At 73.6% G+C, this 57,671-nt stretch carries 47 protein-coding genes, 1 tRNA gene and 1 pseudogene (2 of these 49 cut by a window edge); 31 read left to right on the top strand and 18 right to left on the bottom strand.

The window, feature by feature from the left end; all coding sequences use genetic code 11:
* From trpB to ACQ452_RS19690, 4 genes are all read left to right on the top strand, one after another.
* On the top strand, positions 1 to 771 hold the 3' portion of the coding sequence (gene trpB, locus ACQ452_RS19705; RefSeq protein ID WP_433386596.1) for a tryptophan synthase subunit beta. The gene continues 459 nt to the left of window position 1, outside the view; the window shows 771 of its 1,230 coding nt (coding positions 460-1,230); its start codon lies beyond the left edge, outside the window; the stop codon is at positions 769 to 771.
* Positions 772 to 775: 4 nt separating this feature from the next.
* Complete coding sequence (gene trpA, locus ACQ452_RS19700; RefSeq protein ID WP_433386595.1) at positions 776 to 1,579, top strand: tryptophan synthase subunit alpha; 804 nt, start codon at positions 776 to 778, stop codon at positions 1,577 to 1,579.
* A 112-nt stretch (positions 1,580 to 1,691) separates the two neighbouring features.
* A complete protein-coding gene (gene lgt / locus ACQ452_RS19695; protein WP_433386594.1) occupies positions 1,692 to 2,885 on the top strand; it encodes a prolipoprotein diacylglyceryl transferase in 1,194 nt (397 codons plus the stop codon).
* A gap of 13 nt (positions 2,886 to 2,898) precedes the next feature.
* Positions 2,899 to 4,086, top strand: a complete 1,188-nt coding sequence (locus tag ACQ452_RS19690; RefSeq protein ID WP_433386593.1) for an FAD-dependent oxidoreductase — start codon at positions 2,899 to 2,901, stop codon at positions 4,084 to 4,086.
* Between the two features lie 27 nt (positions 4,087 to 4,113).
* Here the strand turns inward: ACQ452_RS19690 and ACQ452_RS19685 are convergent, their stop codons facing one another.
* Positions 4,114 to 4,959, bottom strand: coding sequence for a GNAT family N-acetyltransferase (locus ACQ452_RS19685; protein ID WP_433386592.1), 846 nt, complete (start codon positions 4,957 to 4,959; stop codon positions 4,114 to 4,116).
* Positions 4,960 to 5,104: 145 nt separating this feature from the next.
* Between ACQ452_RS19685 and gltB the strand changes: the two genes are divergently transcribed.
* The 5 genes from gltB (at position 5,105) to ACQ452_RS19660 (ending at position 16,191) form a co-directional block, all read left to right on the top strand.
* Positions 5,105 to 9,802 carry a glutamate synthase large subunit gene (gene gltB, locus ACQ452_RS19680; protein ID WP_433386591.1) on the top strand — a complete coding sequence of 1,566 codons (4,698 nt, stop codon included), beginning with the start codon at positions 5,105 to 5,107 and terminating at the stop codon, positions 9,800 to 9,802.
* Complete coding sequence (locus ACQ452_RS19675) at positions 9,795 to 11,303, top strand: glutamate synthase subunit beta (RefSeq protein WP_433386590.1); 1,509 nt, start codon at positions 9,795 to 9,797, stop codon at positions 11,301 to 11,303. The genes gltB and ACQ452_RS19675 overlap by 8 nt, the downstream gene beginning before the upstream one ends.
* Before the next feature lie 403 nt (positions 11,304 to 11,706).
* Positions 11,707 to 12,507, top strand: coding sequence for an SGNH/GDSL hydrolase family protein (locus ACQ452_RS19670; RefSeq protein WP_433386589.1), 801 nt, complete (start codon positions 11,707 to 11,709; stop codon positions 12,505 to 12,507).
* Between the two features lie 155 nt (positions 12,508 to 12,662).
* Complete coding sequence (locus tag ACQ452_RS19665; protein WP_433386588.1) at positions 12,663 to 15,245, top strand: FtsK/SpoIIIE domain-containing protein; 2,583 nt, start codon at positions 12,663 to 12,665, stop codon at positions 15,243 to 15,245.
* 4 nt (positions 15,246 to 15,249) lie between these two features.
* Positions 15,250 to 16,191 carry a hypothetical protein gene (locus ACQ452_RS19660; RefSeq protein ID WP_433386587.1) on the top strand — a complete coding sequence of 314 codons (942 nt, stop codon included), beginning with the start codon at positions 15,250 to 15,252 and terminating at the stop codon, positions 16,189 to 16,191.
* A gap of 88 nt (positions 16,192 to 16,279) precedes the next feature.
* On the opposite strand, the gene ACQ452_RS19655 is transcribed toward ACQ452_RS19660, so the two are convergent.
* Positions 16,280 to 16,864 (bottom strand): Fic/DOC family protein, encoded by a 585-nt coding sequence (locus tag ACQ452_RS19655; protein WP_433386586.1) that lies wholly within the window; start codon positions 16,862 to 16,864, stop codon positions 16,280 to 16,282.
* The gene (locus ACQ452_RS19650) at positions 16,851 to 17,447 is read right to left on the bottom strand and encodes a Panacea domain-containing protein (RefSeq protein WP_433386585.1); all 597 of its coding nucleotides are present in this window, start codon (positions 17,445 to 17,447) and stop codon (positions 16,851 to 16,853) included. The genes ACQ452_RS19655 and ACQ452_RS19650 overlap by 14 nt, the downstream gene beginning before the upstream one ends.
* 101 nt (positions 17,448 to 17,548) lie before the next feature.
* On the opposite strand from ACQ452_RS19650, the gene ACQ452_RS19645 reads away from it, so the two are divergent.
* The gene (locus tag ACQ452_RS19645) at positions 17,549 to 17,740 is read left to right on the top strand and encodes a DUF397 domain-containing protein (RefSeq protein ID WP_433394256.1); all 192 of its coding nucleotides are present in this window, start codon (positions 17,549 to 17,551) and stop codon (positions 17,738 to 17,740) included.
* 204 nt (positions 17,741 to 17,944) lie between these two features.
* The gene (locus ACQ452_RS19640; RefSeq protein WP_433386584.1) at positions 17,945 to 18,919 is read left to right on the top strand and encodes a hypothetical protein; all 975 of its coding nucleotides are present in this window, start codon (positions 17,945 to 17,947) and stop codon (positions 18,917 to 18,919) included.
* A gap of 86 nt (positions 18,920 to 19,005) precedes the next feature.
* Here ACQ452_RS19640 and ACQ452_RS19635 read toward each other — a convergent pair whose 3' ends face one another.
* From ACQ452_RS19635 to ACQ452_RS19620, 4 genes are all read right to left on the bottom strand, one after another.
* Positions 19,006 to 19,434: a nitroreductase family deazaflavin-dependent oxidoreductase gene (locus ACQ452_RS19635; protein ID WP_433386583.1), complete on the bottom strand. Its 429-nt coding sequence runs from the start codon at positions 19,432 to 19,434 to the stop codon at positions 19,006 to 19,008.
* A gap of 72 nt (positions 19,435 to 19,506) precedes the next feature.
* Entirely contained in the window at positions 19,507 to 20,859 is a 1,353-nt protein-coding gene (locus ACQ452_RS19630; protein WP_433386582.1) for a pentapeptide repeat-containing protein, read from the bottom strand.
* Positions 20,860 to 21,059: 200 nt separating this feature from the next.
* Complete coding sequence (locus tag ACQ452_RS19625) at positions 21,060 to 21,932, bottom strand: aldo/keto reductase (protein ID WP_433386581.1); 873 nt, start codon at positions 21,930 to 21,932, stop codon at positions 21,060 to 21,062.
* A gap of 395 nt (positions 21,933 to 22,327) precedes the next feature.
* Positions 22,328 to 22,960 carry a hypothetical protein gene (locus ACQ452_RS19620; protein ID WP_433386580.1) on the bottom strand — a complete coding sequence of 211 codons (633 nt, stop codon included), beginning with the start codon at positions 22,958 to 22,960 and terminating at the stop codon, positions 22,328 to 22,330.
* 282 nt (positions 22,961 to 23,242) lie between these two features.
* Here ACQ452_RS19620 and ACQ452_RS19615 point away from each other — a divergent pair, with 282 nt between their 5' ends.
* From ACQ452_RS19615 to ACQ452_RS19595, 5 genes are all read left to right on the top strand, one after another.
* The gene (locus ACQ452_RS19615; protein WP_433386579.1) at positions 23,243 to 23,608 is read left to right on the top strand and encodes a YciI family protein; all 366 of its coding nucleotides are present in this window, start codon (positions 23,243 to 23,245) and stop codon (positions 23,606 to 23,608) included.
* A gap of 304 nt (positions 23,609 to 23,912) precedes the next feature.
* The gene (gene pyk / locus ACQ452_RS19610; RefSeq protein ID WP_433386578.1) at positions 23,913 to 25,361 is read left to right on the top strand and encodes a pyruvate kinase; all 1,449 of its coding nucleotides are present in this window, start codon (positions 23,913 to 23,915) and stop codon (positions 25,359 to 25,361) included.
* An 11-nt stretch (positions 25,362 to 25,372) separates the two neighbouring features.
* Positions 25,373 to 26,242 (top strand): acyl-CoA thioesterase, encoded by an 870-nt coding sequence (locus ACQ452_RS19605; RefSeq protein ID WP_433394254.1) that lies wholly within the window; start codon positions 25,373 to 25,375, stop codon positions 26,240 to 26,242.
* Between the two features lie 141 nt (positions 26,243 to 26,383).
* Positions 26,384 to 26,854 carry an RrF2 family transcriptional regulator gene (locus ACQ452_RS19600; protein ID WP_433386577.1) on the top strand — a complete coding sequence of 157 codons (471 nt, stop codon included), beginning with the start codon at positions 26,384 to 26,386 and terminating at the stop codon, positions 26,852 to 26,854.
* A 220-nt stretch (positions 26,855 to 27,074) separates the two neighbouring features.
* Positions 27,075 to 27,998 (top strand): sulfite exporter TauE/SafE family protein, encoded by a 924-nt coding sequence (locus ACQ452_RS19595; RefSeq protein ID WP_433394252.1) that lies wholly within the window; start codon positions 27,075 to 27,077, stop codon positions 27,996 to 27,998.
* A gap of 93 nt (positions 27,999 to 28,091) precedes the next feature.
* On the opposite strand, the gene ACQ452_RS19590 is transcribed toward ACQ452_RS19595, so the two are convergent.
* Positions 28,092 to 29,525 (bottom strand): pyridoxal-dependent decarboxylase, encoded by a 1,434-nt coding sequence (locus ACQ452_RS19590; RefSeq protein WP_433386576.1) that lies wholly within the window; start codon positions 29,523 to 29,525, stop codon positions 28,092 to 28,094.
* Between the two features lie 259 nt (positions 29,526 to 29,784).
* Here ACQ452_RS19590 and ACQ452_RS19585 point away from each other — a divergent pair, with 259 nt between their 5' ends.
* Positions 29,785 to 32,052: a cellulose binding domain-containing protein gene (locus tag ACQ452_RS19585; protein ID WP_433386575.1), complete on the top strand. Its 2,268-nt coding sequence runs from the start codon at positions 29,785 to 29,787 to the stop codon at positions 32,050 to 32,052.
* Positions 32,053 to 32,272: 220 nt separating this feature from the next.
* Here ACQ452_RS19585 and ACQ452_RS19580 read toward each other — a convergent pair whose 3' ends face one another.
* Both ACQ452_RS19580 and ACQ452_RS19575 read right to left on the bottom strand, forming a co-directional pair.
* Positions 32,273 to 33,283, bottom strand: a complete 1,011-nt coding sequence (locus tag ACQ452_RS19580; RefSeq protein ID WP_433394250.1) for an LLM class flavin-dependent oxidoreductase — start codon at positions 33,281 to 33,283, stop codon at positions 32,273 to 32,275.
* Between the two features lie 62 nt (positions 33,284 to 33,345).
* Positions 33,346 to 33,825 (bottom strand): Lrp/AsnC family transcriptional regulator, encoded by a 480-nt coding sequence (locus tag ACQ452_RS19575; protein WP_433386574.1) that lies wholly within the window; start codon positions 33,823 to 33,825, stop codon positions 33,346 to 33,348.
* A 100-nt stretch (positions 33,826 to 33,925) separates the two neighbouring features.
* Here ACQ452_RS19575 and ACQ452_RS19570 point away from each other — a divergent pair, with 100 nt between their 5' ends.
* Complete coding sequence (locus tag ACQ452_RS19570) at positions 33,926 to 35,086, top strand: trans-sulfuration enzyme family protein (protein WP_433386573.1); 1,161 nt, start codon at positions 33,926 to 33,928, stop codon at positions 35,084 to 35,086.
* Positions 35,087 to 35,108: 22 nt separating this feature from the next.
* Here the strand turns inward: ACQ452_RS19570 and ACQ452_RS19565 are convergent, their stop codons facing one another.
* Complete coding sequence (locus ACQ452_RS19565; RefSeq protein ID WP_433386572.1) at positions 35,109 to 35,759, bottom strand: transcriptional regulator; 651 nt, start codon at positions 35,757 to 35,759, stop codon at positions 35,109 to 35,111.
* Between the two features lie 130 nt (positions 35,760 to 35,889).
* Positions 35,890 to 35,965: transfer RNA gene (locus ACQ452_RS19560), tRNA-Leu, on the bottom strand.
* Between the two features lie 104 nt (positions 35,966 to 36,069).
* Between ACQ452_RS19560 and ACQ452_RS19555 the strand changes: the two genes are divergently transcribed.
* From ACQ452_RS19555 to polA, 8 genes are all read left to right on the top strand, one after another.
* On the top strand, positions 36,070 to 36,690 hold the full coding sequence (locus ACQ452_RS19555; RefSeq protein WP_433386571.1) for an ANTAR domain-containing response regulator: 621 nt from the start codon (positions 36,070 to 36,072) through the stop codon (positions 36,688 to 36,690).
* Between the two features lie 59 nt (positions 36,691 to 36,749).
* Positions 36,750 to 37,916 (top strand): hypothetical protein, encoded by a 1,167-nt coding sequence (locus ACQ452_RS19550; RefSeq protein ID WP_433386570.1) that lies wholly within the window; start codon positions 36,750 to 36,752, stop codon positions 37,914 to 37,916.
* Positions 37,917 to 38,175: 259 nt separating this feature from the next.
* Positions 38,176 to 39,336, top strand: coding sequence for a branched-chain amino acid ABC transporter substrate-binding protein (locus ACQ452_RS19545; RefSeq protein WP_433386569.1), 1,161 nt, complete (start codon positions 38,176 to 38,178; stop codon positions 39,334 to 39,336).
* Positions 39,337 to 39,444: 108 nt separating this feature from the next.
* Positions 39,445 to 40,395 carry a branched-chain amino acid ABC transporter permease gene (locus ACQ452_RS19540; RefSeq protein WP_433386568.1) on the top strand — a complete coding sequence of 317 codons (951 nt, stop codon included), beginning with the start codon at positions 39,445 to 39,447 and terminating at the stop codon, positions 40,393 to 40,395.
* Positions 40,392 to 41,501, top strand: a complete 1,110-nt coding sequence (locus ACQ452_RS19535) for a branched-chain amino acid ABC transporter permease (protein ID WP_433386567.1) — start codon at positions 40,392 to 40,394, stop codon at positions 41,499 to 41,501. Before ACQ452_RS19540 ends, ACQ452_RS19535 begins: the two co-directional genes overlap by 4 nt.
* 16 nt (positions 41,502 to 41,517) lie before the next feature.
* Entirely contained in the window at positions 41,518 to 42,339 is an 822-nt protein-coding gene (locus ACQ452_RS19530) for an ABC transporter ATP-binding protein (RefSeq protein WP_433394248.1), read from the top strand.
* Positions 42,329 to 43,039, top strand: a complete 711-nt coding sequence (locus ACQ452_RS19525; protein WP_433386566.1) for an ABC transporter ATP-binding protein — start codon at positions 42,329 to 42,331, stop codon at positions 43,037 to 43,039. Before ACQ452_RS19530 ends, ACQ452_RS19525 begins: the two co-directional genes overlap by 11 nt.
* Before the next feature lie 318 nt (positions 43,040 to 43,357).
* Positions 43,358 to 46,060: a DNA polymerase I gene (polA, locus tag ACQ452_RS19520; protein ID WP_433386565.1), complete on the top strand. Its 2,703-nt coding sequence runs from the start codon at positions 43,358 to 43,360 to the stop codon at positions 46,058 to 46,060.
* An 18-nt stretch (positions 46,061 to 46,078) separates the two neighbouring features.
* Here the strand turns inward: polA and ACQ452_RS19515 are convergent.
* The 3 genes and pseudogenes from ACQ452_RS19515 to ACQ452_RS19505 all read right to left on the bottom strand — a co-directional run.
* A pseudogene (locus ACQ452_RS19515) lies at positions 46,079 to 46,423 on the bottom strand (DUF3140 domain-containing protein); the annotation flags it as partial.
* Entirely contained in the window at positions 46,410 to 46,631 is a 222-nt protein-coding gene (locus tag ACQ452_RS19510) for a DUF2945 domain-containing protein (RefSeq protein WP_433386564.1), read from the bottom strand. The gene ACQ452_RS19510 and the pseudogene ACQ452_RS19515, both read right to left, overlap by 14 nt.
* A gap of 49 nt (positions 46,632 to 46,680) precedes the next feature.
* Positions 46,681 to 47,484: a class I SAM-dependent methyltransferase gene (locus ACQ452_RS19505; protein WP_433386563.1), complete on the bottom strand. Its 804-nt coding sequence runs from the start codon at positions 47,482 to 47,484 to the stop codon at positions 46,681 to 46,683.
* Positions 47,485 to 47,871: 387 nt separating this feature from the next.
* On the opposite strand from ACQ452_RS19505, the gene rpsA reads away from it, so the two are divergent.
* Positions 47,872 to 49,365, top strand: coding sequence for a 30S ribosomal protein S1 (gene rpsA, locus ACQ452_RS19500; RefSeq protein WP_433386562.1), 1,494 nt, complete (start codon positions 47,872 to 47,874; stop codon positions 49,363 to 49,365).
* A gap of 265 nt (positions 49,366 to 49,630) precedes the next feature.
* Complete coding sequence (coaE, locus tag ACQ452_RS19495) at positions 49,631 to 50,809, top strand: dephospho-CoA kinase (protein ID WP_433386561.1); 1,179 nt, start codon at positions 49,631 to 49,633, stop codon at positions 50,807 to 50,809.
* Between the two features lie 4 nt (positions 50,810 to 50,813).
* On the opposite strand, the gene ACQ452_RS19490 is transcribed toward coaE, so the two are convergent.
* Positions 50,814 to 52,307 (bottom strand): hypothetical protein, encoded by a 1,494-nt coding sequence (locus ACQ452_RS19490; protein ID WP_433386560.1) that lies wholly within the window; start codon positions 52,305 to 52,307, stop codon positions 50,814 to 50,816.
* A gap of 300 nt (positions 52,308 to 52,607) precedes the next feature.
* Here ACQ452_RS19490 and uvrB point away from each other — a divergent pair, with 300 nt between their 5' ends.
* Both uvrB and ACQ452_RS19480 read left to right on the top strand, forming a co-directional pair.
* Entirely contained in the window at positions 52,608 to 54,716 is a 2,109-nt protein-coding gene (gene uvrB, locus ACQ452_RS19485) for an excinuclease ABC subunit UvrB (RefSeq protein ID WP_433386559.1), read from the top strand.
* Between the two features lie 90 nt (positions 54,717 to 54,806).
* Positions 54,807 to 55,667 (top strand): helix-turn-helix domain-containing protein, encoded by an 861-nt coding sequence (locus ACQ452_RS19480; protein ID WP_433386558.1) that lies wholly within the window; start codon positions 54,807 to 54,809, stop codon positions 55,665 to 55,667.
* Positions 55,668 to 55,804: 137 nt separating this feature from the next.
* On the opposite strand, the gene ACQ452_RS19475 is transcribed toward ACQ452_RS19480, so the two are convergent.
* Positions 55,805 to 56,098, bottom strand: a complete 294-nt coding sequence (locus tag ACQ452_RS19475) for an antibiotic biosynthesis monooxygenase family protein (RefSeq protein WP_433386557.1) — start codon at positions 56,096 to 56,098, stop codon at positions 55,805 to 55,807.
* Positions 56,099 to 56,526: 428 nt separating this feature from the next.
* Between ACQ452_RS19475 and ACQ452_RS19470 the strand changes: the two genes are divergently transcribed.
* Entirely contained in the window at positions 56,527 to 57,528 is a 1,002-nt protein-coding gene (locus ACQ452_RS19470; RefSeq protein WP_433386556.1) for a TerC family protein, read from the top strand.
* Positions 57,529 to 57,589: 61 nt separating this feature from the next.
* Here the strand turns inward: ACQ452_RS19470 and ACQ452_RS19465 are convergent, their stop codons facing one another.
* Positions 57,590 to 57,671 carry the final stretch of an NlpC/P60 family protein gene (locus ACQ452_RS19465; protein ID WP_433386555.1) on the bottom strand. 836 nt of this gene lie beyond the right edge of the window, so 82 of the gene's 918 nt are visible here — the last part of the coding sequence; the start codon falls outside the window, past its right edge — the gene reads right to left on this strand; its stop codon occupies positions 57,590 to 57,592.

Here is a 57,671-nt window from a genome sequence, read left to right as displayed (position 1 = left end):
GTGGCCCGGATGCGGATGCTCGGCGCCACCGTCGTCCCCGTCACCAACGGCTCGCGCACCCTCAAGGACGCGATGAACGAGGCGATGCGCGACTGGGTCGCCAACGTCGACGACACCCACTACCTGATCGGCACCGCCGCCGGGCCGCACCCCTTCCCGGCGATGGTCCGCGACTTCGTCCGCGGCATCGGCGACGAGGCCCGCCGGCAGTGCCTCGAGGCGACCGGCGCGCTGCCGGACGCCGTCACCGCCTGCGTCGGCGGCGGCTCCAACGCGCTGGGCATCTTCCACGCGTTCGTCGGCGACCCCGACGTGCGGCTGTACGGCTTCGAGGCCGGCGGCGACGGGGTGGGCACCGGCCGGCACGCCGCCAGCATCACCGGCGGCTCCGCCGGGGTGCTGCACGGCGCCCGGACGTACGTGCTCCAGGACGCCGACGGGCAGACGTGCGAGTCGCACTCGATCTCCGCGGGGCTGGACTACCCGGGCGTCGGGCCGGAGCACGCCTGGCTGCACGACAGCGGTCGCGCGACCTACCTGCCGGTGACCGACGACGAGGCGATGGCCGCGTTCGAGCTGCTCTGCCGCACCGAGGGCGTCATCCCGGCCATCGAGAGCGCGCACGCCCTCGCCGGCACCCTCAAGGTCGCCCCGAAGCTCGCCGCCGAGCTGGGCCGGGTGCCCACCATCGTGGTCAACCTCTCCGGCCGGGGCGACAAGGACGTGCACACCGCCGGCGACTACTTCGGCATCCTCGACAGGGAGCAGTGACGACGTGAGCCGGATCGGGGTCGCCTTCGACAAGGCCCGCGCGGACGGGCGGGCCGTGCTGGTCGGCTGCATGCCGGCCGGGTTCCCGACCGTCGAGGGCAGCATCGCCGCCATGACCGCGATGGTGCGGGCGGGCGTCGACGTCATCGAGGTCGAGATCCCGTACTCCGATCCGGTGATGGACGGCCCGGTGATCCAGAAGGCCAGCGACATCGCCCTGGCCGGCGGCGTACGCACCGCGGACGCGCTGCGCATCGTCGAGGCGGTCGCGGCCACCGGGGCGCCCGTGGTCACGATGACCTACTGGAACCCCGTCGAGCGCTACGGTGTCGACGCCTTCGCCCGGGACCTCGCCTCGGCCGGGGGCACCGGCCTGATCACCCCTGACCTGATCCCCGAGGAGGCCGGCGAGTGGCTCGCCGCCTCGGACGCGTACGGGCTGGACCGCACCTTCCTGGTCTCGCCGTCCTCGACCGACGCGCGGCTGGCGATGACCGTCGGGCACTGCCGGGGCTTCGTCTACGCCACCGCGATCATGGGGGTCACCGGCGCGCGGGCGCAGACGTCCGACGCGGCGCCGGTCCTGGTGTCCCGGGCACGGGAGGTCACCGACCTGCCGGTCGGCGTCGGGCTGGGCGTCGGCACGGGCGCGCAGGCCGGTGCCGTCGCCGGGTACGCCGACGGCGTCATCGTCGGCAGCGCCCTGGTCCGCTGCGTGCTCGACGCGCCGGACGAGGCGTCGGGGCTGGCGGCCCTGCGCGCGCTCAGCGCGGAACTCGCCGAGGGCGTACGCACCCCCGCCCGCTGACCGGCGTACCCGGACAAAGGGTGTGGGGCGCCGCTGACCAGAAGCCGCCGGCGGCGGTGGGCGGCGGCCCGGGGTGCCGCCGCAGGGGTCGGCGACGGTAGCGTGTGCACCCGTGACTCTCGCCTCGCTGCCCGCACAGGCGGCCCTGCCCAGCCCCAGCACCGCCGTCTGGCAGCTCGGACCGGTGCCGATCCGGGCGTACGCGCTGTGCATCATCGTCGGCATCGTGGTGGCCTGCTGGGTCACCGAGCGGCGGCTGCGCCAGCGCGGCGTCGCTCCCGGCGCGGTCCTCGACATCGCGGTGTGGGCGGTGCCGGCCGGCATCATCGGCGCCCGCGTCTACCACGTGATCACGTCGCCGGAGAAATACTTCGGCAGCGGTGGCGATCCGCTCAAGGCGTTCGCCATCTGGGAGGGCGGTCTCGGCATCTGGGGCGCGGTGGCCGGCGGGGCCGTCGGGGCGTGGTTCGCGGCCCGGCAGCTCGGCATCCCGTTCACGGTGGTCGCCGACGCGCTGGCGCCCGGTCTGCCGCTGGCGCAGGCGATCGGCCGGCTCGGCAACTGGTTCAACAACGAGCTCTACGGCGGCCGGACCAGCCTGCCGTGGGGGCTGGAGATCCACCGGATGGACCCGGACAATCCGGGTCACGCCCTGCGCGACGACACCGGCCAGCCGATCCTCGAACCGGGGCTGTACCACCCGACGTTCGCCTACGAGCTGTTGTGGAACCTCGGCGTGGCCGCGCTCGTCCTCTTCCTCGACCGCAAGCTGCGTCTCGGCCGTGGGCGGGCGTTCGCGCTCTACGTGATGGGCTACACGGTCGGGCGCTTCTGGATCGAGCTGATGCGCACCGACGAGGCGAACACCATCCTCGGCGTCCGCCTGAACGTCTGGACCGCCGGCCTGGTCTTCCTCGGCGCCCTGGCCTACTTCGTGCGGGTGCGCGGGCCCCGGGAATACCTCGTGCCGGTCGGCGCCGCCGCGACGCCGCAGCCGGCCGTCGGCTCCGACGTCTCACAGGTCGACCTGTCCGCGCGGGCGACCGGCTCCGAGCCGGCCGCGCCGGAGGGCTACCGGGTGGTCAGCGAGGAGCAGTACCACCACTGGCGGGAGACCGGCGAGCCGCCGGCCGAGCCGGGCGGGGAGCCCGCCCCGGACGGGACCGACGCGCCGTCGGCCGACGCGGACGCGCCGGCCGGCTCCGACGACGACGCTGCCGGGCCCGCCGGGCCGGACGCCACCGGCGAGACCCGGCCCGACCGGGCCGGGGCACCGGGCGCCCGGCCCGCCGAGCGCGACAGCTGAGGAGGGGCACCGGATGCGTAGCGCGGTCGTGGTCGGCGCCGGGATCGGCGGCCTCGCGGTCGCCGGCGCGCTGGCCCGCTCCGGCTGGCGGGTCACCCTCCTGGAGCGGGCCGACCGGGTCCGCCCCGAGCCGACCGCCGTGGTGCTCTGGCCCAACGGCGTACGCGCGCTGCGCGCCCTCGGCCTCGGTGCCGGCCTGGAGGCGATCGCCACACCGCTGCCCGACGGCGGGGTGCGCCGCCCGGACGGGCACTGGCTGGTGCAGCCCCGCCCGACGCCGGCCGACCGGATGCCGGTGGTGGTGCACCGGGAGGACCTGCACGACGCGCTGATCGCCGGCCTGGGCGACGAGGTCGAGCTGCGCACCGGGGTGATCGTGCGGACGGTCCGCGCCGCGGCGGGGGAGCGCCCCTCGGTGGGCGACGGCCGGCACACCTTCGAGGCCGACCTGGTGGTCGCCGCCGACGGCACCGACAGTGAGATCCGCCGGCAGCTCGCCCCGGAGTCCGCCGTGGTCAGCTCGGGCTGCGCCGCCTGGCGGGCGGTGATCCCCTGGTACCGGGCCCCGAAGCTGCCCGCCGACCGGCCCGTCGGTGGCGAGGTGCTCGGCGCCGGCTACCGCTTCGTGTCGGCCTCGCTCGGTGAGCGCGGCTCCTCCGGCGCCTCCAGCCGGGGCGGCATCTACTGGGTGGCCACGGCCGTCGGCGCGCCCCGCCCGGAACCGCCGCAGACCCAGCTCGCCCTGCTGCGCCGCTGGTACGCGGGCTGGCCCGCGCCGATCGGCGACCTGCTCGACGCCACCGACCCGGCGGACCTGGTGCAGCAGGAGATCCGCGAGCTGCGACCGCTGCCCAGGTCGTACGGCTTCCCGGCCGGCCCGGGCGGGGTGGTGCTGCTCGGCGACGCCGCGCACGCCATGCCCCCGCACCTCGGCCAGGGCGCCTGCCTCGCCTTCGAGGACGCCGCGACCCTCGCCTCGCTGCTGCGCGAGTCGCGGCTGCCCGACGCCGTGGTGGCGTACGACCGGACGCGCCGGCCCCGGGCGACGACGGTGGTCCGGCAGACCCGCCGGATGTCGGCGGTGCTGAAGGCCCGGGGCCCGCTGGCGCTGCGCGCCCGCGACGCGGCCCTCGGCACCCTCAGTTCCCGCCTGCTCTCGACGGCCGCCGCCACGGCCGCCCAGTGGCGACCCCCGGCCTGAGCCGGGCGGGACGCCCCCGCCGCACGGTCAGGGGGTGACCGGGGCGGGCTCGGCGATGCAGGCGGTGCCGACCCGGCGGAAGCCGACCCGCAGGTAGACGCGGGCGATGTCCACGCTGCCCGCCGAGAGGAAGATCAGGTCGGTGCCGGCGGCCAGCAGCTCGCGGGCCAGCGTGGCGGTGACCGCCGCGCCCAGGCCCCGGCGGCGGGCGGCCGGCAGGGTGGCCACCCCGGCGATCTCGGCCACGTCGCCGACCCGCATCGCCATCCCGCTGGCCAGCGCCCCCTCGGTGGGGGTGACCGCCAGCACGGACAGCCGCCGGCCGTCGGCGACGCGGGTGCGCTCCTCGTCCAGGGCCGCCTCGTCCAGCTCCGCCAGCGCCGCGTCGCGTTGGGCGGGGCCCGCCGCGCCGGGCGCGGTGCCGGCCGCCGCGAACCCGACGGCGGCGACCGCCCGCCGTGCCGCCACGTCCGCCGCGAAGCCGGGCGCCGCCGCGTCGAGCAACCGCAGCGGTACGTCAGTGAGGGTGCCCGGGTCCGGCAGGGCGGACGGATCGAGCACCATCAGCGGCGCCTGGAGCACCGACAGCCCTGCCGAGCGGGCCACCGCCAGCAGCTCCGGGGTGCTCTCGTGCACCCATTCGAAGGCCTCGGGCAGCCCGAGCGCGCGCTGGCGTTCGCGTACCGTCGCGACGTCGGCCAGCGACGGCGGGCCGGTGGCGTCGAGTCGGGGCCGGGCGTACAGCGGCCAACCCGCGCCGTTCGGGACGAACAGCACCAGGGTGCCGTGGTCCTCCGCGCGGGCCGTGTCGCGGGGCACCGCGTCGTAGAAACGCTCCAGCCGGTCGAACGGGCCCGCAGGCGGAAGATCCATCGAGCGAGACTACACGTCCCAGAGTCTGGAAGTGTGATCAATCCGCCCTGGCCTTGCGGTGCCGACCCTAACGTAGACTCAATAGACCCTTGAGGGCCGACGTCGTCCCGATCGAGATCCACCCTGAGCGACGACAGGAGGCCCGGTGGCCTTTCCGTACCCTCACCACAGCCCGCGGCAGGCCCCGCACCTCGGCCCGGGAGCGCCCGCGGCCGGGCTCTACGACCCCGCGCAGGAGCACGACGCCTGCGGGGTGGCCTTCGTGGCGGACCTGCACGGGCGGCGCTCGCACTCGGTCGTGGCCAACGGGCTCGACGCGCTCTGCCGGCTGGACCACCGGGGAGCGCGGGGCGCGGAGCCGAACACCGGCGACGGCGCGGGCATCATGATCCAGATCCCGGACGCCTTCCTGCGCGCGGTGGTGGACTTCCCGCTGCCGCCTGCCGGCGAGTACGCCACCGGCCTGGTCTTCCTGCCCGACGACGACGCCGCCGAGGCCCGTGCCCGCCGGGTGGTCGAGAAGTACGCGCTGGTCGAGGGCGCCGACGTGCTCGGCTGGCGGGACGTGCCGGTGGACCCGGGTGGGCTCGGCGAGACCGCCCTCGCGGCGATGCCCCGGGTCCGGCAGCTCTTCCTCGCCGCGCGCCGGCTCACCGGCTCCCCGGCCGGGGCGGCCGGGGCGGCGTTGAGCGGCATCGAGCTGGAGCAGGTGGCGTTCTGCGTGCGCAAGCAGGCCGAACGGGAGAGCGCCGAGCGGGGCGTGCCGGCATACTTCCCGTCGCTGTCCGGGCGGACCATGGTCTTCAAGGGCATGCTCACCCCCGATCAGCTCCCCGCGTTCTATCCGGAGCTGACCGACGAGCGCGTGCACAGTGCGATCGCGCTGGTGCACTCCCGGTTCTCCACCAACACGTTCCCGTCCTGGCCGCTGGCGCACCCGTACCGGCTCATCGCGCACAACGGCGAGATCAACACCATCCGCGGCAACCGCAACTGGATGCAGGCGCGTGAGTCGATGCTGGGCGGCGGCGGGGAGCTGCCCGGCAACATCCGCCGGATCTTCCCGATCTGCACCCCGGCCGCGTCCGACTCGGCGAACTTCGACGAGGTCCTCGAACTGCTGCACCTGGCCGGGCGGAGCCTGCCGCACGCGGTGCTCATGATGATCCCCGAGGCGTGGGAGAACGACCCGGACATGGGCGCGGAGAAGCGCGCCTTCTACCGCTTCCACGCGAGCCTCATGGAGCCGTGGGACGGCCCCGCCTCGGTCGCCTTCACCGACGGCGAGATCGTCGGCGCCGTGCTGGACCGCAACGGGCTGCGCCCGGGCCGCTGGTGGCGTACGGCCGACGGGCTCGTGGTGCTCGGCAGCGAGGCGGGTGTGCTCGACCTCGACCCGGCCCGGGTCGTCGCCAAGGGTCGCCTCCAGCCGGGCAGGATGTTCCTGGTCGACACCGTGGCCGGGCGGATCGTGCACGACGAGGAGATCAAGGCGGAGCTGGCGGCCGAGCAGCCGTACGCCGAGTGGCTGCACGCCGGCCTGATCGACCTGACCGACCTGCCCCCGCGCGAGCACACCGTCTACACCCACGACTCGGTGCGCCGCCGTCAGCAGACCTTCGGCTACACCGAGGAGGAGCTGAAGATCCTGCTCGCGCCGATGGCGCGCACGGGTGCCGAGCCGCTGGGCTCGATGGGCACCGACACCCCCATCGCCCCGCTGTCCACCCGGCCGCGGCTGCTCTACGACTATTTCCACCAGCTCTTCGCCCAGGTCACGAACCCGCCGCTGGACGCCATCCGCGAGGAGCTGGTGACCAGCCTGGCGTCGACGATCGGGCCGGAGGGCAACCTGCTCGACCCGGGTCCGGCGAGCTGCCGGCAGATCGTGCTGCCGTACCCGGTGATCGACAACGACGAGCTGGCGAAGATCCTCTGCATCGACGAGGACGGTGACCTGCCCGGCTTCAAGGCCGTCCGGGTCTCCGGGCTCTACCGCGTCCGGGAGGGCGGCGCCGGGATCAAGGCCCGGCTGACCGAAATCTGCCGGCACGTCTCCGAGGCCATCGAGGACGGCGTACGCATCCTGGTGCTGTCGGACCGCGACTCCAACGCGGACCTCGCCCCGATCCCGTCGCTGCTGCTCACCGCCGCGGTGCACCAGCACCTGGTGCGCGAGCAGACCCGCACCCAGGTGGCGCTGGTCGTCGAGTCCGGCGACTGCCGCGAGGTGCACCACGCGGCGGTGCTGATCGGCTACGGCGCGGCGGCGGTGAATCCCTACCTGGCGTTCGAGTCGGTGGAGGACATGATCTCCACCGGGGCGCTGGTCGGCGTGGCACCGGCCAAGGCCGTGCGCAACTACGTCAAGGGCCTCGGCAAGGGCGTTCTGAAGATCATGTCCAAGATGGGCATCTCGACGGTGTCGTCGTACTGCGGGGCGCAGGTCTTCGAGGCCGTCGGGCTCGACGCCCGCCTGGTCCAGCGCTACTTCCGGGGCACCCCGAGCAAGATCGGCGGGATCGCGCTGGACGGCGTGCACGCCGAGGTCGCCGCCCGGCACGCCGTGGCCTGGCCGCCGCCGGGCGCCCAACCCACCGGGCGGCTGGAGGTGGGCGGCGAGTACCAGTGGCGTCGCGAGGGCGAGCTGCACCTGTTCAACCCGGAGACGGTCTTCCTGCTCCAGCACGCCACCCGCACCCGCCAGTACGACGTCTTCCGCCAGTACACGGCCAAGGTCGACGAGCTGGCCGCCCGAGCCGGCTCGCTGCGCGGGCTGTTCACCCTGCGCACCGGCGTGCGGCCGCCCGTACCGATCGAGGAGGTCGAGCCGGCCACCGAGATCGTCCGGCGCTTCGCCACCGGCGCCATGTCGTACGGGTCGATCTCGGCGGAGGCGCACGAGACCCTCGCCATCGCGATGAACCGGCTCGGCGGCAAGTCCAACACCGGCGAGGGTGGCGAGGACGTCGAGCGGCTGCACGACCCGACCCGCCGTTCCGCCGTCAAACAGATCGCCAGCGGCCGGTTCGGGGTGACCAGCGAATATCTGGTCAACGCCGACGACCTCCAGATCAAGATGGCGCAGGGCGCCAAGCCCGGCGAGGGCGGGCAACTGCCCGGCAACAAGGTCTGGCCGTGGATCGCCCGGACCCGGCACGCCACCCCGGGCGTCGGCCTGATCTCCCCGCCGCCGCACCACGACATCTACTCCATCGAGGACCTGGCGCAGCTCGTGCACGACCTCAAGTGCGTCAACCCGACCGCCCGGGTGCACGTCAAGCTCGTCAGCGAGGTCGGCGTCGGCACCGTGGCGGCGGGCGTGGCCAAGCTCAAGGCCGACGTCATCCTGATCTCCGGCCACGACGGCGGCACCGGCGCCTCGCCGCTCAACTCGCTCAAGCACGCCGGCACCCCCTGGGAGCTGGGGCTGGCGGAGGCGCAGCAGACGCTGCTGCTCAACAAGCTGCGCGACCGGGTCACCGTGCAGGTCGACGGGCAGCTCAAGACCGGCCGGGACGTGCTGGTCGCGGCGCTGCTCGGCGCCGAGGAGTTCGGCTTCGCGACGGCGCCGCTGATCGTCGAGGGCTGCGTCATGATGCGCGTCTGTCACCTGGACACCTGCCCGGTCGGCATCGCCACCCAGAACCCGGTGCTGCGGGAACGCTTCGCCGGCCGGCCGGAGTTCGTGGAGAACTTCTTCCTGTTCCTCGCCGAGGAGGTTCGCGGCTACCTGGCCGAGCTGGGCCTGCGCTCGATCGAGGAGGCCATCGGGCAGACCGAGCTGCTCGACCTCGCCCCGGCCATCGCGCACTGGAAGGCCGGCGGGCTGGACCTGAGCCCCGTACTGCACCTGCCGGAGCTGCCGGCGGGGGCCGCGCGCCGGGGTGTCCGCGCCCAGGACCACGGCCTGGAGCTGGCGCTGGACAACGAGCTGATCGCCCTGGCCGGTCCGGCGCTGCGCGACGGCACGCCCGTGCGGGTGACGGTGGCGGTACGCAACGAGCACCGCAGCGTCGGCGCGATGCTCGGCGGCGAGGTCACCCGTCGCTTCGGCGGCGCGGGCCTGCCCGCCGGCACGATCGAGTTCACGCTGCGCGGCACCGCCGGGCAGTCGTTCGGCGCGTTCCTCCCGCCGGGGGTGACCCTGCGGCTGCACGGCGACGCCAACGACTACGTGGGCAAGGGCCTCTCCGGCGGCCGGCTCATCGCGCGGCCGGACGCCGCCGCCCCCTTCCTCGACGGCGACGCCGCCCCGGGGCAGCGGGCCGAGGACCAGACCATCGCCGGCAACACAATCCTGTACGGCGCCACCGCCGGCGAGCTGTTCCTGCGCGGCCGGGTGGGTGAGCGGTTCGCGGTGCGCAACTCCGGGGCGGTGGCCGTCGTCGAGGGCGTCGGCGACCACGGTTGCGAGTACATGACCGGCGGGACCGTGGTGGTGCTGGGGCCGACCGGGCGCAACTTCGCCGCCGGCATGTCCGGCGGCACGGCCTTCGTGCACCGGCTCGACCGCCGCCGGGTCAACGCGGAGCTGGTCGACCTGGCGCCGCTGTCCGAGGAGGAGCAGGCGGTGCTGCACGAGCTGGTGCAGCGGCACTTCGCCGAGACCGACTCGACGGTCGCCGAGGGGCTGCTGAAGCGCTGGCCGGAGGCGGTGGCGGAGTTCACCGCCGTGGTGCCCCGCGACTACCGCCGGGTGATGGAGATCATGCGGGCCGCCGAAGCCGCCGGCCGCGACGTCGACGACGCGGTGATGAGCGCGCTCTCCGCGCCCGCCGCGAAGTCCGTGCCGACCGCGCCCGCCCCGCGGGCGACGGTCCAGGAGGTGGCTCGTGCCTGACCCGACCGGCTTTCTGCGCTACGACCGGCGGCTGCCCGCGCGCCGCCCGGTGCCGGTGCGCATCAGCGACTGGCGTGAGGTGTACCCGCCGGCCGGCGAGGAGCTGATCCGCGAGCAGGCGACCCGCTGCATGGACTGCGGCATCCCGTTCTGCCACGACGGCTGCCCGCTGGGCAACCGCATCCCGGACTGGAACGACCTGGTCCGCACCGGCAACTGGGACGCCGCGGTGGAGTCGCTGCACGCCACCAACAACTTCCCCGAGTTCACCGGCCGGCTCTGCCCGGCGCCCTGCGAGGCGGCCTGCGTGCTCGGCATCGGCGGCGGCCAGCCGGTCACCATCAAGCAGGTCGAGGTGGAGATCGCCGACGCGGCCGTCGCGCGGGGCGGGCTGTCGCCGCGCCCGGTGCCGGCCCCGACCGGCCGGTCGGTGGCCGTGGTCGGCTCCGGGCCCGCCGGCCTCGCCGCCGCGCAGCAGCTCGCCCGCGCCGGGCACGCCGTGACGGTGTACGAGCGCGACGACGCGGCCGGCGGCCTCCTGCGGTACGGCATCCCGGACTTCAAGCTGGAGAAGGTCCACATCGACCGGCGGTTGGCCCAGCTCGCCGCTGAGGGCGTGCGCTTCCGCACCGGGGTGGACGTCGGCGTCGACGTCACCGCCGAGCAGTTGCGCGCCGGGCACGACGCGGTGCTGCTCGCCTGCGGCGCGCTGCGGGGCCGGGACACCCCCGAGACTCCCGGGCGCGGGTTGCGCGGCGTGCACCAGGCGATGGACCACCTCGTGGCGGCCAACCGGGTCGTCGCCGCGGCGGCGGGCGGCCGGCCCGACCCGACGGTGCTGCCCGACGGCGCCCCGATCGACGCGGCCGGGAAACACATCGTGATCATCGGCGGCGGCGACACGGCGGCGGACTGCCTGGGCGTGGCGCACCGCCAGGGCGCGGCCGGCGTACACCAGCTCGACCTCTACCCGCAGCCGCCGCAGGCCCGCGACGAGGCCCGGGACCCCTGGCCGACCTGGCCGTGGCTGCTGCGCAGCTACCCGGCGCACGAGGAGGGCGGCGAGCGGGTCTTCGCCGCCGCCGTGCAGGAGTTCGTCGACGACGGCACCGGCCAGGTGCGGGCGGTGCGGATCGCCGAGGTGACAGTGGAGAAGCGGGACGGCCGACGGGTCGTCACCGCGCTGCCCGGCTCGGAGCGGGAGTTGCCGGCCGACCTGGTGCTGCTGGCGATCGGTTTCGAGGGCACCGAGGAACAGCCGCTGCTCGACCAGTTCGGGGTCGGTCGCAACGCGCGCGGCGCGGTGGACGCCCGCCCCGACTGGCAGACCGACGTCGACGGGGTGTTCGTCGCCGGCGACATGCACCGGGGCGCGTCGTTGATCGTCTGGGCGATCGCCGAGGGCCGGGCCGCCGCCGCCGCCATCCACGCCCACCTCGGCGGGACGGGCGCCCTGCCGGCCCCGGTCGACCCGGCCCGGCAACCGCTGGCCGCGCGCTGACAGCCGCGTCCCTTCTTTCCGCCGCCGCCCCGGCTCGGTGATCAGGAGGTTCGCGCCAGGTGGGAACCCGGGCCGGTTCCGCACCTCCTGATCACCGGGGCGCCCTACGGGGCCGACCCCCGGTGTGCGGCGCGGGGTCCGGGGGCGGGCGTCCGTGGCGCGCGGGGCCGGGCGGGGTCCGGGGGCGGGCGTCCGTGGCGCGCGGGGCCGGGCGGCGGCGGGCGGGGGTGAATCGGCTGCGACATCAACTCCACAGCGTGGACGCAGACTCGCGTGGACCGCCCCCGCCCATTCCATGGATGGAGATGTTTCGATAGGCTTACCGCCTGGTAACACGCACTCCGTCCCTGGCCACGCGCGCGGTCACCGGTCCCCACCGTTCCCTGTCCCGTGGAGGTCCCGCATGCCCCACCGCCCGCTGGCCCGCGCCCTCGCCGCCCTGATCGCCCTGTTCACCGCCGCCCTCGGCGCGGTGCTCGCCCCCGGCACCGCCCAGGCCGCCGCGGCCGTCAACTACGTGGCCCTCGGCGACTCCTACTCCTCCGGCGTCGGTGCAGGGCCGTACGACCTCTCCACCTGCCTGCGCAGCCAGAAGTCGTACGCCCCGCTGTGGGCCGCCGCCAACGCGGTCACCAGCTTCACGTTCCCCGCCTGCGGTGGCGCCGTCACCGCCGACGTGATCAGCAACCAGGTCGGTTCGCTGAGCGCCAGCACCACCCTGGTCACCATCACCATCGGCGGCAACGACGCCGGCTTCGCCGACGTGATCACCAGTTGCCGCTTCGGCAGCACCTCGAACTGCACCACCGCCGTGAACGAGGCCAAGGCGTTCGCCACCACCACGCTGCCCGGCCGGCTGGACGCCACCTACGCCGCGATCCGGAACCGGGCGCCGAACGCGCGGTTGATCGTGCTCGGCTACCCGCGCCTCTTCGAGACCGGCTCCTGTGGCCTGCTGGCGATGAGCAGCTACAAGCGGACCATCCTCAACGAGGCCGCCGACGTGCTCGCCACCGTCACCTCCGGCCGGGCCGCCGCGGCCGGCGCCACGTTCGCCGACACCCGGTCGTACTTCGCCGGGCACGGGGTCTGCGCGGCCGATCCCTGGATCCGCGACGTCAGCGGCGTCATCGAGGCGTACCACCCGGACGCCGACGGCTACCGGTTCGGCTACCTGCCCGCCCTGAACGCCGCCACCGCCTGATCGGGCGGCAGGGAGGGCCTTCCCGACGGGAGGGCCCTCCCTGCCGGCAACGGCTCGTGCGGGGCACGACGCGCCCGCCTCGGCACTGTCCGGGTGTCGCCGGTGTCCGTTAGGGTCCTTGGGGACCAGCGGGGCGACGGCGACGGGAGCAGAGGGTGGGCAGGCTCGCGTCGGCGTACGGGCAGGCGGTCGCGGCCCACCGGGCCGCCCGCACGCACCTCGACAGCGCCCGCCGGGTGCTCGCCGGGCAGGCACCCCAGGCCGCCCCGGCCGGCACACCCGAGCTGGTCAGCCGCCTGTCGGCGCTCGGCGGCACGCTCGCCACCCCCACTCCGGGAGCCACCCCCGTGGCCGCCGCGCCCGTCGCCGTCCGCGTCGGCGAGGCGTCCACACCCGATGGTGGGTTCCCCGCGCTCGTACCCCTGGGCGGCGGCCACCACCTCGCCGTCGATGCGGACGCCCGCGACCCCCGGGTGGCGGGCCTGCTGCGGGCGCTCGTGCTGCGGCTGCTCGCCACCGCCCCCGCCGGCCGCGTCCGGGTCGTCGGGATCGACACCGCCGCGCTCGGCGCCACCTTCGGGCCGCTGCGCCCACTTGTCGACGCCGGCGTGCTCGACGCGCCCGCCACCACCGAGGCCGAGGTGGCGGCCCTGCTCGACGCCGCGGAGCGGCACGCTCGCACCGCCCGGCACGCCGAGCGGTCCGACCAGGAGCTGCTGCTGGTCGTCGCCGCTTCGGCGCCGCCGCCGCGCGAGGCGGCCCGGCTCGCCGCGCTCACCCACGCCGGGCCGGCCGCTGCGGTCTGCGTACTGGTGGCCGGCTGGCAGCCCGCCGCGCCGGGCGCGCCGGCACCGCAGCTCGGCGCCACCACCACGCTCCGACTGACCGAGCGCCACGCGCACGTCGGCGACCCGCCCGGCGCCCCGTTCAGCCACGACGGCACCGGCCTGGCCGCCCCCGTGCTGCTCGACGGCGATCCGCCGACCGCGTCGGTCGCCGCCCTCGCCGCGCATCTCGGCGCCGCCGCCCGGCGCAGCGACACGGTGGGCTTCACCGAGTTGCTGCCCGAGCGGCGGTGGGTCGAGTCGGCGGGCAACGGGCTGCGCACCGTCGTGGGCCGGGCCGGGCGCGACCGGGTCACCGTCGCCTTCGACGACGCCACCCCCCACTGGCTGGTCGGCGGGCGCACCGGCGCCGGCAAGACCGTCTTCCTGCTCGACGTCCTCTACGGGCTGGCTGCCCGCTACTCGCCGGCCGAACTCCAGCTCTACCTGCTCGACTTCAAGGAGGGGGTGAGCTTCACCGAGTTCGTGCCCACCCCGCGCGACCCGTCCTGGCTGCCGCACGCGCGGGCCGTCGGCATCGAGTCCGACCGGGAGTACGGCGTCGCCGTGCTGCGCGAGCTGCGCCGCGAGCTGTCCCGGCGGGCCACCACGCTCAAGCGGCACGGCGTCACCAAGCTCGCCGACCTGCCCCGCGACACCCCGGTGCCCCGCATCGTGGCGGTGATCGACGAGTTCCACGTGCTCCTCGCCGGCAACGACGCGCTGGCCCGCGAGTCGGTCGACCTGCTGGAGGAGCTGGCCCGAAAGGGCCGCTCGTACGGCGTGCACCTGGTCCTGGCCAGCCAGAGCATGACCGGCGTCGAGGCGCTCTACGGCCGGGCCGAGGCGATCTTCGGCCAGTTCGCGCTCCGGGTGGCGCTGCCCGGCGGCGGTGGGGTGCTCGACGCCCTGAACGAGGCCGCCCAGACCCTGCCGGTCGGCTCGGCGGTGCTGAACACCGCCGCCGGCGCGGTCGGCGCCGACACCGTCGTCCGCTTCCCCGACGCGCACGCCGCCGCCGGCGAAGTGGCGCAGCTGCGCCACGAGCTGTGGCGGGCCCGCCCGGCGGGCGCACACCCCCCGTCGGTCTTCAAGGGCTACGAGGCCGCCCACGTCGAGGACGACCCGACCTTCGCCGGGCTGCGCCCGGGTGGGCGCCGCCCCCTGGCCCTGGTCGGGCGGACGGTCGACGTCAACGGGACCTCCGCGTTGTTCCTGATGGACGCGACCCCCGGCCGGCACCTGGCCGTGGTGGGCACCTCGGTCACCGGCGCGGAGGTGCTGCGCGCGGCCACCCTGAGCCTGGCCCGGCAGCACGCCCCGGGCGACGCCCGGTTCCTGCTCGCCGCGCTGGTCGCCGCCGCCGAGCCCGCCGCCGCCGACACGGCCGCACTCCTGGCCGCCGCCGGCCACCAGGTCGACCGCCTCGACGCGGCCGACCTGCGCCGCCACGTCGGCGCGCTCGCCGCCGCGCCGGCGGTCCCGGCCGAACCGGCCGGCTTCGCGGCGGGCAGGGCCGAACCGGTCGCCGGCCGCACCTACCTTGTCGTGTTCGGCGTGGACGCCGCCAGCGGCGCGCTCGCCGCCACCGACCCCGACACGTTCCGCTCCGGCCACGACGACCTGCGGAGCCTGCTGCGGCAGGGGCCCGCCCGGGGGGTGCACCTGCTCGGCTGGTGGCGGGGGCTGCGCCGGCTCGCCGACGACCTCGGCGGCGCCCACAACCGCGACGACATGGCCTGCCTGGTCGCGTTGAACGTGACCGGCGCCGAACTCGGGCTGCACCTCGGTGTGCACGACCTGGCCTACACGCCCCGGCCCGACCGGGCGCTGCTTGTCGACCGGCACGACCAGCGCATCCGGCTCATCGTGCCGTTCGCCCGCGACGGGCACGGCCCGGACGGGGAGGACTGAGGCGGTGTCCACCTTCGACGAGTACGCGGCGCTCGCCCGGCAGTTCGCCGAGCGGCGGCGGGCCGGCGAGCGCGGGGCCGCCGCCGACGCCGAGCGCCGACGCAACCTGCACGCCACCGCCGACTACCTCCAGCACCGGCTGACCGCCCAGGGGCAGCGCCTGGACCAGCTCGGCCAGGCCATCGGCATCCCGGCGTCCAGCGTGCCCACCGGCCCCGCGCCGCAGATCAGCGCGCCGCAGGGGGGTGCGCCGCACGGGGGCGCGCCGCCGGGGGGTGCGCCGCACGGGAGCGCGCCGCACTCCAGCGCCACTGCCGGGGCGGCCGGCGGGTTCTCGGGTGGTGACGGTGGCATCGGGAGGGCCGGGTTCGCCGGTGCCGGGCCGGGGGAGGTCGCCGGCGCGGCCGGCGTCCCGGGGCGGCCGGGGGTCGGGGCGTACCCCCAGGTCGGGGCGGGGGAGACGAGGCTGGCGCTGCCGACGGCGGTGAGCCCGGCGGCGGGCGGGGTGCCGGCCCCGCGTCCGGCGGAGGTCGACCCGGCGGTCGAGCTGGAGCTGGCGCGCCGCTACGCCGACGAGTCCGACCGGCACGGGCAGCAGACCGAGCTGCTCGCGCAGCGGCCGGCGCTGCTGCCGGACTGGTCGCCGCCGGCCCGGGCGGTCGCCGTCTACGCGGGCTGTGCCGCCGCGGGCGCGGTCATCATGATGATCATGGTGCTCGCCTCCGGTGTCGGCCTGGTCGACGGCTTCACCCTGGGCGCCTGGATCTGCGCGGGCCTGCCGGCGCTGTCCTTCTTCGCCGGCTACCTGGTGCTCGGCCGCTGGGGGCGGCCGGCCATGGTCGCGGGCACCCCGCCCCGGTACGTGCACCTCGGCTTCCTGATCTGCTTCGCGGCCGTGCCGGTCGCCTACGTGGCGTTCCTGCTGCTGTTCCGCGTCCTGCGCTGACGGCGAGCACGGCGGGACCAGGTCAGCGGCGGTGTACTGGCAGCATTGGGGCGTTCTGCCGCCTTTCGTGGGGCTGACCTGTCGCGAGTCAGGCTAGCCGGCGCACGACGGGGCGGAGGGCGGTGACCAGCAGGCTGATGTCCGCGGTGGCGAGGTGCGTCCGGCATGCCTCGATGTTCGTCGCCGGGTTCAACTCGGACCAGTCGAGCAGGTACCCGGCTGCCGCAGCGAGTTGTCGCAGGAACGCACGGATGGTGCGGCCGTTTCCTTCGCGGAACGGGTGACAGACGTTGAGTTCGCCGTAGTAGTGCGCCAGGGCCTCGACGAACACTTCCTGTCGTAGGCCGAGGAGGTAGCCGTCCTCGACGAGCCGGCTGAGGATCGCGCTGACCTGGTCGTCGATGTACGGCCAGTGGCAGAAACGAGCACCCGGTTTGCTGATGTCGACAGTTCTGCTCTGGCCGGCCCATGGGTAGAGGTCTGAGAAGAGGTGCCGGAAGGTTTGCAGGTGCTCCAAGCCGTAGCCACCCGGGATGATCAACCGGGCTGCCTGGATCTCGCGGACCGACACCAACCGGAACTCGACCTCTCGGAGCTGGTCAGGGTCGGTGATGCCCAGCTTGTTCTGCAGGCAGTCGCTGTCGGGCCAGCAGTAGGGGTCAGCGCTGCTCACTGCTGATCCGGGCGATCTCCTGGGCGATCAGATCGTCGGCACTGATGACACCGGCCGCGACATCTCGAAGCCTGTCCTGCCAGTCCTCGTCGAACTCCGCTCCTTCGAGGGCGGCGTTGGCGGAGGCGAGGACCACGGCAGTCTCGACGCCCGCCACCTGCCGGGCGTAGTACGACCTCATGATGTTGACGTCGACCTGCTCGGTGGAGGGTGCAGACTCGGGCAGCGCGCCGCGCGCAAGACGCCACGGAAGCTCATTGTGATTCATCGTCGACAGCTCGGCGGCGGAGAATCGGCCATAGGTCTCGGTAACCCAACGGACGGTGTCGACCTGGGCGGTCGTCAGGTGGGACGCCTCGCCGAGTGGCCATTCGTTGACGCTGCGTTGCCCGCGATGCTGGCGGTAGAGGTGCGGGACCACCGGGCCTTCGCGCCATGCCTCGATCGGCTCCTGGAACAGCGGGCGGCCGGTCCGCGCCAGGTGCCATCCCTGGCAGTAGTAGACGAGCTTCTCCAGCTTCATCGCCGTCATGGTCCCGAGGTGCCCCAGGATCGCCGCTGCGACGTCATGCGCCGTTGCCACCGATGGCACCTCCTTTCTGGGTTCTGCTCCGAGCCTAACGAGTCAGGCCAACCAGGTGGGCCCGACGGTGTCAGATAGGCGACCTGCCGGGTACGCACAGACTGACAGGCGGCCATATCCTGACGTGTTCATCGCCCCGCTCGTCGGCGAACGGTGGGACCTGCGTCGAGGTGGCCGACAACCTGGCCGGCGTCGTCGGCGTACGGGATTCCAAGGACCCGGCCGGTCCCGCGCTGGTCTTCACCCCGACCGCCTGGCGGGCCTTCGTCGCCCAGCTCCCCGACCGCGCCTGACGCGCGGCTGACCGGAGCGGGCGCCTGTCGGCTGACGACGCGGACGCGCCGCTGCCGCCCGAGCCATCGCGTGGAGAGCGTGGCGGCACCCCGGACACCGGCGTGTGCGATACGCCGACCGAGTACCCGTATGATCGACGGCGGTATATGTCCGTTGACCATACGGGGGTTTCGATGGGAATTCGACAAGGAATAGCCGGACTGGTGGCCTTGGCGTCGGTGGTGGCCGGCGCGACCGGTCTGCCGTCGGCCGCGTCGGCGGCGGAGGGGGCCGCGACGGCGGCCGACGTGGGTCCACCATGCGTGCGTGAGAACCTGGCGCTGCCCGCCGGGTCGTGGCAGCGGATCAACGTCGTCCACGCCGACCCCAGCGGCCGGTTCCAGCTCGCGTACGGGACCGACACCTCCTGGCGCGGGCACGTCGTCCGGTGGGACAACGGCGTGCCGACCAACCTCGGCACGCCGCCCGGATCGCTCGAGGAGATCAACGCGCAGGGGGACTTCGTCGGCAACAGCTACTCCGAGGACGGGCTCTACCGCAGCACCGCGTGGCGATACTCCGCCGGCCAGGTGACCACGCTGCCGGGTCTGCCCGACAGCGTGCAGACCATCGCGAGCGCCATCGCGGGGGACGGCACCGTGGCCGGGTGGGTGCGCTCCGCCGACGGGCGACCGACGGCGGTGACCTGGTCCCCGGACAACACCGTACGGGCGTTGCCGGGTGCCGGCGACAGCCGGGCGATCGACGTCGACGCCGACGGCACCGTCATCGGTCACCTGGCCGGCAAGCCGGTGCGGTGGGCGCCCGACGCCCAGCCGGAGCAGCTTCCCGGCTACGCGGGCGACCCGGACGCGTACTGGGAGCTGGCCGGGATCAGTGCGGGTGTGGTGGCGGGCCAGGAACACAGCGGGAACAGTTCCCTCGCCCTGGCGTGGGCGCCCGGCGCGGCCCCAACCCTGCTCGCCGAGGGTGCGGTGACACACGCGGTCAACGCGCGGGGCTCGGTCGCGTACGGGCAGACCTATGAGAACAAGCAGTGGCTCCGGCAGAACGGCGTCGACCGGGCGCTGCCGTTCGGGTCGTCGCCCTATCCGATCGCCGAGGTCGCCGCGCTGACCGACGACGACATCGCGTACGGCAACGTCTCCTCGACCCCGGTCCGGTGGGTCTGCGCCTGACCCGGTCGGTCCAGCCCCGGGCGTGACGCGCAGGCCCGGTTCGGATCTCCGAACCGGGCCTGCGCCGTGGCTGCCAGCCGGGCGAATCAGGCGCGCTCGACGATGACGACGGGGATCTCCCGGTCGGTTTCCTTCTGGTAGCGGGCGTAGGTCGGGAAGACCTCGGTCATCGCCTGCCACAGCCGGGGCCGCTCCTCGGCGGTGGCGGTGCGCGCAGTACCCCGGAACTTTTCGGCCCCGACCTGCACCTCTACCTCCGCATCGGCGCACAGGTTGAGGTACCAGTTGGGGTGCCGCGCCGCCCCGCCGTTGGACGCCACCAGCAGGTAGCGGTCGCCGTCGCGGCCGTAGATGAGCGCGGTCCGCCGCAGCGTGCCCGACCGGCGCCCCCGGGTGGTGATCAGCAGGGCGTCGTAGCCGTGGTACTTCCCGCCGTCGGCGCCGTCGGTCTCCACGTAGCGGCGCACGTGACTGGCCACCCACCCGACCGGGCTGTCCTCAATGGTCTCCGCCATCCGGCCAGCCTAACGGCCGTCAACGGTGACCGTCGGCCCGTCGGGCTGCGCCGAAGCGCGAGAATCGGCTGGTCAGTCGTCGGTGAGCAGCAGCCAGTCGTCGTCGAGCGGGGCGACCTGCGTGCCCTCGGGCCAGACGTGCCGGCCGGCGGCCGTCGCCCGCGCCTGGTCGACCAGGGCCCGCCGGGCGAACGTCGCCCCGTCGAAGGTGACCGAGCCCTGGAAGCGGGCCCGGCCGAAGTTGACGGCCCCCTCGAAGCGGGTCCGCTCGAACCACGTCTGGTCGCCGAACCTGGTCCACCGGAACAGGGCCAGGTCCGCGAATCGGGTCTGCCGGAAACCGGCGTAACCCGTGAACGTGGCGTAGTCCAGGGACACTCCACTCAGGAAGGTCGCCTCGCGGAAGCTGGCGCTGCCGGTGAAGCAGGTCGCGTCGAAGCTCGCCGTCCCGTGCAGCGTGGCCCCCCGCCACGAGGCCCGGGCGAACGTCGCGCGCCGGCACGACAGGACGCCGCCGATCTCGGCCCGGTCGAAGCTGACCCGCCCGTCGACCCGGGCGTCGTCGAGGACGACCTCGGCGTCGCCGCGCAGGTCGTCGCAGATCAGGTCCGCGAAGGTCGCGCCCAGGGTCAGCCGCCCCCGCACTGTCGCGCCGGCCAGGCTGGTGGTGCCGGCGCAGACCGCGCCGCCGAGGTCCGCGTCGACGAGCGTGCAGCCGGCCGCGTCGAACCCGTCGAGCCGGGCGCCGGTCAGGTCCAGCCTGACCCCGGGCCAGAAGGCGTCGCCGTCCGCGCGCAGGTGCCGGGTCAGGACCCGCTGCGCGGTGCGGCGCACCTCCGCCTCGCGCGCGTCGTCGTCCGGCGCCGGCATCCGCAGGTACGCGCAGAGCACCGCCACGATCGTCTCCCGCTGCGCGGGATTGTCCTGCCCGAGCCGCTCCAGGGCGTGCAGTCCACCCAGGCGTACGGCCGCGTTGTCGTTGCCGAGCAGCCCGACCGCGCCGGTGTACAGCTCGGTCAGCCGGCGCTCGGCGGCGTCGTGCTCGGCGGCCCCGGCCTGCCGCTCCTGGTGGCGCTGCCCGGCCTCGGCGACCGCCTCCGCGTGCGCCTGCACCCGTTCCCGGTGCGCCTGGTCCTGGGCGGCGACGGCCTCCTGGTGCCGCTGGGCGCGCTCGCCGATCCACTGTCGCCGGGCGGCGAGCAGCAGCGCGAGCCCACCGCCGGTGCCGGCGACCACGGTCAGCCCGGTCCGGATGGCGTCGATGCGCAGCGTGGCGCGGGTGTCCGGCTGGGCGGCGCGGTCGGCCTCGCCGAGCAGCCAGTCGAGCACCAGCCAACCCAGCAGCGCGGCGAGGAACAGGCCGACGAGCACCAGCCACCACGGCATCACCCGCAGCGGCCCCTCGCGGGGCGGGATTGAGCGCACGGTTCACAGCATGCCAGCAACCAGCCGTCCGTCGGCCTGGCCGACCGGTCACCAGCGCGTGGCAACGCGATGACCGCCGAGCCGCCCCGACCTCGCCCCCCACCCGGCCCCACCCGGGCACAACCCGGGTCGGGTGGTCCGAGGGATCGGGGCCGGGTGGTCCGAGGCTGGGTCGGGTCGGTTTAGGACGCGGCGCGGCGTCAGGCGGCCTTGGCCAGGGCCTCGTACTCGTCGTCGGTGAGCCGCACCTCGGCGGCGGCCACGTTCTCCTCCAGGTGCGCCACCGACGACGTGCCGGGAATCGGCAGCATCACCGGCGAGCGGCGCAGCAGCCAGGCGAGGGCGAGTTGGGCGGGCGTCGCGCCGTGGTCGGTGCTGATCGCGTCCAGCGGGCCGCCCGGCCGGGCCAGGTCGCCGGTGGCCATCGGGAACCAGGGGATGAAGGCGAGGTCGTTGCGTTCGCAGTGTTCCAGGACGGCCTCCGCGCTGCGGTTCGCCACGTTGTAGAGGTTCTGCACCGAGACGATCGGGGTGATGGCGCGGGCCGCCTCGATCTCCTCGACGGTCACCTCGGACAGGCCGATGTGCCGGATCTTGCCCTCCTGCCTGAGCAGCGCCAGCTCGCCGAGCTGGTCGGCGAGCGGCACCTGCGGATCGATGCGGTGCAGTTGGTAGAGCGCGATGGCGTCCACCCCGAGGTGGCGCAGGCTCAGCTCGCACTGCTGGCGCAGGTATTCCGGGCGCCCGACCGGCCGCCAGTCGTCCGGGCCGGAGCGGGTCAGGCCGGCCTTGGTCGCGATGACCAGGTCGTCGGCGTACGGGTGCAGGGCCTCCCGGATGAGCTGCTCGCTGACGAAGGGCCCGTACGAGTCGGCCGTGTCGATGAACGTGACGCCCAGCTCGTACGCCCGGCGCAGCACCCGTACGGCCTCGGCCGGATCCCTCGGGTCGCCCCACACGCCGGGACCGGTGAGCTGCATCGCCCCGTAGCCGAGCCGGTCGACCTGGAGGTCGCCGCCGATCCGGTACGTCCCGGAGGACTTGGCGGGCTGCTTGCCTGCGTCGTTCGCCATGCGTGGATTCCCCATCCTGTTCGTCTCGGTGTGCCCGGTCGCCATCGTCCAACCCTAGGACGGGTGGCGGGTCGGCGCAGCTCATGGCGGTTGGTGCCAGCGGTCGGGCCGCGGGTGGGCGACAGGGCCGGTGCCGCCGCGATGTCCCGGCGCGCACGGCGGCCGACTGGTCCCGGCGCGGCATTGCGGTCGAGTGGTCCCAGCGCGGCATTGCGGTCGAGTGGTCCCAGCGCGGCATTGCGGTCGAGTGGTCCCAGCGCGGCACGGCGGTCGACGCCGTAGCGGGTCAGCTCCAGGTCACCGAGCTGGAACAGTCGTCAGCGGCGACCGGCTTCGGGGCGGATCTGGACCGAGCACGGGTCCGGTCCGGACAGGTGGCGCGAGCGGGCCGGGAGTCAGCCGGCCTCGGGCCGGACGTGCAGCGCAGCCGGCAGGTGGTCGAGGTGGGCGTGCCGGAAGGGCCGGGTCAGCGGGCACGGGTCCAGCCGCAGCGCGTCGAGGATCGCCCGGTGCTGGCACTCGGCGAACAACCGGGGAGCGTCGTCGGGCGGGACCTGCCCGCGCAGGGCGGCGCCGAGCGCGACCAGGTCGACCGCGCCGACTCCCAACGGCGCGAACACGGCAGGGTCGTCCCCGCTCGGGCCGGGCGGCGGCGGGGCGTCCACCGGATAGATCGTGCCGTCGAAGCCGGCGAGGACCTCGTTGTCGTCGTCGTCCCAGTATTCGGTCACCCAGCCCCGGTCGGAGAGGAAGCGGTGCGCTTCGTGGCCGTCGACGTGCAGGGTGGCCGTCATGACGCTGGAGTCGAAGACGTCGAAGGTGACCGCCGGCTCGCCCGTGCGCAGCGTGATCAACTGTGCCAGGTCGTCGACCTCGGCGTAGCCGCTCTCCTCGGCCTCCCGGGGGACGACCGCCCAGCGGCGCTCGCCGACCGCCGTCACGTAGGCCTCCGTGTCGACGTCGGTCAGCACCGTCTGGATCTGCGCCAGCTCGCCCGAAGCCAGAATCGTCTGGTAACTCGTTCCCACGCCGGCAGGATAGGGCGGGGGCCGGACATCCTCGGCCGTCGCGACACCGACGCCCGGCCGCCGACGACGCCCCGCCCGGGCCTGACCGGCGGCCCCTGGTCCGATCGGCGGCCCCTGGCCTGATCGCCAGCCTCCGGGCCTGATCGGGGTGTACCGGGGGAGCGGCGCGGACCAAGTTGACCGGAGCGGCCGTGCCGGCCGGCGACCCGTGCGACGCTGGGCCGTGCCGGCTCGGCGTCGGCCACGGGTCGCCGCGCGCGGCGCGACGCGGGAGGGAACACCATGACGGGAGCGCCGCAGGTCGACTTCGCGCTCGACACGTACGAGTGCATCGTGCTGTATCCCGGCGCGGCCGGGCGGGCGCTGCCGGCGGAGACCGTGCAGCGGCTACAGGCCGAGCACCTGGCGCACATGCAGGCCCTGCAACGGCGGGGGATCATCCTGGTGGCCGGCTCGGTGGACGGCCCGGCCCGCGAACCCGACCCGCCGATCGGCTTCGGCCTGGCCCGCACCGGCTCGGTGGACGACGTGCGCAGCGTGCTGGAGGCCGACCCGGCCGTCCAGGCCGGGCTCTACCGGGTGGACGTGCTGACCTTCCTCTGCCCGGCGGGTTCGCTGGAGTTTCCACTGGTGAAGACCCAGAGCTGAGCCCGCGGGTGGGCGTGGGCCGGCGGGGGCTTCCCCGGCGGGGCGGACCGGCCGGCGCCGCCGCCCCCGCTCGGCAAGGGGCGCAGGCCGACCGGGGGCCGCTGCGGGCGGCGGGAGCGCCCGGCTGTCCGGTGGCGGCGGGGGCGTACGATTCCGGCGCGCGGTCGCCGATGCCCGCTGCCTCGACGTTTCCGGTGTGGGGTCCGCCCGCCGGCTGCGCGCCCGACGTGCACGTCGATTGGCCAATGTTCCGCAGTCCGTAAGGGGTCGGCCCACAGCCCGACCCGGAGGAGAGACTAGCCTGATGGGCGTGACACGCCGCGCGAAGATCGTCTGCACTCTTGGTCCCGCCACCTCGTCACCGGAGCGCATCCGTGGGCTCGTCGAGGCCGGCATGAACGTGGCCAGGCTCAACTTCAGCCACGGCAGCCACGCCGACCACGAGGCGGTGTACCGGCTGGTGCGCGAGGCCGCGGAGGCCGCCGGGCGGCCGGTGGCCGTGCTCGCCGACCTGCAGGGCCCGAAGATCCGGCTCGGCCGCTTCGCCGACGGCCCGCACGAGTGGCGCACCGGCGACTCCGTCGTGATCACCGGTGACGACGTCGTCGGCACCAAGGAGCGGGTCTCCTGCACCTACCGCAAGCTTCCGCAGGAGGTCAAGCCCGGCGACCGGCTGCTCATCGACGACGGTCGGGTCGCCGTCGAGGTCACCGACATCACCGGCAACGACATCCGCTGCCTGGTCACCGAGGGCGGCCCGGTCTCCAACAACAAGGGCGTCTCGCTGCCGAACGTGGCGGTCAGCGTGCCCGCCATGTCCGACAAGGACGCCGAGGACCTGCGTTTCGCGCTCGGCCTGGGCGTGGACATGATCGCGCTCTCCTTCGTCCGCGCGGCCGACGACATCAAGCTGGTGCACAGCATCATGGCCGAGGAGGGCGTGCACCGCCCGGTGCTGGCCAAGGTGGAGAAGCCCGAGGCGGTCGACTGCCTGGAGCAGATCGTGCTGGCCTTCGACGGCGTCATGGTCGCCCGGGGCGACCTCGGCGTCGAGCTGCCGCTGGACCAGGTCCCGCTGGTGCAGAAGCGCGCCGTGCAGCTCTGCCGGGAGAACGCCAAGCCGGTGATCGTGGCCACCCAGATGCTCGACTCCATGATCGAGAATTCCCGGCCGACCCGCGCGGAGGCCTCCGACGTGGCCAACGCCGTGCTCGACGGCGCGGACGCGGTGATGCTCTCCGGCGAGACCAGCGTCGGCAAGTACCCGGTGCTCACCGTCAGCACCATGGCGAAGATCATCACCACCACCGAGTCCGGCTCGATCGGGGTGCCGCGCCTGCAGCACGACCCCCGTACGCACGGCGGCGCGCTGACCGTCGCCGCCTCCTCGATCGCCCGGGCCATCGGCGCGAAGGCCCTGGTGGCCTTCTCGCAGACCGGCGACACCGTGCGGCGGCTCTCGCGGCTGCACTGCGATCTGCCGCTGCTGGCCTTCACGCCGGTGCCCGAGGTGCGCCACCAGCTCGCCCTCTGCTGGGGCGTGGAGACGTTCCTGATGCCGTTCGTCGAGCACACCGACGACATGTTCCGCCAGGTCGACCAGGCGCTGCTCGGGCTCAACCGGGCCAACCCCGGCGACTACGTGGTGATCGTCGCCGGCAGCCCGCCCGGCACCCCCGGCTCGACCAACACGCTGCGCGTACACCAGCTCGGGTCGCTTGTCGATGCGGCGTCGGCGCGGGCCTTGCAGTGAGCGACGCGGCCATCGCGGTCGGGCAGGCCGCGGTCGACCAGCTCCTGGAGGTGCTCGACCTGGAGCACACCGGCGGGATGAGCTTCCGGGGGATGAGCCCCCCGGTCGGCCCCCAGCGGGTATACGGCGGTCAGGTCGCCGGCCAGGCGCTGGTGGCCGCCGGGCGCACCGTCGACCCGGCCCGCTTCGTGCACTCCCTGCACGGCTACTTCGTGCGTCCCGGCGACCCCACCGAGCCGATCGTGTACGACGTGGAGAACGTCCGCGACGGCCGCTCGTTCTCGGTGCGCCGCTCGGTGGCGCTGCAGCACGACAAGCCGATCTTCTTCATGTCGGCGTCGTTCCAGCGCACGGAGGAGGGCCTGGAGCACCAGGCCCCCACCCCGCCGGACGTGCCGGGGCCGGACGAGGTCCCGACGATGACCGACCGGCTCTCCCGCTATCCGGAGCGGCTGGGCATCTGGGCGCAGATCCCCCGCCCGATCGACGTGCGCTACGTCGGCGAGCCGGGCTGGGTGCGCCCCGGTGACCGCCCCGCCGACCCGCACCAGCGGGTCTGGATGCGGTTCGACGGCAAGCTGCCCGACGACCCGCTGCTGCACGCCTGCGCGCTGACCTACGCCTCCGACCTGACGCTGCTGGATTCCGTGCTCTCGGTGCACGGCGAGGTCTGGGGTCCGGGCGGCGTCGTCGGGGCCAGCCTCGACCACGCGCTCTGGTTCCACCGGCCGTTCCGCGCCGACGACTGGTTCCTCTACGACTGCTGGAGCCCGTCGGCCTCCGGGGCGCGAGGGCTCGCCACCGGCCGCATGTTCACCACCGACGGCCAGCACATCGCCAGCGCCGTGCAGGAGGGGCTGCTGCGCCGCGTCGGCGACTGACCGTCCCCGGCACCGTCGGGTCGGCGTGGGCTGGCCGCCCGCTGTCGGGGCGCCGGTCGTGCGGGTCGTCGTCCCGTCGTCGGCCGATCGGCTGAGGGGTGATCGTCCGGGCGGGGCGGGCCGGCGACTAGCCTTGCCGGCATGCGCCTCTCCGCCCGGGTCGACTACGCCCTCCGCGCCGTCGCCGAGCTCGCCTCGGTGACCGCCGCCGCCGGGCCCGGGCGCGGCCGGCCCGTGACCGCCGACCAGATCGCCCGGGCGCAGGTGATCCCGCCGAAGTTCCTGGAGAGCATCCTGCTGCAACTTCGCCGGGGCGGCATCGTGCAGGCGCAGCGCGGCCCGGAGGGCGGCTACTGGCTGGCCCGCCCGGCCGCGGAGATCTCGCTGGCCGAGGTGATCCGGGTGATCGACGGCCCGCTCGCGCACGTGCGCGGGCAGCGGCCCGAGGACCTCGGCTACCACGGGGCGGCCCGGGCCCTCCAGGAGGTCTGGATCGCGCTTCGGGCCAGCGAACGCGAGATCCTCGAGCTCGTCACCGTCGCCGACGTGGCCGGCGGCACCCTGCCCGACCGGGTCGTCGAGCTGGTGGCCGACCCCCGCGCCTGGACCTGAGCCACACCCGGCCCCGGTCGCCCCGCCGCGCGACGTCGTCCCCGCCGCCGGTCCGCCCGAGGGGCTTTCGCGCCCGCCGGCGCCGGTTTCGTCCCGGTGCCGGGGGATGCCGGCGCGACATCTGTCGTCTCACCGACCGGTCGGCGGCTTGACCGGCGCCCGCCCCGTGCCGCATTGTCGACCAAGTCGATAGGAGATGCCGAAAAGACAGGGGGCGCTCGTGCGCAAGCTGCTGGTCCTCGCGCTGGTCGGGCTCGCCGCGCAACTCGTCGACGGCGCGCTCGGCATGGCGTACGGGCTGACCTCCTCCACGTTGCTGCTGCTCGTCGGGGTCACCCCGGCCGCCGCGTCGGCCTCCGTGCACCTGGCCGAGATCGGTACGACGCTCGCCTCCGGGGTGGCGCACTGGCGGTTCGGCAACGTCGACTGGCGGGTCGTCGGCCGCATCGCGCTGCCCGGCGCCGTGGGCGCGTTCGTGGGCGCGACCCTGCTCAGCTCGATCTCCACCGAGTCGGCCGCGCCCTGGATGGCCGGCATCCTGTTCACCCTCGGCGCGTACCTGCTGGTGCGGTTCTCCCGTCCACTGCGTACGCAGCGGCGCGGCGGCCGGCTGCGGGGCCGCTTCCTCGGCCCCCTCGGGCTGGTCGCCGGTTTCGTCGACGCCACCGGCGGCGGCGGATGGGGCCCGGTCGCCACGCCCGCGCTGCTGGTCAGCGGGCGGCTGGAGCCGCGAAAGGTGATCGGCTCGGTGGACACGTCCGAGTTCGTGGTCGCCGGCGCGGCCAGCCTCGGCTTCCTGATCGGCCTCGGCTCGGAGGGCTTCCTGCTGCCCATCGTGGGCGCGCTGCTCGTCGGCGGCCTGATCGCCGCGCCCCTCGCGGCCTGGCTGGTCCGGGTCGTCCCCGCCCAGCTGCTCGGCGCGACGATCGGCGGCGTGATCGTGCTGACCAACGCCCGCACGCTGATGCGCGCGGCCGACCTCGGCGGCCCGACCCCGCCGACCGTCTACGTGCTGCTGGCCGTCGCCTGGGCGGTCGCCTTCGCCCTGGCCGTCCGGGCGCTGCTGCGCACCCGACGCGAGCAGGGCGTCGCCCCGACCCCGAACCCGGCCGCTGCCGAGCCGGCCGTCGCCGGCCGCCGCTGACCGGCCCGCCGGGCAGATCGGCGAACGGACGCGCCCCGGCGGGGCCACCTCCCACCGCAACCCACGGACCGGACGCGGGACGCGGCGGCGGGGTCAGCGGGGCAGGAGGGCGGTCGCCGTGTCGGCGAGGAGGGTCCACGCCTCGTCGATGTCGACCTCGGCGGTCTGCGGTGAGCCGACGGCCAGCCGCAGCGTGTAGCGACCGTCGACCCGGGTGTGCGTCAGGTGCACCTGGCCCGTGGCGTTGACCCGGGCCAGCAGCTCCTCGTTGACCTCGTCGCCCGCCGCCAGTCGGAAACACACCAGCGAGTACGGGTGCGCCCCGACCACCGTGAACCGGTCGTCGGCGCGGACCCGGTCGGCGAACCGGGCGGCGAGCGTCACCCCGGAGCGGATGTGTGCCCGCAGCCCCTCTACGCCGTACCAGCGCAGCACGAACCAGAGTTTCAGCGCGCGGAACCGGCGGCCCAGCGGCACCTGCCAGTCCCGGTAGTCGATCACCGCGCCGGACTCCGTGGCGGCGTTACGCAGGTATTCGGGCAGTACGCTCAGCGCCTCGATCAGCTCGGCCGGGTCGGCCACCCAGAACGCGTCGCAGTCGAAGCCGGTGAGCAGCCACTTGTGCGGGTCGAAGCAGTACGAGTCGGCGTACTCGAGGCCGGCGTGACCGAAGCGCAGTTCCGGGCAGACCGCCGCCGCCCCCGCGTACGCGGCGTCGACGTGCAGGAAGATTCCGTACTCGGCGCAGATCGCCCCGATCTCGGGCAGCGGGTCGATCGCGGTCGTGGAGGTGGTGCCGACGGTGGCCACCACGATCGCCGGTACGACGCCGGCGGCCACGTCCGCCTCGATCGCCGCGCGCAGCGCCGCCGGGGACATCGCCAGCGTCCGCGGGTCGACCTCGACCGGGCGTACCCCGTCGGCACCCAGCCCGGCGATGCGGGCGGCCTTCTCGATGGACGAGTGGCCCTGGGTGGAGGCGTAGGCGCGGTAACGGCGGTCGACGCCGACCTCGCGCCACCGGCCGCCGCCCGCGCGGTGCAGCGCGACCAGGGTCGCCACCAGCGTGGCGGAGGACGCCGAGTCCTGGATCACCCCACCGCCGCCGGAGCCGGAGTGGAACCGTGGCGGCAGGCCCAGCAGGTCGGCGAGCCAGTCGAGCATCACCGTCTCCAGCTCGGTGCACGCCGGTGCGGTCGCCCAGAGCATCCCCTGTACGCCCAGCCCGGCGCTGACGAGGTCGCCCAGCACGCTGGGGCCCGACGTGTTGGCCGGGAAATAGCCGTAGAAGCGCGGATGCTGCCAGTGGGTCAGCCCCGGCATGATCAGGGTGTCGAGGTCGGCCAGGACCGCCTCGACGGGTTCGCCGTGCTCGGTCGGGCCGGCCGGCAGCCGGGCGGCCACCGCCCCGGGCGGGTCCTGCGCGGTCACCGGTCGCCGCCCCACCGTCGCCCAGTAGTCGGCGACCCAGTCCACCACGGCGTGCCCGGCGCGGCGGAACTCGTCCGGGGTCATGTGCTCAGCCACGGGCTGAGTCGATCAAGAATCGGGCCCGGAGGCAAGGTCGCGACGGATTGTGCCGAGAAAGCGCTTGCCCTAGCATCGCAGGTGCGCGGAGCCACCCCCCCCCGACGCCGCCGCGCCGCAGCACGGTGCCGCACCAGCGGTGCCGGGGCCGCAATCGGCGACGTCGGACACACCGCCGCCAGCGCGGCGTGCCTCCCGCCGGCAAGGGCAGGCCGGCGGCGACGGTCGCCGCGCGCCCGACCTCCCCGGAGGCACCCCCATGCCCGTCACCCCCCGCCGGGTCGCGCTGCTCACCGCCGCCGCACTCGTCGCCGCTCCGCTGCCCACCCTCGCCGCCGCCGCGTCCGCCGCCGGCTGCCGCGTCGACCACCGGGTCACCAACGAGTGGCCCGGCGGCTTCGGCGCCGACGTCACCGTCACCAACCTGGGTGACCCGGTGAACGGCTGGACCCTCACCTGGTCGTACGCCGCCGGCCAGCAGGTCACCCAGGCGTGGAACGCCGTCGTCAGCCAGTCCGGCGCCCAGGTCAGCGCCGGCAACGTCGACTACAACGCGGTGATCGCCACGGGCGGCAGCGTGGGGTTCGGCCTCACCGGCTCCTGGGCCGGGAGCAACCCGCCCCCGACCGGCTTCGCCCTCAACGGCACCACCTGCGCCGGCGCCGGTCCCACCGTCGGCCCGACCACCCCGCCGCCGAGCAGTCCACCGCCCACGACCCCGCCGCCGCCCACGACCCCGCCGCCCACCACTCCGCCCCCGGCCGGGGCGGTGCAGATGGAGGACCTCGACCGGGGGCTGGTGAGCGTCCGCTCCGGCACCGGCAACCTGGTCTCCTGGCGGCTGCTCGGCACCGAGACCGCCGGGGTGGCCTTCAACCTCTACCGTGGCGCGACCAGGGTCAACGGCAGCCCGATCACCGGGGCCACCAACCACCTCGACAGCGGCGCGGCGGCCGACGCGACCTACACCGTGCGCGCCGTGGTCGGCGGCGTCGAGCAGGCCGCCTCCGCGGCCGCGCTCCAGTTCCCCGCCGGTCACCTCGACGTGCCGTTGCAGGTGCCGCCGGGCGCGAGCACGCCGAGCGGCGAGAACTACACGTACACCGCCAACGACGCCTCCGTCGGCGACCTCGACGGCGACGGCGACTACGAGTTCGTGGTCAAGTGGGAGCCCTCCAACGCCAGGGACAACTCCCAGTCCGGCCACACCGGCAACGTGTACGTCGACGCGTACACCCTCACCGGCACCCGGCTGTGGCGCGTCGACCTGGGCCGCAACATCCGCGCCGGGGCCCACTACACCCAGTTCCAGGTGTACGACTACGACGGCGACGGCCGCGCCGAGGTGGCCATGAAGACCGCCGACGGCACCCGCTCCGGCACCGGGCAGGTGATCGGTTCCGCCACCGCCGACCACCGCAACTCCAGCGGCTACGTCCTCGCCGGCCCCGAGTACCTGACCATGTTCGACGGCCGCACCGGCGCGGTCCTCTCCACCGTCGCCTACGACCCACCGCGCGGCACGGTCTCCTCCTGGGGCGACAGCTACGGCAACCGCGTCGACCGGTTCCTCGCCGCCACCGCCTACCTCGACGGGCGGCGTCCCTCACTGGTGATGGCGCGCGGCTACTACACCCGGGCGGTCGTGGCGGCCTGGGACTTCCGCGACGGCACCCTGCGCAAGCGCTGGACCTTCGACTCGAACGCCTCGGGCAACGGCGCCGCCTTCGGCCAGGGCAACCACAACCTCTCCGTCGCCGACGTCGACGCCGACGGCCGGCAGGAGATCGTGTACGGCTCCGCCACCGTCGACGACGACGGCCGCCTCAGGTACGCCACCGGCTTCGGTCACGGCGACGCCCTGCACGTCGGCGACCTCGTCCCCGGCCGCGCCGGGCTGGAGGTCTTCACGATCCACGAGTCCGGCAACCAGCCGGCGGCCGACCTGCACGACGCCCGCACCGGCCAGGTCGTCTGGCAGCGGCCGAACAACGGGGGAGCCGAGGGCCCCGGCCGGGGCGTCGCCGCCGACGTGTACGCCGGCAGCCCCGGCGCCGAGTTCTGGGGCGCCGGCACCCACATGGGCGACCTCTACAACGCCGGCGGAGCCGCGGTCGGGCGCCGGCCGTCCTCGGCGAACTTCCTCGCCTGGTGGGACGGCGACCCCGTCCGGGAACTGCTCGACGGCACCCGCATCGACAAGTACGGCACCGGCGGCGACACCCGCCTGCTGACCGGCAGTGGCGTGGCGGCCAGCAACGGCACCAAGTCCACCCCGGCGCTCTCCGCCGACCTGTTCGGCGACTGGCGGGAGGAGGTCGTCTGGCGCACCAGCGACAGCCGCGCCCTGCGGATCTACAGCACGCCCACGCCCACCGGCACCCGGATCCACACGCTCATGCACGACCCGCAGTACCGGGTCGCGGTCGCCTGGCAGAACACCGCCTACAACCAGCCCCCGCACCCGGGCTTCTTCCTCGGCGACGGCATGGCCGCCCCGCCCACGCCCGACATCCACCTGCGCTGAGCGGGTGTTCGGCCGGCGACGGCGCCTCGTGGCGCTCCGCCGACCGGTCACGGGGTGAAACAGGCACCGGGCCGCAGCCGCGGAATCCGCACAGCTCCGGCCCGGTGCCCCACACCGCGGCATCCCCGACCCGTCCCGACCGGAGCTGCCGTACCACCACCGAGTAAGAGACTAGGCAGGGCGCGCGTCGCCCCGGTGACGGCGACGTGAAGATCGTGTTTCAGCCCTCGCGGCGCAGGCCACCGGCCACCTGCTCGGCGATCAGCTCGTACGAGCGCACCCGGTCGGCCACGTCGTACACGAGGGTGGTCAGCATCAGCTCGTCCGCGCCGGTGCGCGCCAGCAGCTCGCCGAGCTGACGGCGGACCGTCTCCGGCGAGCCGGTGGCCTGCCCGTCGCGGCGCTGCCGCACGAACTCCCGCTCCGCCTCCGTGTACGGGTACGCCGCCGCCTCGTCCGGCGTGGCCAGGGGCTCCGGCCGGCCCGAGCGCAGCCGCAGGAACGACAGCGCCGCCGGCCCCGCCAGCCACAGCGCCCGCTCGTCGGTGTCCGCGCAGACGGCGTTGACGGCCACCATCGCGTACGGCTCGTCCAGCCACTTCGACGGCCGGAAGTGCTGCCGGTAGAGCGCCAGCGCGGGCACCGTGTTCTGCGCGCTGAAGTGGTGCGCGAAGGAGAACGGCAGGCCCAGCAGGCCGGCCAGTTGGGCGCTGAACCCGCTGGAGCCGAGCAGCCAGACCGCCGGCTGCTCGCCGAGGCCCGGGGTCGCGGTGATCTGCCCCGGCCGCTCGCCGCTGAAGTAGTTCATCAGGTCCGCCAGCTCCCGGGGGAAGCCCTCCGCCGACAGCCCGTCCATGGTCCGGCGCAGCGCCAGCGCGGTCACCTGGTCGGTGCCGGGGGCGCGGCCGATGCCGAGGTCGATGCGGCCCGGGTGCAGGGCCTCCAGCGTGCCGAACTGCTCGGCGACCACCAGCGGCGCGTGGTTGGGCAGCATCACCCCGCCCGAGCCCAGCCGGATCGTCGACGTGTTCGCCGCCAGGTGCGCGAGCAGCACCGCCGGGGCGGAACTCGCGATCGCCGGCATGTTGTGGTGCTCGGCGACCCAGAACCGGCGGTACCCGAGTTCCTCGGTGCGCCGGGCCAGCTCGGTGGTGTGCCGCAGCGCCTCGCCGGCGGTGGCGCCGGCCGCGACGGGGGCGAGGTCGAGGACAGAGAGCGGTACGTTGATCACACGGTTGGTCAACCCCGCCCACCTCGGGTTTGTTCCCCCGCCGGGCCGCCCCGCGCGTCGGGTCATCCCATGCCGCGCGCCTGCTCGAAGATCAGGCTGGTCTGGGTGTGCAGCACCGCCGGGTCCACGGCCAGGTGGTCGAGCACGAAGTCGCGCAGGGCGTCCGCCGAGGCGGCCCGCACGTGCAGCACGTAGTCCTCCGCGCCCGCCACGTGGAACACCGCCACCACCCCGGGCAGCCGCACCGACCGGGCCCGGAACGCGTTCACCGCCGCCCGCTCGTGCGCGGTCAGCCGCACCGACACCAGCGCCTGCAACGGCAGCCCCACGGCCGCCGGGTCCACCTCCGCGTGGAACCCGAGGATCGCTCCGCGCTCGCGCAGGGCGCGGGTGCGGGTCAGGCAGGTCGAGGGGGCCACGCCGACCCGCTCGGCGAGGGCGTTGTTGGGCAACCGCCCGTCGGCGGCCAGCTCCGCCAGGATCGCCCGGTCAGTGTCGTCCAGGTCGGCGAACCGCCGCACATTCTTCGTCGCAATGGGCATGCGGGCATCCTCCATCGAACGAGCCGCGCCACCAAGGGAAATTTCCGAATCATCTTCGGAACTATTGTCTCCGGTCGGTGCTCCGTTCGATCCTTCCGGCATGACGACCGTGGACACCAGAGCCGTGCACGCCGGCCGCGACGACCTCGCCGCCCTCGGCGTCCACGTGCCACCGATCGACTTCTCCACCACCAACCCGCTGCCATCGGTCGACGCCGGCGGCGACGCGTACGAGGCCCTCGCCACCGGAGGCACGCTCCCCGCCGGCGGCAGCGCCGTCTACCAGCGGCTGTGGAACCCCACCGTGGCCCGCTTCGAGACCGCCCTCGCCGAACTGGAGGGCACCACCGACGCCGTGGCCTTCGCCAGTGGCATGGCCGCCCTCACCGCCACCCTGCTCGCCGCCGCCCGCGACGGTCGGCGTCACGTCGTCGCCGTCCGGCCCCTCTACGGCGGCACCGACCACGTGCTCGCCACCGGCCTGCTCGGCACGACCGTCACCTGGGCCCGCGCGGAGGAGGTCGCCGCCGCCGTCCGCCCCGACACCGCCCTGGTCGTCGCCGAGACCCCGGCCAACCCCACCCTCGACCTGGTCGACATCGCCGCGCTCGCCCGGGCCGCCGGCGACGTTCCGCTGCTCGTCGACAACACCGTCGCGACCCCCGTGCTTCAGCAGCCCACCCGGCACGGGGCCGCCCTCGTGCTGCACAGCGCCACCAAGAGCATCGGTGGGCACGGCGACGTCCTCGCCGGCGTGGTCGCCTGCGACGCCGACTGGGCCGCCCGGCTGCGCCAGGTCCGCGCGCTCACCGGCGCGATCCTGCACCCGCTCGGGGCGTACCTGCTGCACCGTGGCCTGCAGACCCTGCCGCTGCGGGTCCGCGCCCAGCAGGCCGGCGCCGAGAAGCTCGCCGCCTGGCTCGCCGCCCACCCGGCCGTCGCGCGGGTGCACCACCCGTCGCTGCACGACCCCGCCGGGCTCGTCGGACGGCAGATGAGCGGCACCGGCAGCCTCTTCGCCTTCGAGGTACGCGGCGGCGCGTCCGCCGCGTCCGCCGTCGCGAACGCCTGCCGGCTGATCACACACGCGGTGTCGCTGGGCGGCGTCGACACCCTCATCCAGCACCCGGCCTCGCTGACCCACCGGCCCGTCGAGGGGGAGGCGAAGCCGTGCGGAGGGCTGCTGCGTGTCTCAGTGGGCCTGGAGGACCCGGAGGACCTGCGCGCGGACCTGACCCGGGCCCTCGCCGAACTGGGCTGACCTGGCAGGTGCGCCCGCCGGATCAGCACTTCGGGCCGACGTGGCGGTCGAGAGTGACGACGGCTTCCCGGCGGGCCACCGACAGGCAGTTGCGGCGGTTCATCCGCCAGGCGACGCCGAGCAGGTCCAAGGCCCACCGGCAGAGGCCCATGATGTCGGCCGACTCGTTGACGAACATGTAGCGCGGGTAGACGTACTCCCTGCCGCGCACCCGCACCCGGTTGGCGACCCGGCACCCGTCGGAATGGAACAGGCCGCGGAGGAAATCGCCGGGATGGGCGCCGACGATCGTCCGCTGCCACTCGGCGAGCCTGATCGGCCGGTCGTGCTTCATGCCCGGCCCGTGCTGCGGCAACAGGCACGGCCAGTGCTTGCCGTAGCTCTGCACGCTGACGCAGCCCTGCTGGCGGACCCGCTGGACCTTCGTCGCCAGCACCGCACGCATGGCAAGGTCGCAGGCGCCGATCAGGCCCGGCCAGGCGTTGCCGCAGGAAATCCGCAGCACCGGCACCCGCGCGGTGACGACCAGGTGGCCGTCTCCCAGATAAAGGCCCAGCAGGTAGCTGTAGGCGCGGGGGTCTGTCGGATCACCGACGTCACGACGGCAGCGGAAGCAGCGCTCGGCCGTGGGTCGGATCAGGGGCTCCGGCCGTTCACGGCACCACTCCCACACCGTGCGGTAGGGGAGGCCGACGGCCCGGGCGGCCGCTGCGACCGCCCGCCGGCGAGGTGGATCCTCCGTGCGCGGGCGCGTGTCTCTGGTGCGTGCACAGGACGAGTCTCGTGCGACCGTACGACAGTTCTGGTGTCCCCGGTGGGATTCGAACCCACACTGTCGGAGGTTTGAGCTCCGTTTCTCTGCCATTGGAATACGGGGACGGCCTCGCCCAACGCTGTGGCGGCGCCACATAGGTTACCCACTACGCTAAGGGTGGCGACACCCGGCACCGCGGGTGTCGAGCACAGACTGGTGGGAGTGGCTCGTGGCCGAGACGCAGACGGACGTCGAGCGCAGGCGTGTGCTGATCGCCGAGGACGAGGCGCTCATCCGGCTCGACCTTGCCGAGATGCTCGTCGAGGAGGGGTACGAGGTCGTCGGTGAGGCTGGCGACGGGGAGACCGCCGTCCGGCTCGCCGAGGAGCTCAAGCCGGATCTGGTCATCCTCGACATCAAGATGCCGATCATGGACGGGCTGGCCGCCGCTGAGCGGATCGCGGGCGCCCGGATCGCCCCGGTGATCATCCTGACCGCGTTCAGCCAGCGTGACCTGGTGGAGCGGGCCCGGGCGGCGGGCGCCATGGCATACCTGGTGAAGCCCTTCCAGAAGAGCGACCTGGTGCCGGCGGTGGAGATCGCGTTGTCGCGCTACTCGGAGGTCGCCGCCCTGGAGGCGGAGGTCGCCGGGCTCACCGACCGGCTGGAGATCCGCAAGACGGTCGAGCGCGCCAAGGGCGCGCTGATGACGGCGTACGGGATGACCGAGCCGCAGGCTTTCAAGTGGATCCAGCGCACGGCGATGGACCACCGGATGACCATGAAGCAGGTCGCGGAGCGGATCCTCACCGAGACCGCCGGCGGCGAGGTCGCCCAGCCGACCGCCTGACGCGCCGCCGCGCTGCCGGGGAGCCCGCTGCGGAGCCGTCGATCGATAGCATCCCATGCATGCGGATGCGGCGGCGGGTGGCCTTGCTCGGGTTCCTCGCGGTGCTGGCCGGGTGCGGGCGGGCCCCGGTGCCGCCGGCCGACGAGCCGTTGCGGCCGCGGTGGCAGCCGCTCACCCTGCCGGCGTCGCCGTCGGGCGGGCCCGGCCGGGTGCTGCTGCGTGACGCCGTGAGCTGCGGCGGGCGGTGGTACGTGGTCGGTGCGCTGGCGAACGCGGCGGGGCAGACCCGGCCGGCGGCCTGGCACAGCGGGGACGGCCGGTCGTGGTCGGCGCTGCCGGTGTCGCCGTCGAGCTTCTACGGTCGCCAGCACGTGCTCTACGCCGCCGCCTGCCGCGACGGCCGGTTGGCGGCGCTCGGGGCCAAGAACGGCGGGGCGCACGGCAATCCCCGCACGGGCACCTGGTCGCAGTCGTCGGGCGGGCAGCTCCGGGAGGCGCCCGCCCCCTTCGAGCTGTACGCCGGGCCGCGGGCGGTGAGCGTGGCGCGGTTGGCGGCGGGTCCGGCCGGTTGGTTGATCGCGGGGACGCGGGTCGGCGGGGCGGCGGTCTGGACGTCGCCGGACGGCGGGCGGTTCACGATCCGGGAGGGCGTGCCGGAGCTTGCCGGTGACGGTCGCGGGCGGACGTTCGCGTACGACGCGGTGGCGGTGCCGTCGGGTTGGTGGGTGGTGGGGGCGGTGCTGCCGCCCGGCGCGACGGGGCTGGCGCCGCTGGCCTGGAGTTCGGCCGACGGGCGGGCGTGGCGGCGGGTGTCGCTGCCGGCGCCGGACGGTGGCGGCCCGGCGCAGCGGGTGGCGGTGGTGGACGGCGCGGCGGTGGCGGTCGGGCCGCTGGCCGACGGGTTCGGGGTCTGGCGGCAGGCCGGTGACGGGTGGCGGCGGGTGGGCGGCTTCGGCGCGACCGGGGCGGGGGTGTCCTCGGTGGAGAGCCTGGTGGCGGCCGGGCGGGGGTTGGTCGCGGTGACGGGCGACGGCGACGGTCACGGACTGTGGGTCGGTGTGGACGCGGGGGGCCGGTGGCGGGCGGCGGTGATGCCGGCCGCGGTCCCCGCCGGCGGGGACGCCGCCGTGGCGGTGGCGGCGCAGGGCGATCGACTGTTGTTGGTCTCCGACGACGGGAAGGCGTCGCATGCCTGGTCAGCGACAGTGCCGACTGTCGATCGGTAGGGGGCGGACGGGCTTCGAGGCGTTACCGACGATCCGAAGGTGAGGAGCCGTCGCCACCGACGGTTCTTACAGTGATCGTTTCGAATCCGCCACGGCGTGTAACGGTTCGGTCAACCCCCACCCCTGGGGCTTTCATCACAGCTGAAAGGTGGGATAGCGTCCGGCCCCAGACCGGCGACGACGGTCTGGTTCGTCCGTCCCCGCAAGGGCCAATCGGCAGCGGGTGGTTCGGACCTGGGACGGAGGAGGGGTTCGGGCCTTGAGGCAGAAGCTCGCGCGCGTTATCGGCGGAGTCGCCATGCTGGCGCTCGTCGCTGGCGGCACCGCATGCTCCAGCGGTAGCGACGACACGGCGTCCGGTGGCGACGCCTGTGGCAACAAGATCGCGTTCTTCGGCGCGCTGACCGGCAGCTCGGCGGCGCTCGGCATCAACGAGAACAACGGCGTCAAGCTGGCGGTCGACAAGTACAACAAGGAGAACGCCGACTGCAAGGTCGAGCTTGTTCCCCTGGACTCGCAGGGCAGCCCGGACCAGGCCCCGCAGCTGGCGTCCAAGGCCATCGACGACACCAAGATCCTCGGCATCGTCGGCCCGGCCTACTCGGGTGAGTCGGAGGCCGCCGGACCGCTGTTCAACGAGGCCGGCCTGGTGACCATCACCCCGTCCGCCACCAACCCCACCCTGGCGAAGCAGAGCTGGAAGACCTTCTTCCGCGCGGTCGGCAACGACCTGAGCCAGGGCCCGGCGGCCGGCAACTACATCAAGAACGTGATCAAGGCCGACAAGGTCTACGTCATCGACGACCAGTCCGCCTACGGCGCCGGCCTGGCCGACGAGGTCAAGAAGCTGCTCGGCCCGGCCGTCGTCGGCTCGGACAAGGTCCAGGGCGAGGGCAAGCAGACCGAGTTCTCCGCCGTGGTCACCAAGGTCAAGGCCGCCAACGTCAAGGCGATCTTCTACGGCGGCTACTACCAGGAGGCCGGCCTGATCCGCAAGCAGCTCACCGCTGCCGGGGTCACCGCTCCGCTGGTCGCCGGCGACGGCGTGAACGACGCCGCGTACATCACCTCCGCGGGTGCGGCGGCGGCCGAGGGCACCATCCTCACCTGCCCGTGCCAGCCGGCCGCCGAGGCCCGTGGCACGTTCATCGAGGAGTACAAGGCCCTCAACGGCAGCGAGCCGGGCACCTACAGCGACACCGCCTACGACGCGGCGAACATCCTGCTCGCCGGCATCAAGGCCGGCAAGACCACCCGTCCGGCCCTGCTCGAGTTCGTCAAGGGCTACAGCGGCGAGGGTGTCGCGGCGTCCTACAAGTTCGTCGAGGGCGGCGAGCTCGACCCGGCGCAGGTGAAGGTCTGGGCGTTCAAGGTCGTCGGCGGCAAGGTCGTTCCGGACCAGGAGATCCCGAAGTCCTGACGCCGGTCGCTGCGACGGCGATTGAGTGGTGATCGCGGGTGCGGCCGGGAGCCTCGCTCCCGGCCGCACCCCATTTTTCTCTCCAGACCCCGATGGAGCGTCCCTTCATTGAACTTCGACGACCTCTTCTCCAACTTCGGCACATACACGGTGACCGGCCTGACCCAGGGCGCGATCTACGCCCTGGTCGCGCTCGGCTACACGCTGGTCTACGGCGTGCTGAGACTCATCAACTTCGCGCACTCCGAGGTCTTCATCGCCGGCGCGTTCGCGGCGATCTGGACCTGGAACGGCTTCGGCCTCGACCAGGACTCGCAGGTCAGCGGCATCGGGTCGATCATGTTCTACCTTCTGGTGGCCATGATCGTCGCGGCGATCGCCTCCGCCGGCACGGCCACCGTGATCGAGCGGGTGGCGTACCGGCCGCTGCGTAAGCGCAACGCGCCGCCGCTGGCCTTCCTGATCACCGCGATCGGCGCGTCCATCGCCATCTCCGAGGCGTTCGGTGTCTGGACCCGCCGCCGCCCGCAGGGCGCCCCGATCCTGGTCGGCCAGGACCCGCTGTTCCACGTCTTCGGCGTGCCGATCGACGCGGTGCAACTGCTCACCCTCGGCTCCGCGCTGGTGATGATGGTCGCTCTGGACATGTTCATCAACCGCAGCCGGGTCGGTCGCGGCATCCGGGCGGTCGCCCAGGACGCCAACACCGCCGCGCTGATGGGTGTGAACAAGGACCGGATCATCCTGATGGTCTTCATCGCCGGCGGCAGCATGGCCGGCGTCGCCGGCCTGCTCTACGACGTCCGGATCCAGACCCTCACCTACAGCGTCGGCTTTCTGCTCGGCCTCAAGGCGTTCACCGCCGCGGTGCTGGGCGGCATCGGCAACCTGCGCGGCGCGCTCGTCGGCGGCCTGCTGCTGGGCGTGATCGAGAACTACGCCTCCGGCCTGTTCGGCAGCGAGTGGAAGGACTTCGCCGCGTTCGCGCTGCTGGTGGTGCTGCTGATGTTCCGGCCGACGGGCCTGCTGGGTGAGTCGCTGGGGAGGGCACGAGCATGACGACCGTCCTGGACAAGGTGCGCTCCGGCCGCGAGGCGGCCGGGCAACGGTGGCGCGGAGCGCCACGCTGGGTGCGCTGGGCGCTGCTGATCGCGGTGATCGCGTTCTTCTACGCGCTGCCGAACAAGGAGTTCTACCAGTACCTCGGGCCGATCCCGACCCCCGGCGCGAACTTCACCCAGGTGATGTTCACCGTCTCGATCTACGTGCTGCTGGCCGTCGGGCTGAACATCGTGGTCGGCTTCGCCGGCCTGCTCGACCTGGGCTACTTCGGCTTCTTCGCCGTCGGCGCGTACACCGTGGCGGTGCTGACGTCGCCGAGCAGCGACGTCAAGGCGCTGTGGCCGTGGCTGCTGGCGGTGCCGGTGGCGATCGCCCTGACGATGCTCTCCGGCGTGATGCTCGGTACGCCGACCCTGCGACTGCGGGGCGACTACCTGGCGCTGGTCACGCTCGGCTTCGCCGAGATGATCCGGATCGGCGCGGTCAGCTCGGAGTTCCTCAAGGGCCAGCGGGGCTTCAACCAGATCCCGCACCCCCCGGGGGAGTACGCCGACGGCCGGCCGGTCTTCGGTGTGCTCGACGCCCGGCCGTACTACTGGCTGGTGCTCACGCTGATCATCCTGGTGGTGATCGGGGTGCGGAACCTGACCCACAGCCGGGTCGGGCGGGCCTGGATCTCCATCCGGGAGGACGAGGACGCCGCGCAGCTCATGGGCGTGCCGACGTTCAAGTTCAAGCTGTGGGCGTTCGCCGCGGGCGCCGCGATCGCCGGCCTGGCCGGCGCGCTCTTCGCGGGCAAGCAGAACTTCGTCAACTCGCAGAACTTCGAGATCCTGAACTCGATCATCATCCTGGCCGCGGTCATCTTCGGCGGCTCCGGCAACATCGTCGGCGCGATCGTCGGTGGCGGCCTGGTGGCGTACATGATCGAGCGGTTCCGGGGCATCGAGCTGTTCGGCATCGAGCTGTACGAGTACCGGTTCCTGTTCTTCGGCCTGGTGCTGGTGATCATGATGATCTTCCGGCCGGAGGGTCTGATCCCCAACCGACGACGTGCGGCGGAGTTCAAGGATCGCCGCAAGGAGGTGACCGTCGGTGAGTGACACCGAACAGACGCCGGTGGTTCCGGCGCAGGCCAGCGCGCCCGCCGTGGAGGCGGTGCCCACCCGGGAGCCGCTGCTGGAGGTCGACAAGGTCACGCTGCGCTTCGGCGGCGTGGTCGCGCTCAACGAGGTGGACTTCACCCTCTACAAGGGCGAGATCCTCGGCCTGATCGGCCCGAACGGCGCCGGCAAGACCACCTGCTTCAACGCCATGACCGGCATCTACCAGCCCACCGAGGGGCAGATCCGGTTCCGTGGCGAGCGGCTCGGCGGCAAGAAGCGCCACCAGATCACCAAGATGGGCATGGCGCGCACGTTCCAGAACATCCGCCTCTTCCCGGAGATGACGGCCCTGGAGAACGTCCTGGTGGGCGCGGACGCGCACAACAAGACCAGCGTCGTCTCCGCGCTGTTCCGCCTGCCGAGGTACTGGAAGGAGGAGCGCGCGAGCCGGGAGAAGGCCGACCGCCTGCTGGAGTTCGTCGGCATCCGCGACCGGACGCACGAGTACGCCCGCAACCTCTCCTACGGCGAGCAGCGGCGGCTGGAGATCGCCCGCGCGCTGGCCACCGACCCGGTGCTGCTCTGCCTGGACGAGCCGGCCGCCGGCTTCAACCCGGCGGAGAAGGAGGAACTGCTCCAGCTCATCCGGCAGATCCGCGACACCGGCGTGACCGTGCTGCTCATCGAGCACGACATGCGCCTGGTCATGGGGGTCACCGACCGGATCGTGGTGCTGGAGTTCGGAAAGAAGATCGCCGACGGGCTGCCCGCCGAGGTGCGGGAGAACCCGAAGGTGATCGCGGCGTACCTGGGGGTGCCGGACGATGCTGCTTGAGATCGACGATGTGAGCCTGCTCTACGGGCGGATCCAGGCGCTGCACGGCATCAGCCTGACGGTGGACGAGGGCGAGATCGTCGCCCTGATCGGCGCCAACGGCGCCGGCAAGTCGACCACGATGCGGGCCATCTCCGGGATCCGGCCGGTCGCCAGCGGCAGCATCCGCTTCGCCGGCGAGGACATCACCAAGCTCCGGGCGGACCTGCGGGTCCGGCGCGGGCTGTGCCAGGCGCCCGAGGGCCGCGGGATCTTCCCGGGCATGTCGGTGCTGGAGAATCTGGACATGGGTGCGTACACCCGGCGCGACCGGGCCGGCATCGCCAAGGACCTCGACCGGGTGCTGGGCCTCTTCCCGCGCCTGGCCGAGCGGCGCAAGCAGGCCGGCGGCACCCTCTCGGGCGGCGAGCAGCAGATGCTGGCCGTCGGGCGGGCGCTGATGAGCCGGCCGAAGCTGCTGCTGCTCGACGAGCCCTCGATGGGTCTGGCGCCGATGCTGATCCAGCAGATCTTCGACATCATCGTCGAGATCAACGAGCAGGGCACCACCGTCCTGCTGGTGGAGCAGAACGCCCAGCAGGCGCTGGCCCGGGCGCACCGGGCGTACGTGCTGGAGACCGGCCGGATCGTCAAGACCGGAACCGGCGCGGAACTGCTGCACGACCCGGCGGTCAAGGAGGCGTACCTCGGCGTGGCCTGACCCGCCGCAGTCGAGGAGCGCACCCGTCGCGGCGGGTGCGCCGGGTCGGTACCGCCGGCGCGGCCCCATCCGGGGCCGCGCCGGCGGTCGCTGTCACGGCCTCCGTGCGCCCGGCCGCGTCCGCCGGGTCCGCCCGGCCGTGCGCCCGGCCGCGTCGCCGGGCGCCAACGTCCGCCGGTCCGCGTCGCCGGGCGCGAACGTGCGGCGGGTCCGCGTCGCGGCGGCGGGTCCCGCGTCCCGGCGTGCGGGGTCCGGCAGGGTGCGGTGGGTCCGTGCCGGTGTCCCGGAGTGTCACAGCGGACGGCTAGAGTCGCTGCCGTGACAGCTACGACGCCGCGCCTGCTCCTCGTCGACGGACACTCCCTGGCATACCGGGCGTTCTTCGCCCTGCCGGTGGAGAACTTCTCCACCACGACGGGGCAGCCGACCAACGCGGTCTACGGCTTCACGTCCATGCTGATCAACGTGCTGCGCGACGAGCGGCCCACCCACATCGTGGTCACCTTCGACGTCTCCCGCCGTTCCTTCCGCACGGAGAGGTACGCGGAGTACAAGGCCGGCCGCAGCGAGACCCCGACCGACTTCAAGGGTCAGGTGAGCCTGGTCAAGGAGGTCCTCGCGGCGCTGCGGATCCCGGTGGTGGAGAAGGAGGGCTTCGAGGCCGACGACGTCATCGCCACCCTCGCCTGCCAGGCCCGCGACCAGGGCATGTCGGTGCTGATCAGCACCGGCGACCGGGACGCGTTCCAGCTCGTCGGCGACCAGATCACCGTGCTCTACCCGCGCAAGGGCGTCTCCGACCTGGCCCGGATGGATCCGGCGGCGATCGAGGCGAAGTACGGCGTCGCCCCCGAGCGCTACCGCGACCTGGCCGCCCTGGTCGGCGAGACCAGCGACAACCTGCCCGGTGTGCCCGGCGTCGGCCCGAAGACGGCCGCGAAGTGGATCAACCTCTACGGCGGTGTCGACGGGGTCGTCGCGCGGGCCGACGAGATCAAGGGCAAGGCCGGCGACAGCCTGCGCGAGCGGCTCGCCGACGTGATCCGCAACTACGAGCTCAACTGTCTCGTCTCCGACCTGGAGCTGCCGCTGCGCCCCGAGGACGCGCGCTGGGAGGGCTGGGACCGCGAGGCCGTCCACCAGGTCTTCGACACCCTCGAGTTCCGCATCCTGCGCGACCGGCTCTACCAATACCTGGAGGCGGTGGAGCCGGAGGCCGAGTCCGGCTTCGACCTGGCCGGCGAGGTGCTCACCGAGCCCGGCTCGATCGCCGGCTGGCTCGAGACGCACGCCCCGGACGGCACCCCCGTGGGTGTGGCGGCGAAGCTTGACACGGGCCCCAACCGGCGGCACACCGCCTCGGTGACCGGGCTGGCGCTGGCCGCCGCGGGCGGGGGCGCGGCGGCCTGGTTCGACCCCGCCACGCTGGAGCCGGCCGACGAGGCGGCCCTGGCGGCCTGGTTGGCCGACGCCGGGCGGCCCAAGGTGCTGCACGACAGCAAGCCGGCGCTGCTGGCGTTCGCCGCGCACGGCTGGAGCCTGGCGGGCATCCTGCGCGACACCCAGATCGCCGCCTACCTGGCCCGCCCGGACCAGCGGTCCTACGACCTGACCGACCTGGCGCTGCGCTACCTGCACCGCGAGCTGCGCGTCGACGCCCCCGAGACCGGCCAGCTCACCCTCGAGGGGCTCGGCGACGACGGCGCGGCGGAGCAGAACCTCATGCTCCAGGCGCGCGCCACCCTCGACCTGGCAGACGCGATCGACGCCGAGCTGTCCCGCGACGGCGAGCAGTCCGCGCGGCTGATGGCCGAGGTGGAGCTGCCGCTGATGCGGGTGCTCGCGGGCATGGAACGCACGGGCATCGCCGCCGACACCGACTACCTCTCCGAGTTGGAGGCGCACTTCGCCGCCGAGGTGAAGGCCGCCGCCCAGGGGGCGTACGAGGCGGTCGACCGGGAGTTCAACCTCGGCTCGCCGAAGCAGTTGCAGGAGATCCTCTTCGGCGAGCTGGGCCTGCCCAAGACCAAGAAGATCAAGACCGGCTACACCACCGACGCCGACGCCCTCCAGTGGCTGCACGCGCAGAACCCGCACCCGGTGCTGGGCCACCTGCTGCGCCACCGGGACGTGGCCAAGCTCAAGACGACCGTCGACGGGCTGCTCAAGTCGGTCTCCGACGACGGCCGCATCCACACCACCTTCAACCAGACGGTGGCGGCCACCGGCCGGCTCTCCTCGACCGAGCCCAACCTGCAGAACATCCCCATCCGCACGGAGGAGGGGCGGCGGATCCGCCGCGCCTTCGTGGTGGGGGAGGGCTACGAGTGCCTGCTCACCGCCGACTACAGCCAGATCGAGATGCGCATCATGGCGCACCTGTCGTCGGACGAGGCACTCATCGAGGCGTTCAACTCCGGCGCCGACTTCCACGCCGTCACCGCCTCGTCGGTCTTCGGGGTGCCGGTCGACGCGGTCACCGCCGACCAGCGCCGCAAGATCAAGGCCATGAACTACGGCCTGGCGTACGGGCTGAGCGCCTTCGGCCTCTCCCAGCAGCTCGGGATCACCGCCGAGGAGGCGCGCGGGCTGATGGAGAACTACTTCGCCGGCTTCGGCGGGGTGCGCGACTACCTCCAGGCGGTCGTCGAACGCGCCCGCCGCGACGGCTACACCTCGACCATCCTGGGCCGCCGGCGCTACCTGCCCGACCTGGTCAGCGACAACCGGCAGCGCCGGGAGATGGCCGAGCGGATGGCGCTCAACGCTCCCATCCAGGGTTCGGCGGCCGACATCATCAAGGTCGCCATGCTGCACGTCGACACCGCGCTGCGTGAGGCGGGCCTGCGCTCGCGGATGCTGCTCCAGGTGCACGACGAGCTGGTCTTCGAGGTCGCCCCCGGCGAGCGGGAGGCCCTGGAGGCGCTGGTGCGCCGGGAGATGGGCGCGGCGCACCCGCTCTCGGTGCCGCTGGAGGTCTCCGTCGGCGAGGGGCGGGACTGGAACAGCGCCGACCACTGACGCCTCCCCGCGCGCTCACTTGAGGGGGTCGTGGCCCCAGTTCATCAGCGACCAGCGCCACTTCGTGTCGCGTACCTCGCCCGAGGGGCGCTGCGCCATGTGCCGGCGGACGTAGCCGACGACCTTGCGCATGTGCCGGTAGTCGCCCTCGGAGAGTTCGCCGCGCCTGCGCCGCAGCAGGTTGATGATCTTCCGGCCGGAGTCGTGCCCGACGGACTCGCCGCCGCCGGAGCGCCCGCCCCTGTGCCAGCCGACGCGCTTCGACTCGTCGGTCTCCAGCCACTTCGACAGCTCGGCCGGCTTCATGTTCACCGCCTCGGTGAACTCCCGGTAGGTGTCGCGCCCCTCGTCAGCCCCGCTCATGGCGCAGCGCCTCCGGTCGGTGGGCGACGTCCCGGCCCGAGTCGGCGTTGCGGATGCGGTACTGCGGGCGGTCGGGGGACGCGTTCGCGGTGTGTCCGCGTACCCGCGTCCGTTCGGTGATCTTTTCCTGGACCACCCCGTGCGCCCGGCCGCCGTGGCTGGCCCAGGAGACCCGGTCGCCCTCGCGGAACTCGTGCTGCTCGGCCATGGCGCGCGGTTACCCGGCGCCGATGGCCCGAAACGGCGGGCGTCGCCGTTCAGGCGGGCTTCTCGGCGACGAAGATGGCGGTGCCGGGGAAGAGGCGGCCACGCAGCGGGCTCCACTGCCCCCAGATTCCCTCGTGCCCCTCGGGCCACTCCGGTTCCACCAGGTCGAGCAGGTGGAACCCGGCGCTGACCAGCTCCCGCAGCCGGTCGCCGAGCGTCCGGTGCTGCTCGACGTAGGTGGCGTCGCCGGCCTCGTCCTGCTCGACGTAGGGGGAGCGGTCGAAGTAGGAGTGCACGGCCGTCAGCCCACCGGTGCCGGGGTCGTCGAAGAAGATCCACCGCATCGGGTGGGTCACCGAGAACACCCACCGGCCACCCGGGCGCAGCACCCGGAACACCTCGCGCATGACCGCCGCCGAGTCGGCCACGAACGGAATTGCCCCGAACGCCGTGCAGGCCGTGTCGAACGCGGCGTCGGCGAAGGGCAGCGCCAGCGCGTCGGCCTGCACGAGCGGCACGCGTACGCCGGTGCGTGCGGCGGCGAGCGCGGCGTGCCGCAGCATCCCGGCGGACAGGTCCAGGGCGACCGGTCGGGCGTCCTGGGTGGCCAGCCACCGTGCGGCGGCGGCGGCACCGCAGCCGAGCTCCAGCACCCGCCGCCCGGCCAGGTCACCCAGCAGCCGTACGTCGGCCTCCCGCACGCCCTCGGGGCACCAGACGAAGTCCAGGTCGCCGAGGAAGCGTCCGTGCTCGGCCTGGTAGTCGTCGGCGTCGCCGTCCCACCAGTGCCGGTTGGCCCGGCGGGCCTCGGCGTTGCCGACCCGGCGCCGGGTCACCCGGTTGTCGTCATCCACGCGCCCACGCTAGGCCCCGGCGCCGCCGCAGGCCGGTAGGCCCCAGCCGTACGGCTGGTCGGGCGCGGCGTTACCGTTCACGACGGTGCGGCTGTGACGGACGCGACATGCGGGACGGCATCCTGCCGAAATCTCCGCTTTCGCAGCAGGCGAGGCGTCGAGAGGACGGGAGGGCTTGCACGCTGTGGTAATGCAGCGGGTAGGCTGGACGATGCGCTCGCGGATCGTGTGCCTCGGCAGGGAGCAGGTGCGCGGTCAACCGGAGCCACTAATGATCTTCTCACGGCGATCGTTCGGTGTGCCCGGCGACGGATCCGCTGGCGCGAACAGGTCACTGCGACACACCAGCCTGCTGTGACACACCATCCGACCGGAGCAACCGCCCACATGACGAGCAGCATCGAGGCCCCCTCGAGCGCCACCCGGGTCACCCACGACGATCTCGGTTCCGAGGAGGCTTTCCTCGCCGCGATCGACGAGACCATCAAGTACTTCAACGACGGCGACATTGTCGAAGGCACCGTCGTCAAGGTCGATCGGGACGAGGTCCTGCTCGACATCGGCTACAAGACCGAGGGTGTCATTCCCTCTCGTGAGTTGTCGATCAAGCACGACGTGGACCCGGCCGAGGTCGTTTCGGTTGGTGACCACATCGAGGCCCTGGTCCTCCAGAAGGAGGACAAGGAGGGTCGTCTGATCCTCTCGAAGAAGCGGGCGCAGTACGAGCGGGCCTGGGGCACCATCGAGAAGATCAAGGACGAGGACGGCGTCGTCCGCGGCTCGGTCATCGAGGTGGTCAAGGGTGGCCTCATCCTCGACATCGGGTTGCGTGGCTTCCTGCCCGCCTCGCTGGTCGAGATGCGTCGGGTGCGCGACCTGCAGCCGTACGTCGGCCGCGAGCTCGAAGCCAAGATCATCGAGCTGGACAAGAACCGCAACAACGTGGTCCTGTCCCGCCGGGCCTGGCTCGAGCAGACGCAGTCCGAGGTGCGCACCGAGTTCCTCAACAAGCTGCAGAAGGGCCAGGTCCGCAAGGGCGTCGTGTCCTCGATCGTCAACTTCGGCGCGTTCGTCGACCTGGGCGGCGTGGACGGCCTGGTGCACGTCTCCGAGCTGTCCTGGAAGCACATCGACCACCCGTCCGAGGTCGTCGAGGTGGGCCAGGAGGTCGAGGTCGAGGTCCTGGACGTCGACCTGGACCGCGAGCGGGTCTCGCTGTCGCTGAAGGCGACCCAGGAGGACCCGTGGCGTCAGTTCGCCCGCACCCACGCGATCCAGCAGATCGTGCCGGGTAAGGTCACCAAGCTGGTGCCGTTCGGCGCGTTCGTCCGGGTGGACGACGGCATCGAGGGTCTGGTCCACATCTCCGAGCTGGCCGAGCGCCACGTGGAGATCCCGGAGCAGGTCGTCCAGGTCGGCTCCGAGGTCATGGTCAAGGTCATCGACATCGACCTCGAGCGTCGCCGGATCTCGCTGTCGCTCAAGCAGGCCAACGAGGGCTTCGTCGAGGGCGAGGAGCACTTCGACCCGACCCTCTACGGCATGGCCGCGACGTACGACACCGAGGGCAACTACATCTACCCGGATGGTTTCGACCCGGAGACGGGCGAGTGGCTCGAGGGGTACGACAAGCAGCGCGAGACCTGGGAGCAGCAGTACGCCGAGGCCCGGCTGCGCTGGGAGGCCCACACCAAGCAGGTGCAGACCTCCCGTGCCGCCGACGCCGAGGCTGCCGCCAACCCGGCTCCGCCGGTCACCGGTGGTGGCACCACCACCTCGACCAGCGCGGCCCCGAGCCGCCAGGCCGAGGAGCCGGCCGGCACCCTGGCCACCGACGAGGCGCTCGCCGCTCTGCGGGAGAAGCTCGCCGGCGGCAAGTGACCCGCTGAGTGACGCACGGGCCCCGTCCCCGCGATCGTGAGATCGCCGGGGGCGGGGCCCGTCCGCTTCTCCCACCCACCCTTCCGGTGCGGCGGCGACCGGTTGCCTCAGGGGTGCGCCGCCGCTCGGGTGGGACGCGACGGAAGTCGCTGAGGTAGATCCCGTGGTGTCCGTCGGCCGTCCGGAGCCCGTTGCCGGTGCTGGCGGCGAGCGGCCGCGGTGCCCGGTGTTGGCGGCGGCGGGGCCGATCCGGTTGACTGGTGCGGTGCTGAAGGTGGGACTGACCGGGGGAATCGGGTCCGGCAAGAGTGCCGTGGCGACCCGACTGGCCGAGCGCGGCGCGGTGGTGGTCGACTCCGACCGGCTGGCCCGCGAGGTGGTGGCGCCCGGCACGGCAGGGCTGGCCGAGATCGTCGCGGCCTTCTCCGAGCGGGTGCTCGACGCCGACGGTGCCCTCGACCGGGCGGCGCTGGGCGCGCTGGTCTTCGCCGACGAGGCGGCCCGCCGGCGGCTGGAGGAGATCACCCATCCCCGCGTACGGGCCCGCGCCGCCGAACTGTCCGCCGCGGCGGCACCCGACGCGGTCGTGGTCAACGACGTGCCGCTGCTGGTGGAGGTGGGGCTTGCGCCCACGTACCACCTGGTGGTCGTGGTGCAGACGGAGCTGGCCACCCGGTTGGCGCGGCTGGCCCGGAGCCGGGGGATGGACCGGGCGGAGGCCGAGCGGCGGATCGCCGCGCAGGCCGACGATGCCCGGCGCCGGGCCGCCGCGGACGTGTTGCTGACCAACGACGGCAGCCTCGCGGACCTGCACGCGGCGGTCGACGCGCTGTGGGAGGGGCGGCTGCGGCCGTTCGCGGCGAACCTGCGCGAGCGGCGGCCCGCCCGCTCGCATCGGGTCACGCCGGCGCGGGTCGACCCGGACCGGCCGCAGCGGTACGCGCGGCTGGCCGCCCGGATCCGGCACGCGATCGCCCCCACCGAGCTGCGCATCGACCACGTCGGCGCGACCGCGGTCCCGGGGCTCGCGGCCCAGGACGTGATCGACGTGCAGCTCACCGTCCCCACCCTCGCCGACGCCGACGGCCCGTTGGCCGAGCGGCTCGCGGCGGCGGGCTTCCCGCGCCTGCCCGCGCAGGGGTGGGACGGCCGGCGGCCACCGGGCGGCGGCCGGTGGGAGCAGCGGCTGCACGGCAACGCCGACCCGGGCCGCCCCGTGCGCCTGTACGTGCGCCCGGTGGACTCGCCCGGCTGGCGGCACGCGCTGCTGACCCGCGATCACCTGCGCGCCGACCCGGACGAGCGGGCGGCCTACCTGGCGGCACGGCAGCTCGCCGACGCCGTCCCGGACGGTGCCACCCCGACCTGGGCGCCGGATCCGTGGTTCGCGCAGGAGCACCCGCGCGCCGAGCGGTGGGCGGCGCGGACGGGCTGGCGTCCCTGACCGTTCAGCGACCGCCGTCCGGGCGGGGCGGGGCCGGCGCGAGCCGGGGCACCGTGGCGGGCGTCAGGTCGAGCTGGGCCCAGACGCCGGTGCGGGTGCGCGACTCCAGGCGGTGCAGCCCGCCGGACCGGTCGATCCAGTAGCGCAGCAGCCCTCCGGAGGCGCGCAGTTCCACGATGTCGACGGTCTTCCCGGCGATGGTGTCGCCCCGGACCCGCATCGCCCGATGCCGCTGGCCGGGCGGGCGGGCGGCCCGCAGCGCGGCGTCGAGCAGCCGGCCCACCTCGCCGGCGCGCTGCGGATCGGCGAGCCAGCCCCGGGCGGGCGGCGGCAGCGGCGGCCGGCCGGGCGACCGCTCGGTGCCCGGGACCGTGGCGGTGGGCACCTCCGCCCGTCGCACGCCGGTGTCGTCGACGCGCAGCAGCGTCCGGCGGTTCGGCCCGCCGAGGCCGGCGACGGCCAGGTACGCGGCCCGGCCGCGCCAGCTCACCCACCCGGCGCCGCGCAGGTTCGCGGTGGCGGCGACGGGCGCGGTCAGGGCCACCGCGGCCCCGCCACGGGCGCGTAGCCGGGCGGGCAGCCGCTCCAGCCGGTCCCGTTCGGCGGCGGTCAGGGCGCGGGGCTGCCCGGGCCGGCCACCGAGGGCGTCGACGGGGCGCAGGCTGGGCCGGTCGGCCCGGTTCAGCTGTACGGTCACCGGTCCGACGCCGGCCAGCCGGAGCTCCATCCGGTGCAACCGGGCGTCGTGGTCCAGCCAGTAACGCGGGTGCCCCCCGGCCGGAGCGGGCGGCGCAGACGTGCCGGGGGTGGGCGGCGGCGACGTGTCGGGGGTGGGCGGCGGTGCCTGGAGGATGTCGACCGGCAGCGTGCCGATCGTGGCTCCGCCGACCCGGCGGGCGGCTCCGGACGGCGGCTCCGGACGGTCCGCGGCTAGGCGGAAGAGCAGGTCGAGCACGGCGGCCAGCCCCTGACCGGGGAGCGGGTCGTGCCGCCGCCACCGGTCCGCCGGCGGCACCGGCGGGGGCGGCGCGGGGGTCGGCACCGCCGCCGGGTCGGGGCGCAGCAGGACCACCGCCGGGGTGGCCTGGATCAGCCCGCGTTCGACACCCGCGCCGGGCCCGCCGACATCAAGGTAGGCCAGCGTCCGGGACCAGTCGACCCAGCCGACCAGCTCGCGCCGCGTCGCCCCGGTGCCCGCGGTCACCCGTACGCCGGCCCGCAGGTCGCGGTAGTTGGTGACCCGCATCGCGGCCAGCCGCTCGCGCTCCTCGCCGGTCAGCGCCCTGGGCTGCTCCGACCGCTCGGGTGCCCAGCTCAGCCCCACGACCAGTGCGGCGCCGGAGAGCACGGCGGCGGCCGCGAGCAGCAGCAGGACGGTGCGTCGACGGCCGGTCACCACCCGGGGGACGCTGCCGGTGTGGGCGTCGTCGGGCGGTGGACGGTGGCGCGGCGGGTGTGTCGGGCCGGGGCGGGTGGCCCGGGCGGCGGAGGTCTCCACGGAGGTTGAACGGGACTCACCCCGGTGGGGTGACGTGCAGGGGCGCTCGCGGCGGCCGGTCGGCGCGTCGGGCGCGACCACATCGGGTGCGCACGCCGGTCGTGCCGGGTGCTGCGACCCCCTGTGCCGGGGGCGGGCCGGCCCTTGACGGCCTGGCCACCTGCCCGGTCGGCCGCCGCGAGCGGCCTACACGAATAGCGTAGTCCGGTGAGATGCGCCACACAATGCGAATATCGAAGCAGATGAGCGGCCCCGCGTAGTCGCGGCGCGCTGTCGGACCCTCGGCGTACCGTTGGGGTCATGGCGCTCGACATTCCCCGGCTCGACGGCCGTTTCCAGGTCGTCAGCGATTTCCAGCCGGCTGGCGACCAGCCGGCGGCCATCGACGACCTGGAGCGTCGGGTCCGACGCGGCGACCGCAACACGGTGCTGCTCGGCGCGACCGGCACCGGCAAGAGCGCCACCACCGCGTGGCTGATCGAGCGGGTGCAACGGCCGACGCTGGTGCTGGCGCCCAACAAGACGCTCTGCGCGCAGCTGGCCAAGGAGTTCAGCGAGCTGCTGCCGCACAACGCGGTGGAATACTTCGTCTCCTACTACGACTACTACCAGCCCGAGGCCTACATCCCGCAGACCGACACCTACATCGAGAAGGACTCCTCGATCAACGAGGAGGTGGAACGGCTGCGGCACTCGGCGACGATGTCGCTGCTCACCCGCCGCGACGTGATCGTGGTGGCCACCGTCTCGGCGATCTACGGACTGGGCACCCCGGAGGAATACCTCGACCGCGCCGTGCGGGTCGCGGTCGGGCAGGAGCTCGACCGCGACCAGTTGCTGCGCCGGCTGGTCGACATCCAGTACACGCGCAACGACATGGCCTTCAACCGGGGCACCTTCCGGGTCCGCGGCGACACGCTGGAGATCATCCCGGCCTACGAGGAGCTGGCAGTCCGGATCGAGCTCTTCGGCGACGAGGTGGAGAAGCTCTACTACCTCAACCCGCTGACGGGGGACGTGGTCCGGGAGGTCGACGGTCTGGTCATCTTCCCGGCGACCCACTACGCGGCCGGCCCGGAGCGGATGGAGCGGGCGATCCGCGACATCGAGGCCGAGCTGGCCGAGCGGCTGGCCGAGTTGGAGCGCCAGGGCAAGCTGCTGGAGGCGCAGCGGCTGCGGATGCGCACCACCTACGACATCGAGATGATGCGCCAGGTGGGGTTCTGCTCCGGCATCGAGAACTACTCGATGCACATGGACGGGCGGTTGCCGGGCAGCCCGCCGCACTGCCTGCTCGACTACTTCCCCGACGACTTCCTCACCGTCGTCGACGAGTCGCACGTGACGATCCCGCAGATCGGCGGCATGTACGAGGGCGACGCGTCCCGCAAGCGGATGCTGATCGACCACGGCTTCCGGCTGCCGAGCGCGGCCGACAACCGGCCGCTGCGCTTCGACGAGTTCCTGGAGCGGGTCGGCCAGATGGTCTTCCTCTCCGCCACGCCCGGCCCCTGGGAGCTGGAGCAGGCACAGGGCGAGTTCGTCGAGCAGGTGATCCGGCCGACGGGGCTGATCGACCCGGAGGTCGTCATCAAGCCCACCAAGGGCCAGATCGACGACCTGATGCACGAGATCAAGCTGCGCACCGATCGTGACGAGCGGGTGCTGGTCACCACCCTGACGAAGAAGATGGCCGAGGACCTCTCCGACTACCTCCTGGAAAACGGCATCCAGGTGCGCTACCTGCACTCCGAGGTCGACACGCTGCGCCGGGTCGAGCTGCTGCGCGAGCTGCGCAAGGGCGACTACGACGTGCTGGTCGGCATCAACCTGCTCCGGGAGGGTCTCGACCTGCCCGAGGTGTCGCTGGTCGCCATCCTCGACGCCGACAAGGAGGGCTTCCTGCGCAGCGGCCGGTCGCTGATCCAGACGATCGGCCGGGCGGCCCGTAACGTCTCCGGTCAGGTGCACATGTACGCCGACAAGATCACCCCGTCGATGGCCCAGGCGATCGAGGAGACGGATCGCCGGCGGGCCAAGCAGATCGCGCACAACGAGGCGCACGGCATCAGTCCGGAGCCGCTGCGCAAGAAGATCCACGACATTCTCGACGACATCTACCGCGAGGCGGAGGACACCGAGAACAGTCGGGTCGGCGGGGCGGTGCGCCAGCTTTCCCGGGGCAAGGCGCCGGTCAAGGAGACCCGCAGCCGGAGCCGGTCCGGCGGCGCGGGGCCCGCCCGGGAGGGGATGGCCCGGGCCGAGCTGGCCCAGCTCATCCAGGAGCTCAACGACCAGATGCTGGCGGCGGCCCGGGAGCTCCAGTTCGAGCTGGCGGCCCGGATCCGCGACGAGGTCTCCGACCTCAAGAAGGAGCTGCGCGGCATGGACGCGGCCGGCGTGAAATAGCTGACCCGGCCGGCCCTGGTTGCGGTACGCGAGCAATCTATTGCGCTCAGTGATCGTCCTGCGTAGTCTCCCTCGGTGGGGAGGCTGGGGATGCCGTTGCCAACGAGTCCGGTCATTCGTCGCGCCCGGCTGGGCGCCGAGCTGCGTCAGCTGCGCCGGGGCGAGGCGCTGACCCTGGAACAGGTCTGTGACCGGCTGGGTTGGGCCTCGACCTCGAAGTTGTCCCGCATCGAGCTGGGGCAGAGCCGGCCGGACCTGGCCGACGTGCTCGATCTGCTCGACGTCTACGAGGTGGCGCCGCCGCAGCGCGACGCGCTCATCGTCATCGCCCGCGACGCCGCCACCAGCCGGGGCTGGTGGAAGGCGCTGGGGGAGATGGGGGAGCGGCAGCGCACCTACGCCGAACTGGAGGCGGGGGCGGCGGCCATCGTGGAGTGGCAGCCCGCCGTGGTGCCGGGGCTGCTCCAGACCCCGGCGTACGCGCGGCTGCGGATCGCCGCCGCTCACCTGCTCGACCCGGGCCTCGACGTGGACGCCGACGTGCGCGCCCGAGGGCTGCGCCACGAGGTGCTGCGACGGGCCGACCCGCCCCGCTACACGGCGCTGCTCGCCGAGGCGGCCTGCGCGGCCGGCGACACCCCGACGCAGGTGTGGCGGGAGCAGGTGCGGCACCTGCTCGACCTGGCCGGGTTGCCGCACGTGACGATCCGGCTGCTGCCCCGGGGCGCCGCCGCGGCGGGCGGTGCGCAGCCGCTGACGCCGTACTCGTGCTACTCGTTTCCCGACCCGGCGGACCCGCGCACCGTGATGCTGGAGGCGCTGACCACCGACGTGCGCCTCGCGACGGCGGTCGACGTCGACCGCTACGAACGGCTCACCGGCTGGCTGCTGGACGCGGCCCTCGGCCCGGAGGAGACGGTCGCGGAGTTGGCCCGGCTCGTCGCGGAGTGAGCGTCGGTCAACCGGGCGCTGTGCTTCCGGGGCCGGCGGTCATCGCCGCGTGGGCGGCCGGGCCCGGCGCCCCCGAGCCCGTCGGGACCGGCGGCCGACGCGTGCACGGCGCACTGTAGAACAGGGGTACGACAGGCTCAGGCCGGCACGTCCACGAAGTGCTCCACCAGCGGCGGCCCGGCGAAGTGCGGGCCGATCAGCGCGCGCCAGCGGGCGAAGCGCTCGGTGCCGCGGAAGTTGTCGTCGTGTGCCTCGACCGAGTCCCACTCGACCAGCAGCACGAACCGGCTCGGGGACTCCACGCCCCGGGTCATCCGCACCGACCGGCAGCCGGGCGTCCCGGCGAGCACCGGATGCCCCTGCGCGTACGCGGCGGCGAACTCGTCCTCGTGTCCGGGCAGTACGTCGATGAGCGCGACCTCAAGCACCATGCCGACAGCCTTTCACGCCCCCGCCGTGGGCGGCACGGCGTGGGTGCCCTCGCCGGCGTGGGGGCCGCCGCCTCCCGGCCAGGTCCGGGCCCTTCACCTAGCCTCCTAGGATGGCTTGCGGGTGGCGTACCCCGTCACCCCCGTCGCCAATAGACGGGCACGAGTGGGGAAGGACACCGGCCGCCCGGGCTGCGAGGGCTCGCGTCGATGCGAAAGAATGACGTCGAGGAGGGGAGTATTCCCCCACGACGGAGTCGTCAGCACGGTCGAGCGCCGATCCTGGACGCGCGGCCCGGCCCGTCGGTCACCGCCTGCGGTCGGTGATGGAAGAGACCTCCGACAGTCACCAGTGTCAGCGTCGCGGCACGCCGCGCCCACGCAGGGCGTACGGTGTGCCCGTCGTTGCGTGTCTGCCGGAGGAATGAACCTTGGACGTGTCCGGACTCGTCTGGGCGGGGACGCTTCTCGCCCTGACCGGGATTCTGCTCGTGGATCTGCTGATCGTCGGTCGGCGACCGCACGAGCCCAGCGTGCGCGAGTCCAGCCTCTGGGTCGGCTTCTACGTCGGCCTGGCGCTCCTGTTCGGCGCGGGGGTCTGGCTGGCCTCCGGGGCCAGCGCGGCCGGGCAGTTCTACACCGGCTGGCTGACGGAATACAGCCTCTCGGTCGACAACCTCTTCGTCTTCGTGATCATCATGGCCCGGTTCGGGGTGCCCCGGCAGTACCAGCAGAAGGTGCTGCTCATCGGCATCGTGCTGGCGCTGGTGATGCGGGGCGGCTTCATCGCGGCCGGCGCCGCGCTGATCTCCCAGTTCTCCTGGGTGTTCTACATCTTCGGCGCGTTCCTGATCTACACCGCGATCAACCTGGCCCGGCAGGGCGAGCCCGACGAGGGTGAGTTCTCCGAGAACATGCTGATCCGGTGGAGTCGCAAGGCGCTGCCGATCTCGAAGGACTACGACGGCGCCCGGTTGACGACCCACGCGGCGACCGGCAAGCGGATCTTCACCCCGATGCTGATCGTCATGATCGCCATCGGCACCACCGACCTGATCTTCGCGCTCGACTCGATCCCGGCGATCTTCGGCATCACCCAGGAGCCGTACCTGGTCTTCACGGCCAACGTCTTCGCGCTGATGGGCCTGCGGCAGCTCTACTTCCTGCTCGGCGGCCTGCTGAGCCGGCTGATCTACCTCAGCTACGGGCTGGCCGTGGTGCTCGGCTTCATCGGCGTCAAGCTGGTGCTGGAGGCCCTCGCCGACAACCGGCTGCCGTTCATCAACGGCGGCGAGCACGTCTCCTGGGCCCCGCACATCCCGATCTGGCTCTCGCTGACGATCATCCTCGGCACCCTCGCGGTGGCCACCGTGGCCAGCCTGGTCAAGTCCTCCCGGGACCGGCGGCGGTTGCTGCTCGACGCCAACCACTGAGGCGTACGCGACGAGGGGCGCTCCCGGTCCGGGGGCGCCCCTCGCGTCGTCGGGGGGTGGGTCAGACCCGGTGCGCGCCGACCAGGGTGGCGGTGCGGTCGTCGGGCAACCGCTCCTCCAGCACCCGGCGCTGCAGGTAGCAG

Origin of the sequence: Micromonospora sp. KLBMP9576, from assembly GCF_050941805.1 — a bacterium.
Lineage (GTDB): Bacteria > Actinomycetota > Actinomycetes > Mycobacteriales > Micromonosporaceae > Micromonospora.
This window is presented reverse-complemented; position numbering and strand designations above follow the sequence as displayed.

Coding starts and splice junctions, on each gene's coding strand:
- ACQ452_RS19690 (WP_433386593.1), top strand. CDS start 2,899: ATGCGTAGCGCGGTCGTGGTCGGCGCCGGGATCGGCGGCCTCGCGGTC.
- ACQ452_RS19685 (WP_433386592.1), bottom strand. CDS start 4,959: ATGGATCTTCCGCCTGCGGGCCCGTTCGACCGGCTGGAGCGTTTCTAC.
- ACQ452_RS19670 (WP_433386589.1), top strand. CDS start 11,707: ATGCCCCACCGCCCGCTGGCCCGCGCCCTCGCCGCCCTGATCGCCCTG.
- ACQ452_RS19635 (WP_433386583.1), bottom strand. CDS start 19,434: ATGGCGGAGACCATTGAGGACAGCCCGGTCGGGTGGGTGGCCAGTCAC.
- ACQ452_RS19625 (WP_433386581.1), bottom strand. CDS start 21,932: ATGGCGAACGACGCAGGCAAGCAGCCCGCCAAGTCCTCCGGGACGTAC.
- ACQ452_RS19615 (WP_433386579.1), top strand. CDS start 23,243: ATGACGGGAGCGCCGCAGGTCGACTTCGCGCTCGACACGTACGAGTGC.
- pyk (WP_433386578.1), top strand. CDS start 23,913: ATGGGCGTGACACGCCGCGCGAAGATCGTCTGCACTCTTGGTCCCGCC.
- ACQ452_RS19600 (WP_433386577.1), top strand. CDS start 26,384: ATGCGCCTCTCCGCCCGGGTCGACTACGCCCTCCGCGCCGTCGCCGAG.
- ACQ452_RS19585 (WP_433386575.1), top strand. CDS start 29,785: ATGCCCGTCACCCCCCGCCGGGTCGCGCTGCTCACCGCCGCCGCACTC.
- ACQ452_RS19575 (WP_433386574.1), bottom strand. CDS start 33,825: ATGCCCATTGCGACGAAGAATGTGCGGCGGTTCGCCGACCTGGACGAC.
- ACQ452_RS19570 (WP_433386573.1), top strand. CDS start 33,926: ATGACGACCGTGGACACCAGAGCCGTGCACGCCGGCCGCGACGACCTC.
- ACQ452_RS19550 (WP_433386570.1), top strand. CDS start 36,750: ATGCGGATGCGGCGGCGGGTGGCCTTGCTCGGGTTCCTCGCGGTGCTG.
- ACQ452_RS19535 (WP_433386567.1), top strand. CDS start 40,392: ATGACGACCGTCCTGGACAAGGTGCGCTCCGGCCGCGAGGCGGCCGGG.
- ACQ452_RS19525 (WP_433386566.1), top strand. CDS start 42,329: ATGCTGCTTGAGATCGACGATGTGAGCCTGCTCTACGGGCGGATCCAG.
- ACQ452_RS19510 (WP_433386564.1), bottom strand. CDS start 46,631: ATGGCCGAGCAGCACGAGTTCCGCGAGGGCGACCGGGTCTCCTGGGCC.
- rpsA (WP_433386562.1), top strand. CDS start 47,872: ATGACGAGCAGCATCGAGGCCCCCTCGAGCGCCACCCGGGTCACCCAC.
- uvrB (WP_433386559.1), top strand. CDS start 52,608: ATGGCGCTCGACATTCCCCGGCTCGACGGCCGTTTCCAGGTCGTCAGC.
- ACQ452_RS19480 (WP_433386558.1), top strand. CDS start 54,807: ATGCCGTTGCCAACGAGTCCGGTCATTCGTCGCGCCCGGCTGGGCGCC.
- ACQ452_RS19475 (WP_433386557.1), bottom strand. CDS start 56,098: ATGGTGCTTGAGGTCGCGCTCATCGACGTACTGCCCGGACACGAGGAC.